Origin of the sequence: Salegentibacter sp. BDJ18, assembly GCF_017579965.1 — a bacterium.
Lineage (GTDB): Bacteria > Bacteroidota > Bacteroidia > Flavobacteriales > Flavobacteriaceae > Salegentibacter.
Map to the genome: position 1 here is coordinate 1 of NZ_JAFLQX010000015.1, position 48,910 is coordinate 48,910.

Annotated in this window: 47 protein-coding genes; 13 read left to right on the forward strand and 34 right to left on the reverse strand. The window is 36.7% G+C overall.

What is annotated here, in order from left to right; genetic code table 11:
• Positions 1–506: 506 nt before the first annotated feature.
• Both J0871_RS09085 and J0871_RS09090 read left to right on the forward strand, forming a co-directional pair.
• On the forward strand, positions 507–3,959 hold the full coding sequence (locus J0871_RS09085; RefSeq protein ID WP_208224934.1) for a pyruvate carboxylase: 3,453 nt from the start codon (positions 507–509) through the stop codon (positions 3,957–3,959).
• A gap of 272 nt (positions 3,960–4,231) precedes the next feature.
• Positions 4,232–4,891 carry a uracil-DNA glycosylase family protein gene (locus J0871_RS09090; RefSeq protein WP_208224935.1) on the forward strand — a complete coding sequence of 220 codons (660 nt, stop codon included), beginning with the start codon at positions 4,232–4,234 and terminating at the stop codon, positions 4,889–4,891.
• 392 nt (positions 4,892–5,283) lie between these two features.
• On the opposite strand, the gene J0871_RS09095 is transcribed toward J0871_RS09090, so the two are convergent.
• From J0871_RS09095 to J0871_RS09155, 13 genes are all read right to left on the reverse strand, one after another.
• Positions 5,284–5,418: a 30S ribosomal protein THX gene (locus J0871_RS09095; protein WP_070054019.1), complete on the reverse strand. Its 135-nt coding sequence runs from the start codon at positions 5,416–5,418 to the stop codon at positions 5,284–5,286.
• Between the two features lie 3 nt (positions 5,419–5,421).
• Positions 5,422–5,565 (reverse strand): hypothetical protein, encoded by a 144-nt coding sequence (locus J0871_RS09100; RefSeq protein WP_177195633.1) that lies wholly within the window; start codon positions 5,563–5,565, stop codon positions 5,422–5,424.
• A 78-nt stretch (positions 5,566–5,643) separates the two neighbouring features.
• Positions 5,644–6,411, reverse strand: a complete 768-nt coding sequence (gene trpA / locus J0871_RS09105; RefSeq protein ID WP_208224936.1) for a tryptophan synthase subunit alpha — start codon at positions 6,409–6,411, stop codon at positions 5,644–5,646.
• A 173-nt stretch (positions 6,412–6,584) separates the two neighbouring features.
• A complete protein-coding gene (trpB, locus tag J0871_RS09110; protein ID WP_208224937.1) occupies positions 6,585–7,766 on the reverse strand; it encodes a tryptophan synthase subunit beta in 1,182 nt (393 codons plus the stop codon).
• A 242-nt stretch (positions 7,767–8,008) separates the two neighbouring features.
• Positions 8,009–8,656 (reverse strand): phosphoribosylanthranilate isomerase, encoded by a 648-nt coding sequence (locus J0871_RS09115; protein WP_243870444.1) that lies wholly within the window; start codon positions 8,654–8,656, stop codon positions 8,009–8,011.
• Positions 8,657–8,714: 58 nt separating this feature from the next.
• On the reverse strand, positions 8,715–9,503 hold the full coding sequence (gene trpC, locus J0871_RS09120) for an indole-3-glycerol phosphate synthase TrpC (protein ID WP_208224938.1): 789 nt from the start codon (positions 9,501–9,503) through the stop codon (positions 8,715–8,717).
• Between the two features lie 144 nt (positions 9,504–9,647).
• On the reverse strand, positions 9,648–10,640 hold the full coding sequence (gene trpD, locus J0871_RS09125) for an anthranilate phosphoribosyltransferase (RefSeq protein WP_208224939.1): 993 nt from the start codon (positions 10,638–10,640) through the stop codon (positions 9,648–9,650).
• A gap of 151 nt (positions 10,641–10,791) precedes the next feature.
• Positions 10,792–11,358 (reverse strand): aminodeoxychorismate/anthranilate synthase component II, encoded by a 567-nt coding sequence (locus tag J0871_RS09130; protein ID WP_208224940.1) that lies wholly within the window; start codon positions 11,356–11,358, stop codon positions 10,792–10,794.
• Between the two features lie 131 nt (positions 11,359–11,489).
• A complete protein-coding gene (locus J0871_RS09135) occupies positions 11,490–12,884 on the reverse strand; it encodes an anthranilate synthase component I family protein (RefSeq protein ID WP_208224941.1) in 1,395 nt (464 codons plus the stop codon).
• A gap of 315 nt (positions 12,885–13,199) precedes the next feature.
• The gene (locus J0871_RS09140; protein ID WP_093301993.1) at positions 13,200–13,700 is read right to left on the reverse strand and encodes a YceI family protein; all 501 of its coding nucleotides are present in this window, start codon (positions 13,698–13,700) and stop codon (positions 13,200–13,202) included.
• Between the two features lie 58 nt (positions 13,701–13,758).
• Positions 13,759–14,337 (reverse strand): YceI family protein, encoded by a 579-nt coding sequence (locus tag J0871_RS09145; RefSeq protein ID WP_208224942.1) that lies wholly within the window; start codon positions 14,335–14,337, stop codon positions 13,759–13,761.
• A gap of 34 nt (positions 14,338–14,371) precedes the next feature.
• Complete coding sequence (locus tag J0871_RS09150; protein WP_208224943.1) at positions 14,372–15,004, reverse strand: NAD(P)H-dependent oxidoreductase; 633 nt, start codon at positions 15,002–15,004, stop codon at positions 14,372–14,374.
• Positions 15,005–15,006: 2 nt separating this feature from the next.
• Positions 15,007–15,456, reverse strand: a complete 450-nt coding sequence (locus J0871_RS09155) for a MarR family transcriptional regulator (protein WP_075326250.1) — start codon at positions 15,454–15,456, stop codon at positions 15,007–15,009.
• A gap of 197 nt (positions 15,457–15,653) precedes the next feature.
• Between J0871_RS09155 and J0871_RS09160 the strand changes: the two genes are divergently transcribed.
• Positions 15,654–15,968 (forward strand): rhodanese-like domain-containing protein, encoded by a 315-nt coding sequence (locus J0871_RS09160; protein WP_208224944.1) that lies wholly within the window; start codon positions 15,654–15,656, stop codon positions 15,966–15,968.
• Between the two features lie 135 nt (positions 15,969–16,103).
• Here J0871_RS09160 and J0871_RS09165 read toward each other — a convergent pair whose 3' ends face one another.
• The 5 genes from J0871_RS09165 to J0871_RS09185 all read right to left on the reverse strand — a co-directional run bounded on the left by J0871_RS09165 (position 16,104) and on the right by J0871_RS09185 (position 24,024).
• Positions 16,104–17,318 (reverse strand): hypothetical protein, encoded by a 1,215-nt coding sequence (locus tag J0871_RS09165; protein ID WP_208224945.1) that lies wholly within the window; start codon positions 17,316–17,318, stop codon positions 16,104–16,106.
• A gap of 116 nt (positions 17,319–17,434) precedes the next feature.
• A complete protein-coding gene (gene uvrB / locus J0871_RS09170; RefSeq protein WP_208224946.1) occupies positions 17,435–19,444 on the reverse strand; it encodes an excinuclease ABC subunit UvrB in 2,010 nt (669 codons plus the stop codon).
• 68 nt (positions 19,445–19,512) lie between these two features.
• Positions 19,513–22,272, reverse strand: a complete 2,760-nt coding sequence (locus tag J0871_RS09175) for a T9SS type B sorting domain-containing protein (RefSeq protein WP_208224947.1) — start codon at positions 22,270–22,272, stop codon at positions 19,513–19,515.
• Between the two features lie 10 nt (positions 22,273–22,282).
• Entirely contained in the window at positions 22,283–23,119 is an 837-nt protein-coding gene (locus J0871_RS09180) for an ABC transporter permease (protein ID WP_208224948.1), read from the reverse strand.
• Positions 23,119–24,024: an ABC transporter ATP-binding protein gene (locus J0871_RS09185; RefSeq protein ID WP_208224949.1), complete on the reverse strand. Its 906-nt coding sequence runs from the start codon at positions 24,022–24,024 to the stop codon at positions 23,119–23,121. Before J0871_RS09185 ends, J0871_RS09180 begins: the two co-directional genes overlap by 1 nt.
• Positions 24,025–24,118: 94 nt before the next feature.
• Between J0871_RS09185 and J0871_RS09190 the strand changes: the two genes are divergently transcribed.
• Positions 24,119–25,189 (forward strand): hypothetical protein, encoded by a 1,071-nt coding sequence (locus J0871_RS09190; RefSeq protein WP_075326256.1) that lies wholly within the window; start codon positions 24,119–24,121, stop codon positions 25,187–25,189.
• A 108-nt stretch (positions 25,190–25,297) separates the two neighbouring features.
• Here J0871_RS09190 and J0871_RS09195 read toward each other — a convergent pair whose 3' ends face one another.
• The 7 genes from J0871_RS09195 to J0871_RS09225 form a co-directional block, all read right to left on the reverse strand.
• Entirely contained in the window at positions 25,298–26,356 is a 1,059-nt protein-coding gene (locus tag J0871_RS09195; RefSeq protein WP_208224950.1) for a nucleoid-associated protein, read from the reverse strand.
• A gap of 296 nt (positions 26,357–26,652) precedes the next feature.
• Positions 26,653–27,162 (reverse strand): hypothetical protein, encoded by a 510-nt coding sequence (locus J0871_RS09200; protein ID WP_075326258.1) that lies wholly within the window; start codon positions 27,160–27,162, stop codon positions 26,653–26,655.
• 24 nt (positions 27,163–27,186) lie between these two features.
• On the reverse strand, positions 27,187–28,212 hold the full coding sequence (locus J0871_RS09205) for a COX15/CtaA family protein (protein WP_208224951.1): 1,026 nt from the start codon (positions 28,210–28,212) through the stop codon (positions 27,187–27,189).
• A gap of 28 nt (positions 28,213–28,240) precedes the next feature.
• Entirely contained in the window at positions 28,241–29,674 is a 1,434-nt protein-coding gene (locus tag J0871_RS09210) for an HD domain-containing protein (RefSeq protein WP_346014340.1), read from the reverse strand.
• Positions 29,675–29,852: 178 nt separating this feature from the next.
• A complete protein-coding gene (locus J0871_RS09215) occupies positions 29,853–30,422 on the reverse strand; it encodes an L-threonylcarbamoyladenylate synthase (protein WP_075326261.1) in 570 nt (189 codons plus the stop codon).
• Positions 30,409–31,524 (reverse strand): glycosyltransferase family 4 protein, encoded by a 1,116-nt coding sequence (locus J0871_RS09220; protein WP_208224952.1) that lies wholly within the window; start codon positions 31,522–31,524, stop codon positions 30,409–30,411. The genes J0871_RS09215 and J0871_RS09220 overlap by 14 nt, the downstream gene beginning before the upstream one ends.
• A 99-nt stretch (positions 31,525–31,623) precedes the next feature.
• Positions 31,624–32,385: a DUF5672 family protein gene (locus J0871_RS09225; protein WP_208224953.1), complete on the reverse strand. Its 762-nt coding sequence runs from the start codon at positions 32,383–32,385 to the stop codon at positions 31,624–31,626.
• Between the two features lie 206 nt (positions 32,386–32,591).
• Here J0871_RS09225 and J0871_RS09230 point away from each other — a divergent pair, with 206 nt between their 5' ends.
• Positions 32,592–33,335: a lipopolysaccharide kinase InaA family protein gene (locus J0871_RS09230; protein WP_208224954.1), complete on the forward strand. Its 744-nt coding sequence runs from the start codon at positions 32,592–32,594 to the stop codon at positions 33,333–33,335.
• A gap of 23 nt (positions 33,336–33,358) precedes the next feature.
• Positions 33,359–34,207 (forward strand): glycosyltransferase, encoded by an 849-nt coding sequence (locus J0871_RS09235; protein WP_208224955.1) that lies wholly within the window; start codon positions 33,359–33,361, stop codon positions 34,205–34,207.
• Between the two features lie 98 nt (positions 34,208–34,305).
• Here J0871_RS09235 and J0871_RS09240 read toward each other — a convergent pair whose 3' ends face one another.
• The 3 genes from J0871_RS09240 to J0871_RS09250 are packed head-to-tail and all read right to left on the reverse strand — an operon-like array spanning position 34,306 to position 37,279.
• Complete coding sequence (locus tag J0871_RS09240; RefSeq protein ID WP_208224956.1) at positions 34,306–35,367, reverse strand: CDP-glycerol glycerophosphotransferase family protein; 1,062 nt, start codon at positions 35,365–35,367, stop codon at positions 34,306–34,308.
• Positions 35,367–36,428, reverse strand: a complete 1,062-nt coding sequence (locus J0871_RS09245; RefSeq protein WP_208224957.1) for a glycosyltransferase family 9 protein — start codon at positions 36,426–36,428, stop codon at positions 35,367–35,369. Before J0871_RS09245 ends, J0871_RS09240 begins: the two co-directional genes overlap by 1 nt.
• A 35-nt stretch (positions 36,429–36,463) precedes the next feature.
• Positions 36,464–37,279 (reverse strand): 2,3,4,5-tetrahydropyridine-2,6-dicarboxylate N-succinyltransferase, encoded by an 816-nt coding sequence (locus tag J0871_RS09250; protein ID WP_208224958.1) that lies wholly within the window; start codon positions 37,277–37,279, stop codon positions 36,464–36,466.
• 88 nt (positions 37,280–37,367) lie between these two features.
• Here J0871_RS09250 and ruvX point away from each other — a divergent pair, with 88 nt between their 5' ends.
• Genes ruvX through J0871_RS09270 form a run of 4 tightly spaced genes read left to right on the forward strand, consistent with a single transcriptional unit; the run spans position 37,368 to position 39,322 of the window.
• Positions 37,368–37,775: a Holliday junction resolvase RuvX gene (gene ruvX / locus J0871_RS09255; RefSeq protein WP_208224959.1), complete on the forward strand. Its 408-nt coding sequence runs from the start codon at positions 37,368–37,370 to the stop codon at positions 37,773–37,775.
• A 54-nt stretch (positions 37,776–37,829) separates the two neighbouring features.
• A complete protein-coding gene (locus tag J0871_RS09260) occupies positions 37,830–38,192 on the forward strand; it encodes a four helix bundle protein (RefSeq protein ID WP_208224960.1) in 363 nt (120 codons plus the stop codon).
• 41 nt (positions 38,193–38,233) lie between these two features.
• Positions 38,234–38,824 (forward strand): peptide deformylase, encoded by a 591-nt coding sequence (def, locus tag J0871_RS09265; protein ID WP_075326270.1) that lies wholly within the window; start codon positions 38,234–38,236, stop codon positions 38,822–38,824.
• Positions 38,825–38,884: 60 nt separating this feature from the next.
• Complete coding sequence (locus J0871_RS09270) at positions 38,885–39,322, forward strand: DUF5606 domain-containing protein (RefSeq protein ID WP_208224961.1); 438 nt, start codon at positions 38,885–38,887, stop codon at positions 39,320–39,322.
• A 245-nt stretch (positions 39,323–39,567) separates the two neighbouring features.
• On the opposite strand, the gene J0871_RS09275 is transcribed toward J0871_RS09270, so the two are convergent.
• From J0871_RS09275 to J0871_RS09290, 4 genes are all read right to left on the reverse strand, one after another.
• On the reverse strand, positions 39,568–42,057 hold the full coding sequence (locus J0871_RS09275) for a DUF5686 and carboxypeptidase regulatory-like domain-containing protein (protein WP_208224962.1): 2,490 nt from the start codon (positions 42,055–42,057) through the stop codon (positions 39,568–39,570).
• 73 nt (positions 42,058–42,130) lie between these two features.
• A complete protein-coding gene (locus tag J0871_RS09280) occupies positions 42,131–43,306 on the reverse strand; it encodes an MFS transporter (protein WP_208224963.1) in 1,176 nt (391 codons plus the stop codon).
• A gap of 7 nt (positions 43,307–43,313) precedes the next feature.
• A complete protein-coding gene (gene smpB, locus J0871_RS09285) occupies positions 43,314–43,778 on the reverse strand; it encodes an SsrA-binding protein SmpB (RefSeq protein WP_208224964.1) in 465 nt (154 codons plus the stop codon).
• Positions 43,779–43,867: 89 nt separating this feature from the next.
• The gene (locus J0871_RS09290; protein WP_075326276.1) at positions 43,868–44,302 is read right to left on the reverse strand and encodes a lipocalin family protein; all 435 of its coding nucleotides are present in this window, start codon (positions 44,300–44,302) and stop codon (positions 43,868–43,870) included.
• Positions 44,303–44,463: 161 nt separating this feature from the next.
• Between J0871_RS09290 and J0871_RS09295 the strand changes: the two genes are divergently transcribed.
• Positions 44,464–45,207, forward strand: a complete 744-nt coding sequence (locus tag J0871_RS09295) for a DUF6503 family protein (RefSeq protein ID WP_208224965.1) — start codon at positions 44,464–44,466, stop codon at positions 45,205–45,207.
• A 130-nt stretch (positions 45,208–45,337) separates the two neighbouring features.
• Positions 45,338–46,723: an NAD-dependent succinate-semialdehyde dehydrogenase gene (locus J0871_RS09300; protein WP_075326278.1), complete on the forward strand. Its 1,386-nt coding sequence runs from the start codon at positions 45,338–45,340 to the stop codon at positions 46,721–46,723.
• Positions 46,724–46,784: 61 nt separating this feature from the next.
• Here the strand turns inward: J0871_RS09300 and J0871_RS09305 are convergent, their stop codons facing one another.
• Entirely contained in the window at positions 46,785–47,327 is a 543-nt protein-coding gene (locus J0871_RS09305; protein WP_208224966.1) for a phosphoglycerate mutase family protein, read from the reverse strand.
• Positions 47,328–47,329: 2 nt separating this feature from the next.
• On the reverse strand, positions 47,330–48,424 hold the full coding sequence (locus J0871_RS09310) for an esterase-like activity of phytase family protein (RefSeq protein ID WP_208224967.1): 1,095 nt from the start codon (positions 48,422–48,424) through the stop codon (positions 47,330–47,332).
• Between the two features lie 119 nt (positions 48,425–48,543).
• Between J0871_RS09310 and J0871_RS09315 the strand changes: the two genes are divergently transcribed.
• Positions 48,544–48,729 carry a CsbD family protein gene (locus J0871_RS09315; protein WP_075326281.1) on the forward strand — a complete coding sequence of 62 codons (186 nt, stop codon included), beginning with the start codon at positions 48,544–48,546 and terminating at the stop codon, positions 48,727–48,729.
• The last annotated feature ends 181 nt before the right edge of the window (positions 48,730–48,910 follow it).

Genomic DNA, 48,910 nt, shown 5'->3' on the forward strand with positions numbered 1-48,910 from the left:
TGGTTTTAAGTGGCATCATCATGTTTTTTTTAACCTATACAAAACATTAATTATTTGTTTTTCAGTGTTTTAATTTTTTTATAGGCAAATAAAATAAGAGAAAACTTGGATTACAACATAGAAGTTAAAAGTGAAAAGGTAAGAGAGAAAAGTTAAGAGTAAAGGATAAGAGAAAAAAGCTAGAAAAAAGAGAGTAGGGGTTAAATTCTGAAATCAACATTACCAACTACTAATTCAAGACACAGAATAGATTGCCACTTCCCGCTACTGCATTCTCGCAATGATGCGCAACCCAAAATAATAAACCCTCAACAACAAACATACAAGAACCAAGAACTCACAACCGATAACCGAAAACTCAAAACTCACAACTGCCAACCGGGAACCCACAACCGAAAACCGAAAAAACTTTTATATAAAATTTAGCATAAAAATATCCCATACTTCTGAATGTTTTAATAGTTTACGGCAATAACTAACTATTGCTAATTAACTCAGCCAAAAACATGATGATTCAAAAAGTATTAGTAGCCAATCGTGGGGAAATCGCGATTCGAATTTTTAGAGCCTGCACTGAAATAGGAATAAGAACGGTAGGTATCTTTACCTTTGAAGATCGCTACTCTCTGCACCGCTATAAGGCCGATGAATCTTACCAAATAGGCCCCGATAAAGAGCCCTTAAAACCTTACCTGGATATAGATGCGATAATCAATACCGCCAAAGAGGTGGGGGCTGATGCTATTCATCCCGGTTACGGATTTCTCTCAGAAAACGCCGATTTTGCTCAAGCCTGTAAAGACAACAATATTATTTTTATTGGGCCAGAGGTTTCGGTATTAAAAAGCCTGGGCGATAAAGTCACCGCCAAAACAGTAGCGGTAAAAAACAATGTGCCGGTGATTCAGAGCAACGAAAAAGATCTGGAAAGTCTGGATATTGCTATTGAAGAAGCCAACCGTATCGGCTATCCCATTATGCTGAAAGCCGCCAGCGGTGGTGGAGGCCGCGGAATGCGAGTGCTTAGGGAAGAAGCTGAATTGAGAAAAGCTTTTTCAGAATCTAAACGCGAGGCACTGAATGCCTTTGGAGATGATACTGTTTTTATTGAAAAATTTATTGAAAATCCGAAGCATATTGAGATCCAGATCGTGGGAGACAACCACGGGAATATGGTGCACCTTTTTGAGCGTGATTGCTCTGTGCAACGCCGTTACCAAAAGGTGATTGAATTCGCACCTTCCTATAACCTTGACCAAACTACCAAGGAGAAACTTTATGAGTATGCCGTGAATATTTGTAAAGCGGTGAATTATAATAATATTGGTACAGTAGAATTCCTGGTCGATCACGATGGCAGTATTTACTTTATCGAGGTGAATCCACGAATTCAGGTAGAACATACCGTTACCGAAGTCGTTACCGGTATAGACCTGGTTAAAGCGCAGTTGTTTATTGCCGGTGGATATAAACTAAGTGACGAGCAGATAAAAATTAAAGATCAGGAATCCCTTAGCACAAACGGATTTGCTCTGCAATGTAGAATTACCACCGAAGATCCCGCCAACGATTTTCAACCTGATTATGGTACCATAACCACGTACAGAAGTGCTTCCGGATTTGGGATTAGGCTGGATGCCGGGAGTTTATATCAGGGCGTCACCATTTCGCCATTTTTTGATTCTATGCTTGTAAAAATTTCTGCTAGTGGTAGAACTTTAGACGGTGCCTGCCGTAAAATGCGTCGGGCTTTAGCTGAATTCAGGATTCGAGGGGTGAAAACCAATATTCCGTTTTTAGATAATATTCTTCAGCATGAGAAATTCAGGGATGGCAGCGTGACGGTGAATTTTATCGCTAATAATCCGGAACTTTTTAAACTGAAAGAAACCCGTAACCGCGCTACCAGAATGGTAGAATTTCTAGGAGATGTAGTGGTGAACGGAAATCCCGATGTAAAGGAAATAATAGAAAAACCAAAACTTATAAAAGCCGATGTTCCTGCTTTTGATCACCCTGCGGCATACCCAAAAGGAACCAAAGATCTGCTTACCGAACTGGGCCCCGAAAAGTTTGCCGAATGGTTAAAGAATGAAAAGAAGATTCATTTTACCGATACTACTTTTAGAGATGCACACCAAAGTTTGCTCGCCACCAGGATGCGAAGTACAGATATGCTGAAAGTAGCTGAAGGTTTTGCTAAAAATCATCCCGAAACATTCAGTATGGAAGTATGGGGAGGCGCCACGTTTGACGTTTGTTTAAGGTTTTTAAGAGAAAATCCGTGGGAACGCTTGCAATTACTTCGGAAAGCAATGCCAAATATCTTGCTACAAATGCTAATGAGAGGTTCTAACGGGGTTGGGTATACCGCTTATCCCGATAATTTGATCGAAAAATTTGTAGCTGAAGCCTGGGAAAACGGGGTGGATATTTTTAGAATTTTCGATTCTCTGAACTGGATGAAATCTATCGCGCCCTGTATAGAATATGTACGGAAAAACACTTCAGGTCTTGCTGAAGCTTCAATTTGTTACACCGGCGATATACTTGACACAAAGGGTAAATATAATTTGGAATATTACCTTCAGCTAGCGAAAGATATTGAAAATGCGGGGGCTCATATTTTGGCGATAAAAGATATGGCCGGGCTGCTAAAACCATACGCTGCCGGCGAACTGGTTTCCGCATTAAAATCTGAGATCAATATTCCGGTACACTTGCATACTCACGATACTTCGTCTATACAGGCGGCTACTTACTTAAAAGCCATAGAGGCCGGGGTAGATGTGGTAGATGTGGCGCTGGGTGGACTTTCCGGACTTACCTCGCAGCCTAATTTTAATTCCCTGGTGGAAATGACGAAATCTGGCGAGCGTAAAGCCGATTTCAATATGGAAAAGCTCAATGAGTATTCGCATTATTGGGAGGCGGTAAGAAAGTATTATTTCCCATTTGAAAGCGGACTTAAAGCTGGTACTGCCGATGTTTACAAACACGAAATTCCTGGCGGGCAATATTCTAATCTTAAACCTCAAGCCGAATCTTTAGGCCTGGCTTCCAGGTTTCACGAGATTACCGCGATGTATTCTAAAGTAAATAAGCTCTTTGGCGATATTATTAAAGTTACTCCGAGTAGTAAGGTAGTGGGCGATATGGCGCAGTACCTGGTGAGCAATAATTTGAGTATTGAAGATGTGATGGAAAAAGGCGAAAACCTTTCTTTCCCGCAGTCGGTGGTAAATTTCTTTAAAGGTGATTTAGGTCAACCTCACGGCGGTTTTCCTGCTGAGTTGCAAAAGATTATTTTGAAAGATCAAAAACCTTATACCGATAGGCCTAATGCCCATTTAGAACCTATAGATTTTGAAAAAGAATTCAAGGAATTCTGCGATATTTTTAAAGAAGGAATGGGCCGGAAACTGGAAATGACCGATTTCCTTTCTTATAAATTATATCCAAAAGTATTTACCGAATATTTTAATCATTATCGGAAATTTGGAGAGGTAATGAATATTCCGACTCCTAATTTTTTCTACGGAATGCAACCCGGAGAAGAGATTACCGTAGAAATGGATAAGGGGAAAACTCTACTTATCGAATTCTTATCGGTTGGAACTGCAGATGAAGATGGACTGGTAGATGCGTTTTTTAAAGTAAACGGACAAACCAGAACGGTGAAAATTCAGGATAAGTCGGTTAAGGTTGAAAAAGTGGTTCACCAAAAGATCGATAAGTCTAATGATAAAGAAGTAGGTGCACCAATTCAGGGTTCTATTTCTTCAATTTTAGTCGAAAAAGGTCAAAAAGTAAAAAAGAACGAACCATTATTTGTAATTGAAGCCATGAAAATGGAAACCACCATCACGGCTAATAATGAAGGCGAAATAGATGAAATAATTCATAAAGAAGGCACCATGGTTTTTGCAGATGATTTGGTTATTAAGCTGAAAGAATAGGTTGAATTAATATTCAATTAAAATTCTTTTTCGCAGAATAGGTAGTCAAAACCTCGAGATTCAGAAAGTCCGATTTTTTATCGGATTTTCGTGAGGTTTTGGCTACGGTTTTTTGGCATTTTTGCCAAAAAATTCCTTGAAAAAGGCGTCTTTTTCTTTGCTTCGTTTATTTTGGACGAGCAAAAGAAATGAAGGGCAGATAGAACCAAACACAGCTTTTATCTGGGAAGATTAAAAAATAATCCTAAACCAACGTAAAACCGCGAAGCGCAATGTTTCACCACACACATCCTTATAAACCTTTTATTCCGAAAAATGCTACAAAACTAATTGTAGGCACACTACCGCCTCCAAGATTTACGAAAGGGGAATTTAAGAAAGGAGACGTAAACTTTTGCTATGGTAGCCGTGACGGACTTTTATGGATCGTTTTAGATAATATTTTTGATCTCGATCTAAAATTTGAAACTACGGAAGCAGCTATTGAGCAACGTAAAGATTTCCTTGAAAAAAGAGGAATTGGTATCTGTGATATGGTAGAAAGCAGTAGGAGGGAAAAGGTAGATGCTTCCGATCTTGGGATGCAAAATGTAGAACTTAGGAATATGGTGGGGATTTTAGAAAAACATCCAAAAATAGAAACCCTGCTTTTTACCGGTGGAAATTCTAAAAATGGCCCTGAGTATTTTTTTAGACGACATCTAAAAGAAGTTGAAAGTGATATGAGGTTAAAAGTGATTTCTAACGAGGTACCCAGGATTCACCAGTTTGTGCTAAACGGCCGACTTATAAAAACGGTTTCTTTAACCGCTCCATCGGGTTCGGCCAATCGAGCTATTGGTAGTATGGAACTTTATAAACAGTTAAAGCGCAAGGATAAGAATTTTAACACCATAGATTTTAGAGTGATGCAGTACAGAGAGTGGTTTTAAAGTATTTAATATTCGTCATGGCGAGCGAAGGTACGTAGGGCGGTGATCTTTTATTAATCAGGAAGTGCTAAATTCAACTAATTAAGAACAGATTGCTACGTCGACTGCGTCTCCTCGCAATGACAATTCAAATTATTCGTGTATTCGTGGCGGCAGTCTCTTTACCATCATTCCGAGCGAGCCACCCGTAAGGCTGTCCCGAAGCTTCGGGATCGTTTCAGCATCTAACCTGAACTTAGACCCCGATGAAAAATCGGGGCTGGCTCTGAAATGAATTCAGGGTAACGAACTTAGATATTTGGTATATACAATAAGTTTAGAAAAAACAAAAACCCTAAATCTAAAAGTATAAACTTTCAAATTCAGGGTTTTCAGACGTAGTCAACTTACAACTACTGTAATTCTTTCTTTTCCTGTTCGGCCATGGTGGTTGGTTTTACCTTAAACTTTTTACGTTTAGGTCTTAATTTTCCATGAGTACCGATCGCAATTTTTCCGCGTTTCGTTTTTTTATCTCCACGTCCCATAAATTACTTTTTATTCTGTTGGTCTTTTATGGTTTTTTCATCAATATCAACCTTATTGGTCTGTTTATCAGTTTTCCCCGTTGGGTTGGTTGGATTTTCCTGACCTTTCTCTCTTTTTCTTTTATTATCTTCAATTGGACCGCCCATAATTGTTGTTTTTTTGATTCACTTACTAAGATAATAATTCAGAATCTTAAAACCTGCCAAGACCATGTTAGAATTTGGTTAAACCGGTCTGATGTTTTTCACAAAATCGCCTATATTATTTTTCCCATTAGCGTTGAGGTGTTTAATAAACGCCGAACCAATAATGGCGCCTTTTGCATATTCAGTAGCCTGGTTAAAAGTTTCTTCGTCGCTAATTCCAAAACCTACAATTTGTGGATTCTGAAGTTTCATTTTTGAAATTCTTTTAAAATAATCCCGGGTTTCCTCACTAAATCCGGAAGTAGAACCGGTAACACTCGCGGTACTTACCATATAGATGAATCCGTTAGAAACTGAATCGATAAAGCGAATACGCTCTTCAGAAGTTTGCGGCGTGATCAGGAAAATATTCTGAAGCCCGTTTTCCTCGAAAATCGATTTGTATTCTTCATTATAAACATCAACGGGAAGATCTGGAATTATAAGTCCGTCAATTCCGGTTTCAGCACATTTTTTACAGAATTTTTCTACACCATACTGAAGAATTGGATTAAAATATCCCATAATAACCAGTGGAATTTCCACAGAATCTCTAATTCCTTTAAGCTGTTCAAAGAGTCTATTGGTGGTTATCCCACTTTTTAGCGCCTTGGTAGAACTCTCCTGGATAGTTGGACCATCAGCGAGGGGATCGCTAAAAGGCAAACCGATTTCAATAAAATCAACGCCGTTTTTTTCTAAATCCTGAATAATGGAAACTGTATCTTCAGGTTCAGGATAACCGGCGGTAAAATAGATAGAAAGCATCTTTTGCTCTTCCTTAAGTTTTTTATTTATTCTATTCATTTTCAAAAATCTTATAAATCGTCATTCTGAATTCATTTCAGAATCTAGGTTGTTTTATTTTCTTGCCACGAACACTAATATGTTCTTCGTCATTGCGAGGGCGTTGCCCGCGGCAATTTTTTTATTAGTTTAGTAGTTACCTTACAGGTTTTCAAAACCTGTGAGGTCTTATGCTAAAGATCGAAATAATCAATATATGTGCTCAAATCTTTATCGCCACGCCCCGAAAGATTAATCACAACTACATCATCTTTTTTAAACTTTCGATCTTCAAAAATCGCCAGGGCGTGAGAAGTTTCAATTGCCGGAATAATTCCTTCCAATTTTGCAAGTTCCTGGCCAGCATCCATCGCGGCCTTATCGGTTATGGAAATAAACTCTCCACGGCCACTTCTAAATAAATTGGCGTGCATTGGGCCCACACCAGGATAGTCCAGTCCGGCGGAAATTGAATAAGGTTCGGTAATTTGTCCGTCATCGGTTTGCATCAGCAGCGTTTTACTGCCGTGAATAATACCTTCTTTTCCCAAAGCAGAGGTCGCGGCACTTTCACCGCTTTGTATGCCTTTTCCAGCTGCTTCCACCGCGATAATCCCAACTTCCGGATTGTCTAAATAATGATAATAAATTCCGGCTGCATTACTTCCACCACCTACACAGGCAACCACATAATCAGGGTTTTCCCGATTTTCTTTTTCTTTCAGCTGAACTTTAATTTCCTCAGAAATCACCGCCTGAAATCTCGCTACCATATCGGGGTAGGGATGCGGCCCAACCACGGAACCAATAATATAATGGGTATCCAGCGGATTGTTAATCCAATCCCGAATCGCCTCGTTCGTGGCATCTTTTAAGGTTCGGCTTCCCGATTTTGCCGGAACCACTTTGGCTCCAAGCATCTTCATTCTGGCAACATTTGGCGCTTGTCGTTCAATATCAATTTCGCCCATATAGACAATACATTCAATGCCCATAAGCGCACAAACGGTGGCCGTAGCTACACCATGCTGGCCAGCACCGGTTTCAGCGATTATGCGGTCTTTTCCAAGGCGTTTTGCCATTAAAATTTGACCTACGGTGTTATTAACCTTGTGAGCACCGGTATGGCAAAGATCTTCCCGTTTTAGGTAAATCTTTGTTCCGTATTTCTTACTGAAACGCTCTGCATAATATAGCGGAGTTGGGCGACCTACATAATCACGCAACAAATCTTTAAACTCTTTCTGAAAAGATTCCTCTTTCATAATATCCAGGTATTGCGAACGCAACTCCTCTACATTGGGATAGAGCATTTCGGGAATAAAAGCTCCGCCAAAATCGCCGTAATATCCTTTTTCGTTAGCCTGATAGCTCATTTTTATTTGTTTTATTTGAGTGCTTCGAATGCACTAATTTTTTATTAAATAGTCTTCCGCCCAAATGTTTTTTAACATACCTACAAGGTTTTGGAAACCTTGCAGGACTTGGGTATAGTAGTTTTCGCCACGAATTCACTAATTTCTATCTCGTCATTGTGAGGGCATCGCCCGTGGCAATATTTATAATTTTAAACAAAAGATTGCTTCTCCCTATCGGGATCGCAATGACGTAGTTATTATTAAAACCGCTTTTTAAACTCTTTTAATTTTTCAAGATTCTTAAAACCAGCTTTCTCTTCAAACTTACTATTTACATCTATGGCATAAAGCAAATTTTCTTTACCATTTTCTTCAAAATAGGCTTCGAGTTCTTGAATAGCTTCAACTGCTTCCGGTCCAATTCCTCCACTTAGGAAAAAAGGTTTTTTTGAAGGATAATCTTTTAAAACTTCCCAATTAAAAGTAATTCCGTTACCGCCTTTATTTTTCCCTTTAGTATCAAAAAGGAAAAAATCCACAACAGTTTCATATTCCTTTAAACGCTTAAAATCGAAATCGTCTTTAATAGAAAACACCTTTATGATTTCTACCTCGGTTTCAATCAATAGGGTTTTTAATTCAGCGCAAAAAGCCGCACTTTCTGCTCCGTGTAACTGAATTGCATTTAGATCGTGCTCTTTAATTCTCTCAAGAATAATATCGATCTCTTCATCAACAAAAACGCCGGTTTTTTTAATTGCTGAAGAAATTTCTGGCAGCTTAGCCTCGAAATACCTGGGAGTTTTTTCGTAAAAAATAAACCCCATATAATCAGGCTGAAGTTTCGCAACTTCGTTGATGTTTTCGGGATGCTTCATCCCACAGATTTTGAGTTTTATGTTTTTCATTTTTCCAACAAAAGATTGCTTCTTCTGATTTCATCAGAATCGCAATGACGTTTTTTATTTATAATTTATTCAATGTTTTTACAAATTCCTCTGCAGCTTTCCCCGGGTTATTAGTTTTCATAAAATTCTCACCAATTAAAAAGCCTTTGTAGCCAAATTGCTGCAAATCTTTAATAGCTTCAACCGAGCTAATTCCGCTTTCAGAAACTTTTACAAAATCCTCGGGGATCTTTTCTGAAAGCTTTTTGCTAATGTCGGTGGATACTTCAAAAGTCTTTAAATTCCGGTTATTTACGCCCAGCATATCTAAACTCGGCACAATAGACTTTTGCAATTCTTCTTCGTTATGCACTTCCAGTAATACTTCAAGGCCTATACTTTTTGCAAATTCTGAAAGTCTTTTAATTTCTTCCCGCTCCAGTACCGCAGCGATAAGTAAAATCACATCAGCCCCGTGAGCCCTTGCTTCCAAAAGTTGATATTCATCAATAATAAATTCCTTTCGCAGTAATGGCATTTTAACCGCCGCACGAGCATAAAGTAAGTCGTCTAAAGATCCGCCAAAATACTTCCCATCGGTTAGTACAGACATTCCTGAAATTCCAGCATCTTCATAACCTTTGGCTACATCTTCAAGATTTAGATCCTGGTTAATAACTGATTTTGAAGGGGAACGTCTTTTATGTTCAGCAATAATCCCGGTTTTACTGGTTCTTAATTTTTCTGCCAGAGAAACTGTTTCGCGCTCAAAAAGCGCCGATTGTTCCAATTGGGAAACAGGAACTATCAGTTTTTTTAAGACCAGTTCTTTATGTTTATCGGCTATTATTTTATCTAAAATGTTCATTTTTTGTTGTCTGTTCTCGGTTACGATTTCGGTTTTTAATTCTCGTCATTGCGAAGGCGAAGCCTGTGGCAATCTGTTTTTATATTAGCAATTCTATTCAAAAGATTGCTTCAATCGTTCCTCTTTCGTAATGACGAAGATTTCTTATCTACTCAATTCCTGTAACTTCTCCAATGCCTTTAAAGCTTTCCCAGAATTTATAGATTCCCGAGCAGTTTCAAAACCTTCTTTGACACTAATTTGTTTTGCCGTGGCGATCGCCATTCCGGCGTTGGCGCAAACCACGTTATTTTGGGCCTGGGTACCTTTTCCTTTTAATATATTCACAAAGATTTCTGCAGAACTTTCTATAGAACCGCCACCGGCAATTTCTTTCTGATTTAAAGTTTCTACTCCAAAATCTTCGGGGCTCAGCATTCCTTCGGTATTATTGGAAATGGTTTTGGTATTTCCGGTAAGGGAAATTTCATCGTAACCATCTAAAGCATGCAAAATAGTAAAATTCTTATCGGTGTTTTGATATAGGTAACCATACATTCTGGCTAGTTCCAGGTTAAAAACTCCTACAAGCTGATTTTGCGGAAAAGCAGGATTTACCATTGGTCCCAGCATATTGAAAAAAGTCTTTACCGCAAGCGACTTTCGAATTGGCGCGACGTTTTTCATGGCCGGGTGGAATAGGGGAGCGTGCAACACACATATCCCGGCTTCGGCGATACATTTTTCAAGGAAACCGGGATCATTACTAAATTTAATTCCCAGGCTTTCCATAACATTAGAACTACCACTTACCGAAGAAACTCCGTAGTTTCCGTGTTTTGCCACATTTACTCCCGCTCCTGCCGTTACAAAAGAGGAAGTGGTAGAAATATTAAATGTGTTTTTCCCATCACCACCGGTTCCGCAGAGATCTATCGGGTTATAATCACTCAAATCTATGGCTACACAAAGTTCTAAAAGCGCATCCCGAAATCCCTCTAGTTCTTCAATGGTGATGCTACGCATCATATAAACCGTGAGAAATGCGGCGATCTGGCTTTCGTTATATTCTCCATTGGAAATACTGAAAAGCGCCTGCTTCGCTTCATCTTTGGAGATGGTTTCGTGGTTAATAAGCCTGTTTAGTAGTTCTTTCATAATTTATTTTGTCATTCCCGTGAAGACGGGAATCTGTTTAATTGCACTTTGTCACTCCCACAAAGGTGGGAGTCTTTTGAAACATAAACTTCGCGTTGTTTAGAGATTTCCACCTTTACTGAATAAATTCAGCACAAGCTGGGGAAATGACCTAACTGTTCACCCAATTCTGAATCATTTTTTTTCCATCTGGAGTCAATACCGATTCTGGGTGAAACTGAACTCCACGCACATCAAACTCACGGTGGCGGAGCGACATAATTTGCCCTTTTTCATCGTAGGAAGTAGCTTCCAGAGAATCGGGGAGTTCTTTTAAAACTACCCAGGAATGATAACGACCTACCTTCATTGTTTTTGGGAGATCTTTAAAAAGGGGTTCGTCGTCTACACAAAGGTCCATCGTGGTGGCAATGCCGTGATAAACAGATTCCAGATTGCCCAACGTCCCGCCGAAAACTTCCCCTATCGCTTGTTGCCCAAGGCAAACTCCTAAAATGCTTTTTGAAGAAGCATATTTTTCTATGATAGGTTTTAATAAACCGGCTTCACTGGGAATTCCGGGACCGGGAGAAAGCAGAATCTTATCATATTCCTCTACATCTTCCAACTCTAACTGGTCGTTTCTTATTACCGTGACCTCACAATCCAATTCTTCTAAATAATGTACAAGGTTGTACACAAAAGAATCGTAATTATCTATAACTAATATTTTTTTCATTCTACCTGGTGTAAAATTCTATTTTTAAATACTCAAAGTTGCGTCAATCTGTCCCGAAGCTTCGGGATCGTTTCAGATTCTAATATGTTAGATCATGAAATAAATTCAGGATGACGTATTGTTTTTATTCCTTATATATCTTCAGCGATATCCAATGCCTTGGTTAATGCCCCGAGTTTATTGTAAACTTCCTGTAATTCGTTTTCTTCTACAGATTCTGAAACCACACCTGCGCCGGCTTGATAATGCAATTGATGATCTTTACTTACAAAAGATCTAATGATAATAGCGTGATTAAAATTTCCGTGGAAATCCATAAAACCGATCGCGCCGCCGTAGGCATCACGATTTACATTTTCGTATTTCTCTATCAGCTTCATCGCGCTGTGTTTTGGTGCACCGCTTAAAGTTCCTGCCGGAAAAGTATCAGCCACCACCTGCATTGTAGGTGTTTTTGGATCTTTGGTGCCAGTAACTTTACTTACTAAATGGATCACGTGGGAGAAAAACTGAATTTCTCTATATTTTTCAACCTTCACATTACTTCCATGTCGGCTTAAGTCGTTACGAGCCAGATCAACCAACATTACATGTTCGGCATTTTCTTTTTCATCGGCAGCTAGTTTTTTGGCTAGTTCAGCGTCTTCTTCATCATTTCCGGTACGTTTAAAAGTTCCGGCAATTGGATGGATTTCTGCCTGCCCGTCCTGAACTACTAATTGTGCTTCAGGCGAACTTCCAAATATTTTAAAGTTTCCATAATCAAAATAAAAAAGGTAGGGTGAAGGATTTACGCTACGCAATGCACGATAAACATTGAATTCATCTCCCTTAAATTTCTGAGAAAATCTGCGCGAAAGCACAATTTGAAAAACGTCACCACGATAGCAGTGCTTTTTTCCTAATCGTACATTTTCCCTGAATTCTTCGTCGGTAAGGTTAGAAATTGGTTCCTGCTGACGTTCAAAATTATAAGTTGCGAAATTTTTGACTTTTATTAGTTGCTCGATTTCAGCGATTTTTGAATCGGTATCGTAGCTGTGATCAAAAATGTAGGCTTCGTTATTAAAATGATTTATAGCGATGATATTTTGATAAACTGCGTAATAGATATCCGGAAGTTTAAGATCACCATTTCGCTTTTTAATCTCTAAATCTTCAAAATACCTAACTCCGTCATAAGCGATATAGCCAAAGAGTCCGTTATTGATGAATTTAAAATCAGAATCTTCAGTTTCGAATTGTTTGGAAAATTCCTGAATTTGCTGAGGTACGTTAACTTCAGGAGTGATCTCTGTTGTTTTTTTACTTCCGTCAGGAAAAACTTCGGTAATCACCTCGTTTTGAACTTTAATAGAAGCGATAGGATTGCAGCATATATAGGAGAAACTATTATCGTTGGCGTGATAGTCACTACTTTCCAGCAAGAGACTGTTAGGATATTTGTCCCGAACTTTTAAATAAACACTCACCGGTGTAATGGTATCGGCAAGGAGTTTTTTATAGGTGGTCTTTAGTTGATACATAAATTATTTATTTCTGTCACTCCCGCGAAGGCGGAGGTTAATTTTCAAATTTCTTATATAAAAAAAGGCTTGTCGTGAGACAAGCCTTTTGTATGAGATTATACTATAGCGATGTTACTTCACGACGTTTGACGTAAATTTTTCCACCACCAGGTATTTGTTGTAATTGTTTTCATAAAATATAATAAATGCCAATTATTGGCTTTCATTGCTTCAAAGATAGAAAGCTCTTTTAAATAAACAAGGAGATTTTATAAAAAGAAAAGCCGGAAAAGTAAATTTAACTTTTCCGGCTGGAATTGTGCAATCTAATTATTAGAATTTCAACTCAATATTTAAATCGAAATTATCGTAAATCGTTTGATCTCCAAGTCCGCTAAAAAAGCTACCCGAATTGTATTTCACATTGTATTTAGAACGGTCTATACTCAATTTAGTAGTGGCAGTATTTCCGTTTTTATCTAAATCGAAAGTTACCGGATGGGTGTTTTCTTTAATAGTAAGATCTCCAACCACACCATAAGTACCGTCGTCTTTTTTAGCTACGCTGGTAATTACCAGTTTTGATGTTGGGTGATTATCTACTCCAAAGAAATCATCTGAATTTAAGTGACCTTCCAAACCTGCCTTATCGTCGCCTTTAAGATCGGTTACGGTAATTGTGGTCATATCCATTACAAATTCACCTCCTGTAATTTCGTCATTTTCCAATGTTAATTTACCTTCTTTAAGATCTATAGTTCCTGAATGTGATCCTAAAACTTTTTTTCCTTTCCAGGCAATATTACTAGCCTGGGTATTGATTTGTTTTTCCATAATAATTATTAATTTTTCTTTTTCAATTTTCTTTATAGCAATTAATTTCCCTTTAGAATTAGAATTTTAATTCTACCTCAAGTTCAAAATTATCGTAGATGGTTTGGTCACCAAGGTTATCAAAGAAACTCCCTGAACCATAACGTACATCATATTTAGAACGGTCTATAGTTAGCTCTGTAGAAGCTGAATTAGCTTCCCAATCTAAATCGAAAGTCACGGGATTTGTTTTATCTTTTATAGTAAGATTGGCAACTACACCGTAAGTTCCATTGCTCTTTTTAGCAACACTTGTAATAACCAATTTTGAAGTTGGATGGTTTTTTACTCCAAAGAAGTCATCAGATTTTAAGTGACCTTCTAATTTTCCTTTATCTTCACCAGTAAGATCGGTAACGGTGATAGAGCTCATGTCTATTACGAATTCCCCTCCGGTAAGTTCACCGTTTTCCATACTAAAATGTCCGTTTTTAAGGTCTATGGTTCCATAGTGAGAGCCGGTTACTTTTTCACCTTCCCAGTTAATGTTGCTTTCTTTTACATCAATTTTTTTATCCTGAGCATTCACTGTTGTAAACGAGAAAAATGATACAAGAAATGCAGATGCAAATACAGTTTTTAAAAGATTCTTTTTCATAGCAATTTTTAATTTAAATTAATTTGATTTTGGTTTATATTAAATGGAATAATTCTTCTTCTTGTTTTCTAACTTTTTTTGCGTGTTGCAATTGGTCTTCTTCGCTTCGGTAGCCAGCTGTAGCTATCACTGCAGTAGTTAAATTTGTTCCTGAAATTCCCAGGATTTCATCAAACTTTTGCGCATCAAAACCTTCCATAGGGCAGGTGTCAATTTTTAAATTTGCTGCTGCAGAAAGTAAATTTCCAAGCGCGATATAAGCTTGTTTCTGAGCCCAAACAGATTGCTGTTCTTCGGTTTTACCTAAAATATTTGAGGTTAACATATCTTTTAGCCCGCTTAGATCCTGTACCTGAACTTCTCGAATTTTACTGATATTCTCCAGATAAGCATCTATATAAGCCTCATTCAATTTCTTAAGTCCTACAAAAACAAATACGTGTGAAGCATCAGTAAGTTGAGCCTGGTTCCAGGCCGCCGCTTTTAATTTCTCTTTGGTTTCCTTATCGGAAATCACAAATACCTCGTAAGGCTGAAGTCCGTATGAAGAAGCTGAAAGCTGAATGCTTTTTTGAAGTTTCTCTACGTCCTCCTGACTTAAAGATTTTTCTGCATCAAATTTCTTGGTGGCGTAACGCCAGTTGAGGTTTTCTATATAATTTTCCATAGTTATTTTCTTATTTTATTTAAACAATCAGTAACAATTTCAATTTCTTCTTCGCTAATATCCTGAATTAGCTCTTTTTCTACTGCATCAACTTTTGGGTCAATTTCTTTCAAAAGCTCCAAACCTTTTTCAGTAATACTTATTTCCACTTTTCTACGGTTAGCTTCGCAAATAACCCTTTCAGTAAGGCCTTTGGTGATAAGTTTGTCTACCAACCTGGTGGTATTACTCATCTTACTCACCATTCTTTCCTGTATAGTGCTAAGATTTGCCGGTTTTCCTTTTTGCCCTCTCAATATTCGAAGCACATTAAATTGCTGTATAGAAATATCAAAAGGCTTAAGGGCAGTAGCCACTTGCTCGTCTATAAGATTTGCAGTAACCAAAATGCTAAGACTTAGCTTCCTGGCCGGTGGCAAATTATTCGTTTTTAATTGATCTTCTATCTTCATTTGTCTAAACAACATTTGTATGTACAAATATAAGTCAGTTTTGTAATTTTGTTCTAAAAGAAATGTTAAATTTTTTCAGTCGGAAACGATGGCAAATGGAGGCGCTGTTTTTTAAAACTTTCAATATCTTTACACTGAAAAATATATTAAGAATCACAAATCACCTTTGTTAAGGGGATTAATAAAAAATAAAATTTATGAAAGAACTTAGTCAGGATGAATGGCAATCACAGCTGAAAAAAGATGAAAACGCGGTGATTTTAGATGTAAGAACCGAAGAAGAAGTAGAGGAGGGGTATATCCCTAAAGCTAAAAACCTTGATATCTATAAAGGCCAGGAATTTGTAAATGAGGTTGAAAAACTTGATAAAGATAAGAATTACTATATCTATTGCCGTTCCGGAAAGCGCAGTGTACAGGCCTGCACAATTTTAGATCAGATGGGTTTTGCAAATACCTACAATCTTGAAGGCGGCTTTATGGAATGGGAAGGGGATAAGGCTGAAGATTAAATTATAAAAAGCAGTAAAATCAATTTTACTCGATAATCGAGATTTAAATGCTCCGAGACTTGCCTTGAAAATTAACAATAGTTTTTACTGAATGCCTCGTGAGCTTGCTCCGAGGTAGTTTTACTGCTTTTTTATTTAATTAGATCTATCTATTAACAACCAACGCGTTCCTATACTTATTATAGTAAGGATTTCGCCATTTGATATACTGGTTATACTATTATCCTGCATATCGTCCAGTTTATCTCCATTTACGAAATTAAGCGGCGTGGTACTACTTCCCTTACCTATTAATACCAGTTCCCGACCTTTATTAGACGAGGCATCAGGAAATGTAATTGCTGAAATATTCGGGTTAATCCTTAAGAAATAAACTTCTTCCCCAATGGTGTAAGTTCCAGTTTGACTTCCTGTACTTATAAAATTTCTGGTGTGGTTGTGTTTCCAATCGAGTTTACCTGAATTATCTGAAACTAAAATCTGATTCTCTGCTCCCCGGGAATCCGGAAAAATATATTCTTCAGCCTGAGTTCGACCTATTCCTAAACGACCAGCGAAATATCCGGCAAAAACTCTCGAGCTAGAATTGCCTTCGGCACGGGCGTAAATTCCGTAGATATTTCCTCTTCCGGTGGAAGTTCCAATTTCAGTTAAAATTCCGTAATTATTGCTGTTAGCACCTTCGGTTCTACCTACTTTATTGTAAATCCCAAAAATATTACTGCTGCCGGTTGTTTTATTGGTGTTTAGATGAAGACCATATCGCTCACCTTCCCCTTCTCCAGAAATATTTAACTTTATTCCATATTTGATCGCATTGGTTTTACTACGATTCCTTATTTCAATTCCATAAGTATTTCTGGTTTCAGCAGAATTATTATTATCTATTTCAAGGCCTTTTTTAATATCCTGGGAATCATCTGGATTTATGGCGATTTGAAGTTTGCTTTCAATCTCTTCAGTCCCGATACCAATATTTCCGTTCCTGAAGATATTGTCTTGAATATTACCGGGGCTTTCGGTAGAATTAGGTTTATAAAAATTTGCTGCTTTAGCATCAGCAACTATAGATTTCCATGTGTTTTCCTGATGATGCCAATAGTAAAATCCTGATGGTGAATTATTAAAATTCTCACTAAGAAAAACTAACATTCCGTGTTGGGCACTTCCGGGCTTTTGAGCGGGAAATTTCTTTAGACGGGGAATTAATATTCCGTCTATGTTGGACGGGCTGTCCTTATCTGAAGCAACTATATCTAATTGAGCTCCCGGTTCGGTAGTTCCAATTCCTACCTGGGAGAAAGCTGTGGTGGCTAAAATTAAAAAATAGAAAAGTATAATTTTTTTCATCCTACTAAAAATACCGGTTAAGACTAAGGTGTTTTTTAGTTAGGGGTGTTTTGGATTTTTAAATATACTTTCTGAAAAATATTTTTTACGGCTTCCACTAATAATAAGGGATTTCCCTAGCCCTGCGTTTCTTTAATTTTATTCTGAAGCATTTTTATTTCATCTCTGTGTTTTGCCGCCGCCATAAAGTCCAGATCTTTTGCTGCTTTTTCCATGGCCTTTCTTTTTTCCCGAATTCTTTTTTCCAAATCTGGTTTGCTCATATAGGCTACCTCGGCTTCGGCAGCTTTAGTAGTTAATGGTTTTTCAGCGTCATATACATCCAGTTTTTCTTTGATTAGCGTGCTATTCTCTAATCGTTTAACCAATGCCGTCGGACGTATGTTATTTTCTTTATTATAATTTATCTGCTTGTTTCTTCGATATTCGGTTTGATCTATGGTTTTTTGCATACTGTCGGTAATTTTGTCGGCATACAAAATCGCTTTTCCTTCTACGTGACGTGCGGCACGACCAATAGTTTGGGTAAGGGACCGGTTGCTTCTAAGAAATCCTTCCTTGTCAGCATCAATAACCGCTACCAGGGAAACTTCCGGAAGATCCAGACCTTCTCTTAGCAGGTTTACTCCAATAAGAACATCAAACAATCCCCGGCGTAAATCCTGCATAATTTCTACTCGTTCCAGAGTATCAACGTCTGAGTGAATGTAACGGCACCTAATATTAATACGGGTAAGATATTTGGTGAGTTCTTCTGCCATTCTTTTAGTAAGCGTAGTGACTAGCGTTCTTTGATCTTTTTCGTTCCTGGTGTGAATTTCTTCAATGAGATCGTCAATTTGATTTAAGCTGGGTCGTACTTCAATTATAGGGTCTAGAAGTCCGGTGGGTCTAATTACCTGTTCCACGTAAACACCTTCAGATTTCTGCAATTCATAATCAGCGGGAGTGGCACTAACATAAATCACCTGATTTTGCAAAGCTTCGAATTCTTCAAATTTCAAGGGTCGGTTGTCCATTGCGGCCGGTAGCCTAAATCCATATTCAACTAAAGTCTCTTTCCTAGACCTATCACCACCATACATAGCGTGTACCTGCGGAATGGTTACGTGACTTTCGTCCACTACCATTAAAAAATCATCTGGGAAATAATCTAAAAGACAGAAAGGTCGTGTGCCGGGCTGCCTTCCATCCAGGTAACGAGAATAATTCTCAATCCCTGAACAATAACCAAGTTCGCGAATCATTTCCAGGTCGAAATTGGTTCTTTCATCCAGACGTTTTGCTTCCAGATGCTTCCCAATATCTCTAAAGTAATCTACTTGCTTCACAAGATCGTCCTGGATGTGATGAATGGCATTTTGCATCACATCGGGCGAGGTCACGAACATATTGGCAGGATAAATATTCAGCCTTTCATATTTCTCAATAATATCATTTGTACCCGGATCAAATGCTTCAATTTCTTCAATTTCATCTCCAAAAAAGTGAATTCTGAAAGCATTATCGGCATAACTTGGGAAAACATCTACGGTATCTCCTTTAATCCTGAAATTACCGTGTGAGAATTCAGCTTCGGTTCGGGAATACAAACTTTGAACTAACTGATGCAGAAATTTTGTCCGGGAAATTTGCATATCCCGTTCAATAGAAACTACGTTTTTACGAAATTCCACCGGATTACCTATACCATACAAACAAGAAACCGAAGCCACAACAATCACATCCCTTCTTCCGCTTAACAGCGAAGAAGTAGTACTGAGTCGTAATTTTTCAATTTCTTCGTTAATCGAAAGATCCTTTTCAATATAAGTTCCTGATGTAGGAATAAAAGCTTCGGGCTGATAATAATCGTAATAACTTACAAAATATTCCACCGCATTATTGGGAAAGAATTGTTTGAATTCTGAATAAAGCTGGGCAGCAAGTGTTTTGTTATGTGCCAAAACCAGGGTAGGTTTTTGGACTTCCTGGATAACATTGGCTACAGAGAATGTTTTACCAGAACCCGTCACCCCAAGCAGGGTTTGGTATTGGTCATTATTATTTATTCCGGTTACCAGTTGTTCTATCGCTTTTGGCTGGTCGCCGGTGGGTTTGTAATCTGATTCGATCTTAAACTTCATTCGTGTTCCTCGCTTATTCTCACGAAACTAATCAATAATCCTGCCTATTCAAACTGATAAACTTTTCCTTAACGTTTTAGGGTAAAATGACCGCTAAATTCCTGACCATTTGCCAGTTTACCTTTAAACCAATAGTCACTGGGCGGCATAACTCTTCCATTATAAGTGCCATCCCAACCTGGGGAATTGGCAGGTAATTCTTTTAAAAGTTTTCCATATCGATCAAAAATATGAATGTATTCTACCTGAAATTCTGTGGTGTTGGTTTCATAAGGAAGCCAATGGTCATTATAGCCATCAGCATTTGGCGTAAAGAAGGCTGGAAAACCAAAAATGATCTCTTCAAATTGAGCAACTGTACAGGAGTTATCAGTTCTTGCATAAAAAGTATGGGTGCCGCCGGGCACATTTCTAAAAGTAGGACTACTTTGGTAAGGGCCGTCAGGATTATCCATAGCAAAGCTTAATCCGGAAAGGTCGTTGGTGAGCACCGTTACCTGATTGGTTTCTCCCTGGTTTTCAATTTCCAGATCTAAAATTTCAGGATTTTGGAACTCTTCTACTATAAAATTTATAGACTGGCCACAGCTTAGATTAGGATCGGTTATAGTAAGGCTATAGGAGCCGGCTGTATTTACCAAAATAGTTTGAGAATTTTCACCTGTACTCCAGGAAAAATCATAATTTTCGGCGTTTGGGATGTTTAGGTCATTACCAAGGCTTATTGGAAAATCTGAAACGCAGGCTTGCAGTTCCATTATATTATTCAATCTTGGAAAAGCAGCTATTTGCAAATCTATAGAGCCAAAACCGTAACAGGAATTATCGGCTTCGGCCCGAATATAAATTGTCTTAGAAGAAGAAAGATAGATTTCAGGTAAATAATTTTCGCCCAGTATGGCATCATTTTCAGTTTGGTGAAAACTTAATGTTATATTTTGGTTTAAACCTAACTCCTGAATTATATTTTGTTCAATATCAGTAAGATTAAATTCACCTTCACCATCGGTAAGCTCGCAACCTTTAACCGGTGCCGGGTTGAGCTGCACACCCCCGGTAGCTTCTAACCTAATTTTATCTAATTTACTACATTCTCCATTGAAATCTACCATCTTAACAGTTAACTCCTGGTTGGAAATGTTATTTCTATAGGTGCTGCTTAAAGCCTGAGTGTTTTCTACATCATCCATTGCGTTTTGGTCATTCTCATAAAAATAGAGCTGAACAGATGAATTTTCGGATGACAGTAATTCATTCCTGGCTAATTGTAGGTTAAAGGTGGTGATTCCATCTCCAGGATCGTTATCTGTAATATCACACTGCTGAAGTGTATAATCCTGTGCTATTTCCGGTAACTTTAAAATAGTTATTTCCTTACAAACGGGATCCTGGGGAATACCGTTACTGGTTTTTATTAATGCTACGGTATAGATGCCAGGTTCAGAATAGGCGTGTGATGGATTTGGTGTGTTAGAAGTTTCTCCATCACCAAATTCCCACAGAACAGAATCAAAATCTGGTTCTCCAGAGATTGTAAACTTTGTATTCATTCCAAAGCATAAATTCTCAACTTCAAATGAGCTCTTAAATAAAGATTGAACGAATGGAGGAAGACCTAATTTTGAATGGTTCGGAGAAATGTCAACAGAATTATGACGGTAATCCACATTTTGGGCTTCTTCATCGGGTTCATTTATAACTGAAAGTCTGGTATGATTTAGATAACCACCATCATCTGTGGGGTAACCTGCTCTATAAACTTTTCCATTTATGGCAAGTTGAAGAGCTCCGGCTACATTTCGAGAAGAATGAATCAATTCTCTGGAATCCATAACATTATTGCTTGCTAAATCAAACTGATAAAGTTCACTATTTTCCAAAAAATCATTGGAATTAAAGATATTCGCTGTAATATAAAGCTTAGATGAGGTAGGGGAGAAACCAACTCCGTATGGATAACTATTTTCCAGGAGTAATTCTTCATTAGTAACTCTTCCTGTAAGGTCGTTGAAGTTATAAAGAAAAACCTTTCCTGTATTTTTTGTACCAGAATTTGAATTTCCCAGTGAGGTACCTGTGTATGCCGCCACCATTTTTTTGCCGTCAGGTGATATTTTTAAGTAGCCACCTGCAGTTACATTAATGTCATTATCATCTAAAATTGGAGGAAAATTATTCGAAAGTGTGGAGATTACAGGGGTGGTTTCTACGCCACTTTCACTAACCCTAAAAGAATAAAATTTATCGGTAAATTGGGTGACTACCCAATAAGAAACACAGTCTCCGGAAATTACTGCCGAAATTTTTTCTGAACTTTTAAATTCATTTTCTACCGAATTTGAAGGGTTATATGTTATTAGGTGAATATTCTTTCTTCCTTCAATTATACCACCATTACCATTATTGAGACTCATATCTACTTCAGAAAAATGAACGCCTTCAATTTCATCGTTCGGCGTAAGGTAATAGTCCGGCTTGTCTACGGTGAATATAAAGTATCTGCCGGGATGTGCAGGTCGTGGGACAATAATGGCCGATTGGGTGGTGGAAACATTTCCTTTTAAATCGGTCCCATTTTGCATCAAATCGTGGTTGCGATCAAACACAATAGTTCCGTCTGTATAAAAGAGTAGATTTCCATTTTGGTCAGAAATGCTGGTAGAACCTTCTACCGTTCGTAATCTCCCATTATCTAAGTTTTGAGGATCACCTTCAGAGAAGGACAATCCTGCGCCATCACCAAAATACCAATGGGCAGCTTCTTGCTGTGCGTTAAGTTGTAAGCTTAAAGACAGAAAACTTATAAAAAAAATAAAAAGAAATTTCATTTAGTGTTATCTACAAATCTCTCTTTTTTAAGAGCTTATAAGATAAAAATACAAAAATAGCAGTCCAAAATATCACAATTAATAACTGGTCCCAATGAATGCCATAATCTTTATCAAATTCAGATCCTAATTGCGTGGCTGCGGTTTGCACTGCAGAGAGACGTGAGAAGGGTTCTTTAATAAGGTTGCTCATAGATTCCAGCGGGAAAAATCTTGCAATATTATCAGCAATTTGACTATCCCTAAAAATCTGCCACTTTAAAACTCCATAAACAATACTTTCCAGAATCCACCAGATAAAAAGAAAACCAAGTGCGAAAGCCGAACGTTTTATAAGAATTCCTAGAAACATACAGAAGGCGAAAAAGCCCGTCAGTTTAACGAAGTAGGCAATCATATATTCCATATCTGAAAAAATGATAGAAACTTCAGTAAAATCAGAAAAAGAAAGTCCTAAAATCAGGGAAACTATAAATAAAAATAATGTGGAAATTAAAGAAAACACCGTTACGGTTAAGAATTTTGAAGCTATAAATTCCTTTTTGCTCAAACCGTCAATCAGGTTTTGTTTTAAAGTCCGGTTGCTGTATTCATTAGACATCATCGAGACAATTACAATGGCCAGGAAGAGTTTTAGCAAAGCCGCGATATAGGAATTAAAATGCCAGATGTAAGGAAAATTAAAAATTCCCTGATCTGCTACGCGGAAATTAATCGCTCCTAAATTGAATTCAATAGAAGCAATTAAAGCGATAAAAGTTATTAAAATAAAATAGGTGAAAACCAGTATTTTTGCCGAGCGGCTATAGCGTAATTTATGATATTCTATCTCTAAAAGTCGTAGCATTATGCAGATGGAGTTTGATTGGTTAATGTAAGGAATTGTTCTTCCAGGCTTTCTTTACGTTTTACCAGGTAAGAAAGTGAAAGTCCTTTTTCAAACAAATATTCGTTAATAGTTTCAGCATCCATAGGTTCCTTCAGAATAGCCGTAACAATATTTTCTTTTTCTGAAACATTTTCTATTCCCGGATGCGCAATTAGTAATTCCTGAAGTAGCTGCATGTTTTTTGCCTGCAATTCAAAGAAACCGTGGCTGGCATTTATAGCATCTACCGGGCCGCTATAAAGTTTCTTGCCGTTTCTTATAATCACCACGTGAGAACAAACTTTCTCAACTTCATCCAGTAAATGTGAAGCAAGTAAAATGGTAGTTCCGCCGGCAGCGATCTTTCTAATTATTTCCCGAATTTGATGAATTCCCTGCGGATCCAGTCCGTTGGTAGGCTCGTCTAAAATTAAAATTTTAGGGTCGTTAAGAAGGGCAGAGGCAATTGCCAGGCGTTGCTTCATCCCCAAAGAAAATGTTCTAAATTTACTGTCTTTTCTATCCAGCAATCCAACAATTTCCAGTTTTTCATCAATTTTATCTTTTGGAACATCTTTAATCTTACACACCAAAGCCAGGTTTTGCGCCGCTGTCATATAAGGGTAAAAATTGGGATGTTCTATAATGGCGCCCACTTTCTTTAAAGCTTCGTGCGTATCTGTGTTTCCGTTAAACCATGCAAATTCGCCAGAAGTTTTATTGACTACGTTAAGTACCATCCCGAGCGTAGTAGATTTTCCACTTCCGTTAGGCCCTAAAATACCGTAAACATTGCCTTTTTCTATGGTAAAAGACAGTTTGTCTACCGCGGTAAGTGCGCCATATTTTTTAGTAAGGTCTTTGAGACTTAGAATTGTTTCCAAAATTGAAGAAAAGTTTAAAGTATGACGACGAAGTTATGGAATTGTTACAGATTTCGCTTGAGAAAGCTTATTTTTGATAAAAAGCACACATAATATGGAAGAAAAGCTGATGTCTAAAAAGAAACCTTCATTTGCCGTAAATGAAAGGTTGAATCGATATCTGGCCAAACATAACCGAAACACTAAAATTCCGGTTTTCTATGATGATTTATTGCGCTTTTCCGGATCGGTGGTGGTGTACGATCAGCACGAAGAAGATACGTTTTGGGTGCGTTGCTATTATCCAGATTTTGAACGGGAAGAAATAGATAACAGCCTGAAACAGGTATATACCATAATGCATTCTGACGGAAGTGACGATTCCCTGGAATTTTTAAATGTAGATGCTATAGATTACTGTACTTTTGGAAATTCGAAACCTTTCCGCATAAAAGTTCGAAATATCCTTAACGATAGTTTTACCTATTTCTATGTGAAAAAAGCTGATGCTTCCCGAATCTACGGACTCGAATTTGAGCATTTACTTTCTCCTCACCGAATTAATTTCCTGGTTTATAAAGACACTTTAATTGAAGAACATATTGCCGGAATTCCGGGTGATGTATTTATTGAAGATCATTTACCGAGTTGTGATAATAGGGCACAGACGCAAATTGCCAAACAATTTGTAAAGTTTAATGAACGTTGCACCGTAAGGCTTTTGGGAGATATGCGTTCTTATAATTACGTGGTGATTCCCACGCACGATTTTGACCATGTGGAATATCAAATTAGGGCAATAGACTTTGATCAGCAATGTTTTGAAGGGAATTTGAAAGTTTACCGTCCGCAGTTTTTTAAAGAGAATTTAAAAATGGTGGAGTTGGTGCAGGACAAACTCCAGGAATCTTCAATAGAACAGTATAGAAAAGAAGAGCGTTCCCTGCTGGCAAAAAGGATTATTAATACCCGCCCGCGATACAAAGAATTGCTGCGTTGTATGATTAACGATCACGTTTCTACCCAGGCAAATGTAAAAACCTTAAGAAGCGATCTTTATAAATATACCAAGGATATAAAGTTTAAAAGAGCCAGTACTATGGGCCAGATTCTTAGAACGGCGCTAGATTTTGTACGCCGCAATTATGAAGATGTAAATATGAAACGTTTGCTGGAAAGTTCGTAGGAATAAAAAAGCCCTCACAGATTTCAAAAATCTGTGAGGGCTGGTTATCTCTCTGAATCCACAAATATTATTGGTGTATTCGTGGCTATTCTTTTTTAGAAAATTCTCTTAACTTTTCTCTTCCTTATTAAAATAAACAAGGTAGTAATACATTTGCTTTTCTTCGTCCCAACCTTTTTCCACAAACTTATCGGCAGACTCTGCGTTTACAAAGTCCATTTTAATCTGAATATGCGTATCAAGATTAATTACGCTTTTAATTTTCTTTCGCGCATCGGTTACCGCTTTGTTGGCGATAGGGAAATTGGTAAGATCTTCAATTTTGTATTTAGGTGCTTTTTCGGTTTTATAATGCTGAAATTCAGGTAATAATTCTGGATTATCAATTACCGAATTCAGGAAATTACTTTCTTCAAAATCGTCATTTTTCGCGAAGTAATCCATACTTCGGTTCATAAACATTACTTCTTCCTTTTTATCTTCCGCAGGTAAAACCACGTCTTTAGCGAAGTTCTTGCAGAAATTCAGGTAACTTTTGGTATTGTAATTCTCATCGCGCATTACATCTACACCTAAAAAGTTTTCCAGCCAGTATTTGGTATCGTATTTATTAGAATCTACCGAAAGGATTTTGTAGCCTTCTTCGCGATTTTTATTGAAAATTAGTGCGCCTTTATCGAGTTTGTTGAGGTTTATTCCCTGCTGAACAATCATCTCCAAAATGCTGCCATTTTCTTCAAACTGAAGAAAATCGTGTTTTAATTCAGATTTAAAAATCCCGATTCCTGAAACTTTTTCATTATCAATCTGTAGGTTTTCAAAATAAACTACATAAACTTCCCCGCTTTTTATGTGCGGATGGGAAGATTGCTCAAACAATAAAGTGGTGATCTTTTTTGAAGCTTCGTGAATATTTCCCGGATCGTCAAAAACTCCATTCGCCAGGTTATATAATTCATTGAATTCAAGATCGGTTTCGTGAGAAAAATTGAAGTAATTTTCCTCTTTTTCTCTAAAAGGTTTTAGAAAATATTCCTTTATCAAAGGAGTTATTTCATCGTTTAATTGATAAGGAGCCGCAGAGAGAAAAATATTCTCGTTTCGGCTTTTGTTCCCAACCCTGTGAATAGAAAGGGATTCAATTTGCGCATTAAAAAGGTTGATCATTCAGTATATGGTTTTGTCATTTCCGCGAAGGCGGAAATCTTAGTATTGTTATTTTCCGTCCCGAATATAAGGGATAAACTGTAGCTAAAATTTTATTATTTAAGTTATCGTCATTGCGAGGTACGAAGCAATCTGTCAGATTTTGGTAATTTAAGTTGAAGATTACTTCACTCCGTTCGTAATGACGATTCTTAATGAAATAGGAACGACTTAGATCCTGAATTAATCCCGACGCCTCGGGACAGGATGACGGAAAACCAGGTTCCCGAAACAAGTTCGGGATCATTGCTTCGCAATTAATTCCAATTTTCATCAAAAGAAAGATCGTCGTAATCGTTGGTGTTAAATCCCTGGTCAAACATATCGCCCCCACCGGCGTCTTCATCGTCTTCGCCTACAAAATCTTTATCTGGTGCACTATCAGGCAGTTGGCCGTGAACAAACATAAGGTTTGGATAATCTCTACCAGCTTCAATTTCACCAATCTGGGCAAGTTCAATTAAGAAAGTCCACATCTTTAGAAAATCGTAAATATAGATTATATTTCTATTGTCTTCATCTAAAATAGACTCAAGGCTGGTTTCGTTCATTAACCGTACTTCACCACCCATATCAAACTGAGAGAATTCTTCTCCCTGTTCCCATTTTTCATCGCTTAAATAGAAGGAAGCCATTTCTGTGCCGTCAAAGCCAAACGATTGCAAAATGGTGTTATGAAGGTCTTCCAGGCTACTTTCCTGTAGTATTTCTATATCTCTAAATACATCTTCTTCAGCATCAAGAATTACTCTAAATCGGTAAACCATAATATCAAATTTTAAGGGGCAAAGTTACAAAGTTTTCAACTTTCTGCCCGCCGCAAAGCTTTCCAATAATAAATAAAACTGAAATCCGAACAATACCGAGGCAATTACCAAATGAAGCGGTTGGGAAAGGACTGGAAAATCAAAATTATACATCGCAATTCCGGTAGCGATTTCTAATAAAAGTAATATTAAGACCCAGTTTATCTTTCCAAATTGAAGCTGAAGTTTTCGGTTTTTCCACCAGAGTACAAGGTTTACAAAAAGAACAAGAATTGAAAAACTGCGGTGTACATAAAAGTTAAGGTCGGGATTAGCCAACCATAATTCTTTTGCATCGTATCCAAGTATTTTAACCTGCTCATCAACCAGCTGTCTTACCTGGGTTCCTAAAACCACCTGGATTAATGTTAATCCCACGGCGAGAATCATTAAGTTTCTGAAAGTTCTATTCGGAACTTTGTTTTTAACTTTTTCTTCGGCAATAAATAATAAATAGAGCAAGAGCGCTACTATTACCAGCGCCATCACCATATGGATGGTGATTCTAACCGGCGATAAAACTGAATACACTACGGTGGCGCCAAGCCAGGCCTGGAATCCCATAAGAAAAACGCTAAACCAGGAGAGGAGAGTAATTCTTTTTCTTTTCTTCCATTTTTTGAAGGAAAGTACTGCCATAATTAGCACGGCAAAACCGGCCAAAGCACCCGCGAGCCTATTGATATATTCCACCCAGGTATGCGCAGGATTAAAAATAGCGTAATCGTGTTTGGTGTAAGTTTCCCAGTTTTCTTCGGAATAATTTTCTTCGGAAGTAAAATCGGTTGCTGCTACTTTCAAAGTCTCATCAACAATTATCACCTGTCCTTTTTCATATTCTCGATTGGCCTGAAATTCCAATTCTGAAACTTCTGTAGGTGGAATATAATAACCGAAACATTTAGGCCAGTCTGGACAACCCATCCCGGAGCCCGTCATTCTTACCACTGCACCGGCAATAATTACCAGGTAAACCAGGATAAGGGAAATTTTAACCGATTTTCTATACATTTTATTTAATCTTTATTTCTACTGCAAACTACTGAGACTGCCCACTGTTTACTGATAAACCCAGTTCCTTTCCCTTTTTTAGCATCAATTCCCTGGCCGCTTCGTGCTCGTTGGGAATTTCTCCTTCCAGAATTGCTTCTTTAATGGTTTCTTTTATTATACCTATTTCCCGGGAAGGTTTAATATTAAAAGTTTTCATAATTTCTTCACCACTTACCGGAGGTTGGAATTGACGAACGTGATCGCGTTCTTCTACCTCTTTCATCTTAGTGCGAACCACCTTAAAATTATTGTGGTACTGTTTATAGCGTTTCGGATTTTTAGTAGTTATATCGGCCTCACAAAGTGTCATTAAATCTTCAATATCTTCACCCGCGTCAAAAATAAGTCGGCGTACGGCAGAATCGGTTACGTCGTTATCTACAATCGCAATAGGCCGCGAACTCATTAAAACCAATTTTTGCACATATTTCATCTTTTCATTCAAAGGCAGTCGAAGTCGTTTAAATAGTTTAAAAACCATTTTCGCTCCTACAAATTCGTGCCCGTGAAAAGTCCACCCAATTTTTTTATGAAATTTTTTTGTCGGGGCCTTTCCAATATCGTGTAATAATGCGGCCCAACGAAGCCAAAGATTATCGGTATTTTCTGAGATATTATCTACCACTTCCAGGGTATGCCAAAAATTATCTTTGTGTTTTTGGCCTTCAATTTCGTCTATACCTTCCAGAGCGGTTAATTCTGGCATTATAATATGAAGTAATCCTGTTTTATGTAATAGCGAAAAGCCTTTTGAAGGTTTTTCGGCCAGCATGATTTTATGCAACTCGTCGGTAATTCTTTCTTTTGAAATAATTTTGATGCGTTTCTTATTTCTGGTAATCGCATCTAAAGATTCCTCTTCAATCTTAAAATTAAGTTGCGTGGCAAAACGAATAGCACGAAGCATTCGAAGTGGATCATCAGAGTACGTGATATCGGGATCTAACGGAGTTTTAATGATTTTAGACTTCAAATCTTCAAACCCATTAAAAGGATCTAAAAGATTTCCGAAGTTATTTTCATTCAAACCAAGCGCCAGCGCATTTATAGTGAAATCTCTACGATTTTGGTCATCTTCTAAAGTACCGTCTTCCACGATGGGTTTGCGACTATCTTTTTGATAGCTTTCTTTGCGAGCGCCTACAAATTCAATTTCCATATCATATGCGCGGAGCATCGCCGTACCATAGTTTTTAAAAACCTGGACTTTTGGTTTATGCGGAAGGATTTTAGCTACTTTTCTTGCTAATTCTATCCCACTGCCCACCGTAACTATGTCAATATCTTTAGGCTCCCCACGTTGCAAAATATGATCCCGAACAAAGCCTCCAATAACATAACTTTCCAGATTGAGTTCTTCTGAGGCCTGGGTAATGACTCTAAAAATATTGTGGGTTAAGGCTCCTTTATAATTCTTCACTATTGTAATTTCTTTGTAAACTTTTAAATCGTTAAAGCCCTTTCATTTTGAACTCTTTTGCGGGGATTCTTAGGAAACGTCATCCTGAATTTATTTCAGGATCTAAGTTGTTAATAGTTAAAAGATCTTAGAAGCTGAAACAAGTTCAGCTTGACGGAAAAAAGTTATTTAATTGCACTTATTTCCTAATCACTTTTACCTTCCCATCATTGCTTAATTTAATGATGGCCGAGGGTTTAGCCGATTTTTTATTTTTCTGCAAATTTACTATATAGTCCACACCTTCTAAAATTTCGGGGCTTATTTCAGCGAAAGATCCGGGTGTTTTTTCACCACTTATGTTGGCCGATGTAGAAACAATTGGTTTTCTAAATCTTTTTGCCAAATCGTTACTGAATTTATCTTTTGAAACCCTAATTGCCAAAGAATTATCATCGGCAATTAAATTTTCGGCTACGCGAATTGGATCGTCATAAATAATGGTTGTGGGTTTTCTGGCAAATTTTAAGATATCGTAAGCTACTTCCGGCACATCTTCTACAAATTGATTGAGCATTTTATAATCTGAAACCAGGCAAATAAGCGCCTGACTTTCATGTCGATTTTTAAGTTTATAAACTTTTTCTACCGCTTCAGCATTGGTGGCATCGCAACCAATTCCCCAAACCGTATCGGTAGGGTAGAGTATAAGTCCGCCGCGTTTTAAAGTGGCTAAGGCGTTTTGTATTTCGGTTTTAAGATCTTCCATAAAGGACGTTTTTGTATTCTTGTAGTGTTTGTTTTGCCATTTGTTTAGTAGTAAAATTTTCTACCAATTTTCTATGGGCATTTTCAGTAAAACGCGGAATTAACTCCCGGTTTTTTTCTAAAAACAGGATATGTTCAGCCAGTTTTTCAGCATCAAAAGCATCGGCTAAAAGTCCGTTTTCTAAATGGGCCACAATTTCGGGAATTCCACCCACATTTGTAGCAATTACAGGAACTTTGTGGTAAAAAGCTTCGTAGATTACATTGGGGAGACCTTCTACCTGGGAGGTTAAAAGGAAATAATCAAAAATTTTAAAGAATCTTGATGCATTATTTTTAAATCCGTAGCATTTAACGTGGTCTTCCAGTCTCAGTTCTTTCAGTCGTTTCAACAAATGCGGGGTTTCCCTAAAATAAAATCCAATTTGTACAAAGTAAAGATCTGTGCGGTTTTGGGTATAAATTAAATGGTGCGCGACTTTTAGAAAAGTTTCCAGATCTTTTGGCCAAATATGGTTAGCGATGTTTCCTATAATGGTTTTCTCTTTCGGAATATTCAATTCGGCTAAGAGGTCTTCCCTCTTGCTCTTAAATTGCTCTCTTTCCAGTCTAAAGCCGTGATAGATTTTCACAAGTTTTGAAGAATCATTAATATTTTCTCCAATTATGTTTTTACTCTTTTCTGAAACACAAAGAATCTTTTTAATTTTTGGATAATTGTATTTATAAAGGGTACGTTTTCTACCTCTAATAGGAAAAGAGGTTTTTTTGCTGAAGATAAAAGGTGGTAGCGATGTAAACTTATCTGCGAACACAGCAAAAGCCAGTGCTGTAGGATCGTGAATATGAATAAGGTTAATTTGTTTTGTTTTAACCAGGCTAATTAATTTAATAATATACCGAAAATCAAAATTGGTTATAATAGGTGCAGCGGCATACGGCAGGTTATTCTTTTGAAGGCTTTTTTCAAATAAATCACCTCTTTTACATAGAACCAAATTGCTTACTTCGGGGTTTAATTCAGCCAGTTCTAAACATAAATTTTCAATATGCTTTTCCCCACCGCCCCAGTTTCTAACAGCCGAAAGATGGAGAATATTCATATTTTATAGTTGATTATTTGGACTGAAATTAAGTACAAAACTACGGTAAAATTACAAATATTTTAATGCCATAGGCCGGGTTAGAGTAATTGTTATCGCTTATTTCTTTCGAAATTGCGCTCTAATTATTGGCATCCAGAAATCAACAACTTTTGGTTTATTAAATCCGTGGCAACCAAATGGTAATTGGCCTGCATTTATTTTTAAACCAATTTTAGGTTTTCTATCCAGAGCAAATGCAGCAGCAGTTTTATAATCGGGAATGTTGAAATTTGGGAAATATTCAGGTACTTTTAAAGACCAAAATACATCTTCAATTGCATAAATTTCATCTTTTTTCTCAAGCTGTTCTTTAATTAAAGGCGCAAGTTCTTTGGAAATTTGATAAAAATTCTGTGTTTTACGCAGGGAAAGCCCTCCATTTCCTACTTTATAAAAAATAGGAGCCCTTTTTTTCTTCTTTTTAGATTGAAAAGGTTTCAAGATTTTGGAAGTAAGGTTATTGGTAGCCAACCAGGGTGCTCCAATATAATCGTAAGATTTACTACACCAATTTTCTAATTCATTTTTAAAGATAAAAGCATCTAATTGATGAATTAAAATATAGTCATAATTTAGAAAGCGTTCGTAAAAGGGAGAGGCTAACATTAAGCTACTATAACCCGAAATATCTTTAAAATAATGAGCTTCAAATTCTTCAAAAGTTAGATTAAATTTTTCGTAAGATTGTTTATTAAAGTTTTCTGGACAAATAATAAATACTGGAAAATCGCCTAGAATTTTTAAGCATTGCATCAATGAAATTTCTTCCATTTTAGACATTTCTTGCTTGTAAACAGGAATCACAACTGCGGCGCTCATTTCGTCATATTAACTTTAGGGGCGAATATAATATTAAATTTGTAGTTTAATTATTCCAAACCATATCTCCCTTAATCTAATTCGTTATTTCAATTCAAATTCAACAAAAACGCGGCTGTATTCATAATATTTGGTCGCTATTTATACTTTTGGATATATTATATCCTAAATTTGCCGCTATAGCGATTATAGCTTAATTAGTTTCTATGAAAATTATAACTTCAGAAAATCACCGGAATCTCCAGGCTGAAATTGAAAATTTAATTCATAATTTTAATGAAACCGGTGACATGCTGGTAGACGGGAAGCGTAATAAACTGAAATTATTTGAATTGAATGGAATTAAGATTAACGTGAAATCTTTTAAAATTCCCAATGCCGTAAATAAAATAGCTTATCGCTTTGTTAGAAAATCTAAAGCCGAACGTTCTTTTAAATATGCTGAATATTTATTGAGTAAAAATGTAGGTACTCCTCAGCCTATTGCCTATGTAGAAGAAACCACTGCTTTTTCTTTTTTACGAAGTTTTTATTTAAGTGAGCAGCTTAGTTATGATTTGACATACAGAGAGATTGATTTAAATAAAGCCGGTCACGAAGCCATTTTAAGAGCATTTACCCGGTTTATTTTTGAACTTCATGAGAAAGAAATTGAGTTTCTGGATAATTCACCCGGCAATACACTCATCAGATTAAATGAGGGAAATCCTAAATTTTTTCTGGTAGATTTAAATAGAATGAATTTTAAAGCTCTTAATTTTTCAGAACGAATGAAAAATTTCTCGAGGCTAACGCAAGAAAAGGAGGTGGTGAGAATTATGGCCAATGAATATGCGAAGCAAATCGATAAAAATGAAGAAGAGGTTTTTGAGGCAATGTGGTTTTATATTAGAAAATTCCAGGAAAGTTTTGTTCGCAAAAAAGCATTTAAGAAAAAATTTAAACTTTAGAGAGTCAATTATAATTTACAATTATGTTTCAACACTATATTCTTACACGCTTTAATTTAAGAGCTGAAGACTGGACTACCACAAAAAATAACGAAAAAGTACTCACCGAAGAATGGTTAGAAGAGCGCTTTGATTTATTTGAAAATTTTTGCTTTACATCAGTTAAAAATCAAACTAATCAAAATTTTAAATGGTTAGTTTTCTTTGATATTAATACTCCTGAAGTTTATAAAGAAAAAGTAGAGAATTATAGAAAATCTTACGATAATTTTCTTCCATTTTTTATTGACGGAATGAATAATTTTTTACCGGAAATTGTAAATAATATTAATAAGCTCGATTCTCGGGAATATATAATTACCTCCCGGCTAGATAACGATGATTGTATTCATGAGAATTATACCAATGTAGTGCAAAGCTATTTTAAAAAACAAGATCACCAGGCGCTTGATATCATTGATGGCTATACCCTGGAAACAGGAAAAAACACACGTTTAGGGGCTTTAACAAAATTGAATAACCCTTTTATTAGCCTCATAGAAAAAAAGGAAGATTTTAAAACGGTTTGGTTTAGAAATCGTCATGGTTCCTGGAAATATGAAAAAAATATGACCAGAATTAAAAACCAAAGACTCTGGTTGAGTATTATTCACTCAAAAAATAAAGTAAATAGATTTTCTGGCTACGGAAATGTAGACCCTAAAAAACTTTATGAATTCCATATTTCAAAAGAACGAACTGCAGAAATTATGGAGAACTTGGTCAGCTTTAATTCCTGGAGATTTTTGAGCTTTAAAAACAGGCTAAGCTTAACAAGTAAAAGATATTACAAAGATTTTAAAGCTTTTATTGGCGTTTATAAAAATAAGTAATCGGGGTTTAAATATTTCCAGAATAAAGTTATTTCCTGTTTAAATGACTTCCGAAATTACAGCTACGGAATTTTAATCATTGAAAAATATCTCCTTAATTAATAGGTAGGAGGTTTACGATAAGTTTTTAAGGGGTAGAAGCCCAGGTTTTTACGCACTTTCATTTTTCGAATAATATTTAATGGTTTTGGTTTTAAATAGCTTTTATCGGCGTGTAAGAAATCTATAGCAGCTTCAATAAGTCGTTCGCTGGATTTGCCATCTTTATAAGGATGCATGTTTGCATTGAATTCTCGAATTTCTTCCAATAAACTCACATCAGGATCAAGTGCATTTTGTAAAGCATTTTCAATTTTATCAACTTCAGTTATATTAATTAAATGCGGGCCGGGCTGGCTGTTTCTAAAAGTTACTACCGGTTTTTCCTGAAGCAGAAATTCAGTAACCACCGAGGTTGAATCTGCTAAAAGCACATCGCTTTCCTGGAACAACGGAATTAGATCTGTGGTGTCATAATACTTAAGGTTCTCGTTTTCAATTTCCCTAAATTTATCAAGCCTTTCCTGGGGTAATTTAGGATGAAGCACAACCTTAAATTGCCATTCTCCATTTTTAGAAATACGTTCTATTTCCTTAATCACTTCGTCGTTATAAGCCAGGCTAAGCTTTTTACTAAAAGTGGAGGATACTAAAATTGTTGGTTTCTCGTGAGGCACTTCTACCAGTGGAAATAAGGGGTCAAGTTTGGGCCAACCTGTTTCAACTACTTCAAAATGCTGATGTTTTTTTTGTAGATCTTTAAAGGGTTTAGTAGTAAATGGTCCTTGCGTGGTATAAAGATCAAAAAAACCACGAATTCTAAAATGTCCTTTAGTAAAATTTCGTTTACTCGGAGCTATACCATGAAAAACCTGCACTTTTAAACCCGGCAGGAAATCGGCAATATTATTGGTAATACTTAAAATAATATGCGGTTGGTAATCTATAACCGACTGGATATTTTGTAAAACCGCTTTGTCTTCACTAAACTTTGCTTTGGTTTCTTCTACATCGGCAAACCATTTTATCTCATACCCCCGCTTTTGGATTTCCTTTTCTAAAGGCTCTCCAATGGGAAATGCATAGCTATAACTTATATATATTAAGAATTTATAATTCATTATTTAAGTCTTTTCAGAAATTTTATTAAATAAGGCTTAATAAAATGCGGTTTAAATTTTTTGTAAAGTGCCGGAGTTTTTTTGCGTATCTGTTGTTTAGATTTGTTTTTAAATTCTTCGGGAAAATAGTCTTCAAGATGAGTAGACACCTGTTTTAGTCCATCTTCATAAATATTCCAGTTTATTCTTTTAATTGAAGGCGAAAAAATTGCGAAAGTGGGAATATTAAGTGCTTTTGCCATATTTATGGCACCTCCCTCATTGCCTATCATAGCATCGCAATAGCTTGTTAAAGCCATAAATTCACGCAAACTTTTTCCGAAAATCTTTAGATGAATATGTTGTTGCGTTACAGGCAGGCAATGATTATAAACTTCTAAAGCTTTTTCTGTTTGAGAAGGAATATAATTAAATAAAAGATTTCCAGAGGTTTCCTGTACAATTACATCTAATAATTGAGCCAAATACTCTGCCGGATAGGTCTTTTCTGGAGAACTTCCCAGTACTGAAATCATAAAAAGTGATGTTTCACCTAAAAGCCCTTTATCATCTAATATATTTTTCGCTTGTAGTGATTCTTCTTCAGTTAAATATATTTTAGGTTTTATAGCTAAAGTTGGGTCTAAATTTAAAGGCTTTAAAAACTGAAGGCGTTTTTCTATAGCTACCCCAGCTTCAATTTCTGGCTTTATATTTCTATTAAATACCCTATTATATAAAAATGAAGTATACCATTTTTTATAGGAAATCCTCATTTCAGCATTAGTAAACGCAGTAATGATAGCTGAGTTTGCTTTAGAGTAAACATCTATAACCACCTGGTACTTTTCTTTTCTAATCTTAAAAAGAAATTTGAGAAAATTAAACGGATTTTTATATTTCTGTGGATGAAACGAAATAACCTTGTCTATAAAAGGGTTATTTTCTATTACGGGTTTAGTATGCGGGTAAATTAGATAATGTAATTCAGCTTCCGGATACTTCTTCCGAATGGCTTCAAATAAGATTGAGGATGTAAGAACATCCCCAATCATTTTTTGCTGAATTATAAGTATTTTCATTGGCAATTCTACTGCTAGCTTTCCTATAGCTAAAATTACACCGCGACATTATATTCGCGTAAAGCATCATTTAGCGAAGTTTTTTTATTGGTAGATTCTTTTCGTTTTCCAATAATAAGTGCACAGGGTACATTATATTCTCCTGCAGGGAATTTCTTGGTATAACTACCCGGAATAACTACCGATCTTGCCGGTACAATTCCCTTCATTTCTTTAGGTTCATCGCCGGTAACATCAATAATTTTAGTTGAAGCAGTTAACACTACATTCGCGCCTAAAACGGCTTCTTTTTCAACTTTAACGCCTTCAACCACAATACTTCTTGACCCTAAAAATGCATTATCTTCAATAATTACCGGTGCAGCTTGTAAGGGCTCTAAAACACCACCAATTCCAACGCCACCACTAAGGTGAACGTTTTTACCAATTTGAGCGCAACTACCAACGGTAGCCCAGGTATCTACCATGGTGCCTTCGTCTACATAAGCGCCAATATTCACATAACTCGGCATCATGATTACTCCGCTGGAAATATAGGCTCCGTGTCTTGCCACAGCATTAGGAACTACTCGAATTCCTTTTTCCTTATAACCTCTCTTTAATGGAATTTTATCATGGTATTCAAAAATCCCGGCCTCTAAAGTTTCCATTTTTTGGATAGGGAAATAAAGTACCACACCCTTTTTAACCCATTCGTTTACCTGCCAACCGTTTTCGGTAGGTTCGGCGGTTCTTAATTTACCTGCATCTAATAAAGATACAACTTCGCGAATGGCCTTTATGGTTTCTGTTTCTTTTAGTAAATCCCGGTTTTCCCAGGCTTCATTGATCTTAGCTTCTAAATGATCCATTTTTCTTGATTTTTAGCAAATATAAGAGCTTAAGGCTAAATTTTGGTGGTAAAGCAATATAAACATTACCTTTGCGCAAATTTTGCAGATGGCACGAATTATGGCACTTGATTTTGGGACAAAACGCACCGGTATTGCCGTAAGTGATGAACTGAAAATGATTGCTTCGGGACTTACTACAGTAAAGACTCCAGAATTACTTGAATTTCTTGAGAAATATTTTACTGCAGAAAATGTTGAATTGGTGTTGGTGGGAGAACCCAAACAAAAAGATGATTCAGCTTCTGAAAGTGAGGTGTATATCCAGGAATTTTTAAAAGTGTTCACTAAAAAATTTCCGGAAATGCCGGTAAAAAGAATAGATGAAAGGTTCACCTCAAAAATGGCATTTCAGTCTATGATAGACAGCGGACTCAAAAAGAAAAAGCGTAGAGATAAGGCACTTATAGATGAAATAAGCGCGACGATTATTCTGCAAACTTATTTATACGAGTAGGCTTAAAATGTATAATGCCTATTGAATAATTTATAATTTAAGTTGTTTAATTTAATGAAAACTGACTTAATTAATCGTTCCAACGTGTTTGCGCATAAATGTGTAAAACTAGCGATAAATCTTCCAAAAAATAAATTAGGAAGCCATATTGAGGGTCAGTTAATTAGATGTAGTACTTCGGTTGCAGCGAATTACAGGGCCGCATGTTTGGGGCAATCAAAAAAAGCTTTTATTTCAAAATTAGGAATAGTAATTGAAGAAGCTGATGAATGTATTTTCTGGATAGAATTCGCGAAGGATGAATATCTGCTAAATGAGAAAGATTCAAAAGAATTGATAATTGAAGCCAAAGAGTTGACATCGATCTTTATCGCGTCTAGAATCACCGCGGTAAGAAACCAAAATTCCGGAAAATAATATTATAAATTATTCATTATAAAATATAAATTCTAAGAAGAATGATTTTACCAATTGTAGCTTACGGAGATCCGGTTTTACGAAAAAAATGTAAAGAAATTCCGGAAGATTATCCAAAACTGGATGAGTTAATAGATAATATGTGGGAAACCATGTATAATGCTTTTGGAGTAGGTTTGGCAGCGCCACAAATTGGTCGTCCTATACGTTTATTCCTTGTAGATTCAAGTCCGTTTGCAGAAGATGAAGAACTGGAACTGCAGGAACGGGAAGAACTCAAAAAACTTAAAAAGGTTTTTATTAATCCTAAGATCGTGGAAGAAGAAGGGGAAGAATGGGCTTTTAACGAAGGTTGTTTAAGTATTCCTGAAATTAGAGAAGACGTATTTAGAAAGCCAAAGATTACTATAGAGTACCAGGATGAGAATTTTAATTCACATCGAGATACTTTTACCGGTTTGGCAGCGCGGGTAATTCAGCACGAATACGACCATATTGAAGGAATTTTATTTACCGATAAACTTTCCAGCTTAAAAAAGCGTTTGCTAAAAGGAAAACTCGCCGGCATTTCAAAAGGGAAAATAAAAATAGAGTATAAAATGCGTTTTCCGGAAATGAAAAAAGGCCGGTAATCACTTTGATAATTAGTTCTGGCAGCTGATATTTGCCAGCCAAAATTTAACACACACTTTATGGGATTAGATAAAATATTAGCGATTTCGGGAAAACCCGGTTTATATGAATTAACCGCTCAAAGTCGTGGCGGATTTATTGTAAAATCAATTCCTGACGGAAAAAAAATGGCCGTGAACATTCGCCATAACGTAAGTTTATTGAGCGAAATTGCTATTTATACGTACACGGAAGAAGTTCCGCTTGCAGAAATCTTTGAAAAGATCAAAGAAAAGGAAGATGGAGGAGAAGCAATTAGCCATAAATCTAATAAAACTGAATTGGAGAATTATTTCGCTGAAATTCTTCCGGATTATGATGTAGACCGGGTTTATGCCAGTGATATAAAAAAGATCTTTCAATGGTATAACCTTCTAATTAAAAACGGCATTACCGATTTTGCTACCACTGAAGAAGAAAATTCAGCCGATAAAGATAATTCCGGGGAAGAAGAATAGGCGACCTATGTTCCACTCGTCATTGCGAGGAACGAAGCAACCTTCTTAAAGATTTTTCATTTCTATGACATTCAAAAAAACCTCACAGATTTTGAACCTGTGAGGTTTTTTAATACCTACCTTCAAAAGTTCCGTTATCCCGGATTAACTTCTAAATCACACTAAGTTTGCTTTATAATTTATAATAGATTTCAAGTATTCCTGGCATAAAAACTTTGAGTTCCCCTTCGGGGGTTAGGGTGCTTTTAATCCAATACCCCTAAAAACTTCAGGCCAAAAATAAAAGCACCTTCTCGTTGGCCATCCATATTGGAAACTACGTAATCTAATCTTAGCAGTCTGTATTTTCCAAAACCGAGATTATCTATACCTACAGAATATTCAGAATAAGGTTTTTGGTCTTCCGTATAAAGTGCGTGCGCGCCTACAACTAAATTATAATTCAACTGATTTATAAAGGGAATTTTCCCTAAAATCCAGCCTTTAAAATCGTGTTCAGCGTGAGCTTCAGCATAGGTATTATTAGTACTCATTGTATAATAGGGTAAAAGATTAAACCTTGATAAATTGGTAAATCCATTGTTTACCCGGGTTTGATTGCCAATAAAATGGCGGTAATCTACAAACGCCATATCTTCAGCATTTAAAAATGTTCCTCCGTTTAAGTTATAACCAAATTCACCTTTATTGCCCAGTTTAAATGTTTGTGTAACCGAAGCTTTAAATTGATCGTAATTATATTCTTCTAAACTGGCACCAAAACCTTTTTCATAGCCAAAATACAGTGTAGGATATTTCTCGTTGTTAATATTAAATTTTCCGCTGGGATAACTCATATATTTCTGTCCAAACCTAATTCGGGTATTAAGGTTTAGTTTAAAAATGTCGTGTTCTCTGAATAAAATGGTACCAAAATGTTGAGGATCTATTGGATTGTTGGAAGTGTATTGAACATCATCATTATCAATAATTACCTGGCCTGTATTGTTAAATAGCGGATTTCTGTTTTCATAACTTAAATCGCCAAAAAAGTATAAGCCATTAAAAACTTCTTGCTGATAAGAAATTTCAGCAAAAGAACGTTCATAAAGTTTGAGGTAATTACGTTCAAAAAAGATGGTAGTAATATCGTTTAATCGCTCAGAGATTGGAGTTCTATTATTAATTTGCGCAGTTTCTATTCCGCCAGAAATCCTCAATACCGGTCTGCTGGAATTATTAAATTGCTTCTGAAAACCTCCTTTTATCCTAAAACGATCGTCGCTAAAACCATAATTAAGTGTGGAATACAAACGCCAGAATTTCCCGGAGTTCTCATCTTCATTATCATTTTGGCGGTAAGAAATTGTGGTAGAAGTATTCCAGCCCTGCACGGTATTAAAATGCGTACCCATAAGCGGGGAACTTATATTAAAATACCTGTCTTTGAAAGAATCCTGCCAGGAATAACCAAAAACTGGAGCGGTTAGGTTGAATTTATTTCGCACGTTATCTATAGAATCTAAATAAGGCTTAGAATTTCTAAGAGTTTGAATGCTGTCTTTCTTTACATAATCGTTAATTTCTTCATCTGTTAAAGGCACCGGTCGCAATTTTTCCCAGTAAGCCGAATCTTTTTTATTGGCAGCTTCGGCAAAAGACATTATCTCGCTGCCAAAATCATTTTTATTGAATTCTGGGTCAAAATTATAATCGCTGTAAACCGCTGTAAATCTTCCATCTCCTGAAATTCCAAACATGGCAAATTCAAAATCTACCGTTTGTGAAATTTGAACATAAAACCCGTTTTCTTTAGAAAAGCGGTAGTTCTGTTTAAAATCTAAAGTCTCAATGGGAGGCACCTGTATGGCCTGACCGGTGGTTTGCAATTCTACACCAAAAATTTGCCAAAGCTCTTCAACAATATAAATATGGCCTGAAAAAACACGGTCTTTTTCACGCTTCGGACTTACTTTTATCTTGTTGATGAGGTTCCCATTTTCATCATAAAAAATTCCATCTAACTTATAATCGTAGTAGTTAAAAGCATATTCTGCGATTGGAGAAACCATTTCGCTATTAATCTCAATGGTATTTTCATAGAATGAAAAATAAGATTCCTGCGCCGAATTTAAACTGAAACCATTATCGTCGCCACTCACTTTTGAAGCAATGATCTTTTCCTTAAAATCATCGGGCCGTTTGTATGAAATTTCAGAAATTGTTTCACTTAAATACACGATACCGCTTCGGGTAGAGTCCAGCCCGCCACCAAGATCGCCAACTTCCTGTCCCAGTATTTTTTCCGGGGCATTTTTAATTCGCCATAATCCGCGGGAATAATAATCGGCAGTATAAGCTTCAAGCTTTTCGGCATTTCGTTTCCTAAAATCAATGGCTTTTCTAATTATCGAGTTTGCGGGATTTTCGCCTGATGAAATATTTACTTCATCTAAACTGGTAGTTTCCGTTTGCAGACTTATATCTAATTGATAAGGAAACTTTTCCGCCGAGATCGATCTTTTCTGTGTTTGATATCCTAAAAACTGAAAAACTAAATTGTAATCTCCCGGTTTAGTTATTTTCAATTCATAAATCCCGTTTTCGTTAGATGTGGCTCCATATTTCCCATCTTCAGTATAAATATTTACGTAGGGAAGCGTTTTATTTTCGGTGTCGGTAAGTTTTCCGGTTATTTGAGCAGATAAGTTAATTGAGGAAAGAAAGAGAAAAATGATGATGATTTTTTGATGCATGATGATGAATTTTTTGATGCAGCCAAATTAGACAAAATAATTATAGTTTATTGAAATTGCTAAAACCGGAAAATCAAACTTTTTTCTTCTGAAATAATCCCCGCAAGCCCAGGGCCGGCCCTACAGCAAGTAGGCTAAGACTATAAACCGGTTCTATTTGATTTAAATAAGTAATTAACTGAATACTTAAAATAGTAATAGCAAAACCTATAGAATTTACAATAGTGAGGGCTGTGCCTTTAATTTCGGGAGGGGCGTTGCGGGCTACCAGTGTTGAGAATAAGGGGGAATCTGCTACTACAAAAATTCCCCAAAAACATAAAAATACAATAAGGAGGGCTGCTGAAGGCTGAAGAAAAACGAACGGGAAAACCACACAGCATAATCCTGATAGCAGCAAAGCGCTAGCCGCAGTACGTTTAACCCCCATAAATTCTGAAATATACCCACCTAAAATACAGGAAAGACTACCAATTCCAATAGTAATAAAAGACCAGAATGGAATATCAAAATTGCTATCTGAAAATGAGATTTTATAACTCGTTAAAATAATGGGTACAAAGGCCCAAAAAGTATAGAGTTCCCACATATGCCCAAAGTAGCCGAAAGCGGCGCTGCGAAGATCTTTATTTTTAAAAACGCTAAAAATAGCATCGGTTTTAAACTTTCCCTTTGCTTCTCTAAAAGGACCATTTGGCACAAAGAGAAAAATTAATAGTCCGCCCAAAAATGCGAAAATAGAAGTTGCTATAATTACCCGGCGCCAGGGAAGTTCTGCAGTGCCGGTAAAAGTCTTTAAAAAATGAGGAAAAGCAGTTCCTAAAACCAAGGCGCCAACCAGGTAGCCAAGGGATTTCCCGAGACCTTTATCGTAATAATCTGCAGCGATTTTCATTCCTACAGGGTAAATTCCGGCCAGGGAAAATCCTGTTAGAAAGCGCAATAATAGTAATGTACTTAAATTGTTATTTTCGAGAACGATTCCCAGGTTAAAAATTGCTCCAAAAACCGCAGAGATAAAGAAGAGTTTTGAAGGTGGAAACCGGTCGGCAAGGCTTAGAAAAGCAAATATAAGCGTGCCTAAAATAAACCCGAATTGTACTGCAGAGGTTAAATGCCCCAGCGCTTCGTTGTTTAAATTAAAGTTTAGGTAAAGCTCTGGCATCACGGCATTGCCGGCAAACCAAAGCGAGGTGCAGCAAAACTGTGAAAAAACAATTAAGGGGAGAATCTGTTTTGCCGGCTGCATCCAGGATTTATTTGTATTCTTTCTTAATCCTGTCTAATTTTCGTTTGCTTTCGCGGTCTTTAATAGTCTCTCTTTTATCGTAGAGTTTTTTACCTTTTGCAAGCGCTATTTGCATTTTCGCGAGTCCGCGGTCGTTAATAAAAACTCGCAGCGGAATAATGGTAAGTCCGGAATTATTTACTTCTTTTTCTAGTTTTCGTAATTCGCGGCGCTGCAAAAGGAGTTTCCGCTCACTTTTTGGATTATGGTTAAAATGAGTGGCGTGAGAATATTCTTCAACGTGCATATTAATCACGAATAATTCGTGATTCTGAAATTCACAAAAACTTTCGGCTATAGAAGCTTTTCCCTGCCTAATGGCTTTTATCTCGGTACCGGCCAGTTTTATCCCGGCCACGTATTTATCGAGGATTTCATATTCAAATCGGGCCTTTCTATTTTTTATATTTATGGTATTGCTGGTCTTCTTCATAAGAAACAAAAATAGGAAGCTTTACAGAAACATTACCTGTATTTACAGAATTCGTAACACTTTATATCGAATTTCCGTTGGATTAGCCGTTATTCCCTTGTAAACCTCTGTTGTACCACTTCTTCTTCCCCGTCATCATCAACATCATCCATTCCTTCTACGAGGAGCGTTTCAGAATTTAGGGTAACAATATCCATAACAACCACATCATTTCCAGAAACGGTAAGACTAATGGTGTTACCAGTCGCGGTGTATGTTCCTTCCTCATCAACGTCTTCTTCACAACCCCATATATCAATCTGTCTGTAAGTTCCGTCTTCGTTGAATTCAACATAATCCTTACCGCAATCTTCGTGGTCGTTATAAGGTGTTTCTTCACCTTCAACAATTAGAGCGTCTATATACCAGATGCCCAGTAATTCTTCATTAATTTGCGGTGTTTCATTTGGTGAATCATCATCTGTGTCACAGGCTGTGAATAATCCAAAGCTTAAAAATGCTAAAAGTAAAATTTGTTTTTTCATAGGTGTATTTAGTTTGAAGCCGCAAAATAGTAAAATGAAAATGAAATAAGGAAAATCACAACTGCTATGTGTGACTAATGTTACCCGTCAATTCATCATTTTATTTACCTTTGCAAACCATTTTGTTATCTCAACAGCCTGTAATCTTTATAATTTTTAAGATGAAAAAATACTTTTTAGGAGCACTTATTATAGCACTCACTTTTGCATGTAATTCTAATGAAGAAACTGCGCAGCAAATTATAGATAAAGCCATTGAAAATGCAGGCGGAGAAAATTATAAAAAGGCCGAAATAAGTTTCGATTTTAGAAAAGGTTCCTATAGCAGTAGTAGAAAAGGTGGGAAATTTGAATTAGAGCGCATCCTGGCCGATTCTACCGGTACCCAATACCGGGACGTAGTAAAGAATGAAGGTTTTACCCGTTATTACAAAGATACCGCAGTACAACTTTCAGATTCTATGAAAAACGTTTATGCAAATTCAGTGAATTCGGTTCATTATTTTGTGCAGCTGCCTTTTGGTTTAAATGATGCCGCAGTAAATAAAGAATTAATAGGAAAAGACACCATTAACGATAAAGAATATTATGAAATAAAGGTTACTTTTAATGCAGAAGGTGGTGGTACAGATCACGAAGATGTTTATATGTATTGGATTAATACCCAAAATTACCACGTAGATTATCTTGCATATAGTTTTGAAGTTAATGAGGGCGGGTTGCGATTTAGAAAGGCTTACAACCCCAGAACTATAGAGGGCATTCGGTTTGTAGATTATGAGAATTACAAAACCGATGATTTGGATACTCCTCTAAATGAACTAGATGATCTTTACGAAGCCCGGCAACTGGAATTACTCTCCAAAATTGAAAACAGAAATATAGAAGTCAATCTTTTGAATTAAATTCTGAAGAATATTCTTACGCACACCTGTTAATTCTTCCTAATTAACGTGTTGTTTTAAAAGCTTTAACAACGCCTTAGTTCACATTCTTTGCCTCAGTTCATAACTTTAAATTTCCAAAAAAATAGTTATGAAAGAGAAAACATTGAAAACCATTAACCCGGCCACGGGTAAAGAATTAGACACTTACGAATATTTTACAGACCAGGAAGCAAAAGATGCCGTGGAAGAATGTCACCAGGCATTTTTAAAATGGCGTGAAAAATCTCCAAAACAAAGAGCTGAGGTAATTAAAGCAATAGGGGAGAAGCTAACCGAATACAAAGCCGAATTGGTAAAATTAATGACTGCCGAAATGGGTAAATTACTCAAGCAAGGAGAACAGGAAATTGATCTTTGTGCAGGAATTTGTGAATGGACAGCAGCCAATGGTCCCGAAAATTTAAAAGATGAAGAACGTGAGTTGCCAGATGGCGGTCGCGGAATAATCACTTACTCACCTATTGGAGTAATCTACGGAATCCAACCCTGGAATTTCCCCGCTTACCAGGTAATTAGATATACAATTGCCAACCTTATGGCTGGAAATGGAGTTTTACTGAAACACGCTGAAAGTGTGACCGGTTCAGGATTACTTCTCGAAAAAATATTTAAAGAAGCCGGTTTGCCCAAAGACCTTTTTAAAGTGCTTTTAATAGACCACGACCAGTCAGATTCTATAATTGAACACGATCTTGTGAGGGGTGTAACCTTAACCGGAAGCCCGGGAGCCGGGAAAATAATTGGTGAAAAAGCAGGCGCTAACCTTAAGAAAACTGTTTTGGAACTCGGTTCTAATGATGCTTATTTAGTACTTGAAGATGCCGATATTAAGAAAGCTGTGGAATGGTGCGTAAAAGGTAGAGTTTATAATAATGGCGAAACCTGTGTGGCTGCCAAAAGATTTGTGGTTACCGAGAAAGTCTACGATGAATTTAAAGAAGCTTTTGTAGAAAAGATGAAGAATTTAAAAGCTGGAGATCCAACCAGTGATGAGAGCGACCTTGGGCCAATGGCACGAGAAGATCTTCGCGAAGAATTGCACGAACAGGTTGAAGACAGTGTGAAGAAAGGAGCGGCAGTACTGTGCGGCGGTAAAATTCCCGACGGTGATGGCTTTTATTATCCTGCTACCGTTTTGGCAAACGTAAAGCCGGGCCAACCTGCTTACGACGATGAACTTTTTGGACCCGTGGCTTCGTTGATAAAAGCTAAAGATGATGAAGATGCAATGCGAATTGCTAATGATAGCCGTTTTGGACTTGGAGGGGGAATTTTCTCTGAAGATGTAGATAAGGCCGTAGAATTGGCCAGTAAGCACTTTGATACCGGGATGGTATTTATTAATTCATTCGGGCTTGCACAACCAAATATGCCTTTTGGCGGAGTAAAAAATTCAGGTTACGGCCGTGAACACGGTGGCTTCGGACTTAAAGAATTTGTAAACGCCAAAGCGATTAATATTCTAAACGGATAATTTTTCGTAATAATTATAGAAAAATGTAGTTTGAAAGCTTTTAGTTTTTAAACTACATTTTTTAATTCACGTATAAAACTTGTGAAGTTCTAGAATCGTCTGGGTGTACGGTTACTATAAATAAACTACCGTAAACTTTTTCATCAATATCCTGGTATTTTTTTCTTCCTAAGATGTAATTTACCCATTCGGGGTTTAGGTTGCTATGCCCAACTACCAAAACTGTTTTATTTTGTGTGTTTTTCTGAAAATCTTTATCGTTTAATTTTTCTGTATTGTAGAACTTAACCTCTTTGTTTTTAGCTTCAGCTATAGGCCGGGCGGTATTTAAGGTTCTTTTGTATTCTGAACTATATATAAGATCAAAATCTATATCCTTGAAGGTTTTTATCCAATCCTGGGTTCTTTTTTCACCTGTTTCGGTTAATTCGGGATCTACGTTTTGAGCATCTGTGGTATCCTTTTCAGCATGACGAATAAAATAATAAGTGGTAATTGCTTCTGAAGGATCTTTGGCAGCTTCCATAATTTCCTCTGGTTCTTTATCTCCAAAATTGCAGGAGGTTAAAAAAATAAGACTCAAAACTAAAAGATATCGTTTCATATTTATTTTATTTCCAGTTCTAAAAGAATAAACTGCGTAATTTGATCACTAAAGCTACTAAAATTATCGTCTGAAACCAGCAACAAAGATTTTTTTCCGTTTGGTAAATCGGGGCCAAAGGTCATTCCTTCAATATTATCTATAGTTTCTTTGGTGAGAAAATTTTTAACCGATTTAAAATCGAAAATCAGTCTTTTTTCAGCATACTGGTAATCAGATTTACGAAGGTTTTCCAGGGCTAAAGTATTGGTAGCTTCTGAAGCATCTACATCAAAGATCTTTACCGTATTCCCGTTAGAGCCATATCCGGCAGAATAAGCGCGTTCCAGAACCAGGAATTTATCTTCAGCATATTCCAAAATTTCGGTAACCCCATTTACAGCAAACCAGTTAATTGGAAACTTTGAAATCCCGTCTAATTTATATGCGAATTGTTGTTTTGGCTTTTGCGTATTTTTATTGTATTTGGTAATTCTTACCGGCGAGTTTGTAGCATAGATTTTAGGTTTAGGACCATCTTTTTCCAGTGGAAGTTCCATTGCTACCCAATAAGCTTTTTTGTCAAAACTTTGGGTTAAACCTTCAAAAACCCCATTATTTCTGGGTTTTTGTTCTCCCGAAGCTTTAAAATATTCCGGAATTTCGTAAGCTGATAAAAATTCTCCTTTGGTAGAAATATGAAAAACGGAGGGATCTTTCCCATTTTGAATAGAACCTTCGGCCGATAATACTAATTCATTTTTTTCAACATCAAATCTAATTCCTTCTAGATCGGGTGTGTGTTTTTTGTAAAAGTCCTCCTCTTTATTCAGTTTAATAACTTCAGTAATTAAAACTGTGTCTATAGACCGGTTCAGCAAGGGAATTTTAGCTTTATAAACTCGCGGATTGGAGGCCTGGTCGCAAACCAGGTAATAATTGCCATTGTAAAAATCTATACCTGAAAGTCCGCCCACTTTGGTTCCTTCAACTTCAAGATTTTGCGGGAGTACCACATCGTCTAAATAGCGCAATTTAATGTTTGAATTGTCAATATTTTTTGTTGTAGCGCAGCCAAAAAAGCTTACAGCCACCAGGAGTAAAAGGAGTTTTTTCATTAAGGGATTTTAGCTTCAAAAATAACAAATCCTTAAGAGAAATATGGGAGTTTATTGAGAGTTTAAGCTGGCTTCATATTGTAAATTGAATTTATTATTAACACCTAAAACCATATATTATGAATAATGATCAGTTAGAAGGAAAGTGGAAACAAGTTAGAGGTCAGTTTAAGCAAAAGTATGGTGATGTGACCGATGATGACACCACTTATTCTGAAGGAAAATTTGATGAAATGCTTGGTCGTTTACAGGAAAAAACCGGTAAGACTAAGGAAGAATTAAAAAGAGAAATTGATAGTATGTAATTTGCAACTATGAAAAAGAGAAAAGGCTGGATAAATTTTATCCAGCCTTTTTTTTGACACTATCCCGCAAAGTGTGTAAAGTTAAAATAACAGGGGTTGGACTTTTTAAAGTCTGACCCTTTTTTCATAGATCGTAAGGAACTGATTTAAAATAATGCCCCAGTTCCTAATTGGCATTGAC

Bases quoted from the DNA above. Each gene is read 5' to 3' on its own strand.
- uvrB (WP_208224946.1), bottom strand. From the start codon at position 19,444: ATGAAGTTTAAGATCGAATCAGATTACAAACCCACCGGCGACCAGCCA.
- J0871_RS09155 (WP_075326250.1), bottom strand. From the start codon at position 15,456: ATGAAGATAGAAGATCAATTAAAAACGAATAATTTGCCACCGGCCAGG.
- J0871_RS09145 (WP_208224942.1), bottom strand. From the start codon at position 14,337: ATGAAAAAGAATCTTTTAAAAACTGTATTTGCATCTGCATTTCTTGTA.
- J0871_RS09310 (WP_208224967.1), bottom strand. From the start codon at position 48,424: ATGAAAAAACTCCTTTTACTCCTGGTGGCTGTAAGCTTTTTTGGCTGC.
- J0871_RS09205 (WP_208224951.1), bottom strand. From the start codon at position 28,212: ATGTATAGAAAATCGGTTAAAATTTCCCTTATCCTGGTTTACCTGGTA.
- ruvX (WP_208224959.1), top strand. From the start codon at position 37,368: ATGGCACGAATTATGGCACTTGATTTTGGGACAAAACGCACCGGTATT.
- J0871_RS09090 (WP_208224935.1), top strand. From the start codon at position 4,232: ATGTTTCACCACACACATCCTTATAAACCTTTTATTCCGAAAAATGCT.
- J0871_RS09165 (WP_208224945.1), bottom strand. From the start codon at position 17,318: ATGAAAAAAATTATACTTTTCTATTTTTTAATTTTAGCCACCACAGCT.
- J0871_RS09140 (WP_093301993.1), bottom strand. From the start codon at position 13,700: ATGGAAAAACAAATCAATACCCAGGCTAGTAATATTGCCTGGAAAGGA.
- J0871_RS09135 (WP_208224941.1), bottom strand. From the start codon at position 12,884: ATGTATCAACTAAAGACCACCTATAAAAAACTCCTTGCCGATACCATT.
- trpA (WP_208224936.1), bottom strand. From the start codon at position 6,411: ATGAATAGAATAAATAAAAAACTTAAGGAAGAGCAAAAGATGCTTTCT.
- J0871_RS09095 (WP_070054019.1), bottom strand. From the start codon at position 5,418: ATGGGACGTGGAGATAAAAAAACGAAACGCGGAAAAATTGCGATCGGT.
- J0871_RS09175 (WP_208224947.1), bottom strand. From the start codon at position 22,272: ATGAAATTTCTTTTTATTTTTTTTATAAGTTTTCTGTCTTTAAGCTTA.
- trpC (WP_208224938.1), bottom strand. From the start codon at position 9,503: ATGAACATTTTAGATAAAATAATAGCCGATAAACATAAAGAACTGGTC.
- J0871_RS09100 (WP_177195633.1), bottom strand. From the start codon at position 5,565: ATGGGCGGTCCAATTGAAGATAATAAAAGAAAAAGAGAGAAAGGTCAG.
- J0871_RS09220 (WP_208224952.1), bottom strand. From the start codon at position 31,524: ATGAATATTCTCCATCTTTCGGCTGTTAGAAACTGGGGCGGTGGGGAA.
- J0871_RS09195 (WP_208224950.1), bottom strand. From the start codon at position 26,356: ATGATCAACCTTTTTAATGCGCAAATTGAATCCCTTTCTATTCACAGG.
- J0871_RS09190 (WP_075326256.1), top strand. From the start codon at position 24,119: ATGGAAGAAAAGCTGATGTCTAAAAAGAAACCTTCATTTGCCGTAAAT.
- J0871_RS09240 (WP_208224956.1), bottom strand. From the start codon at position 35,367: ATGAATTATAAATTCTTAATATATATAAGTTATAGCTATGCATTTCCC.
- J0871_RS09150 (WP_208224943.1), bottom strand. From the start codon at position 15,004: ATGGAAAATTATATAGAAAACCTCAACTGGCGTTACGCCACCAAGAAA.
- J0871_RS09295 (WP_208224965.1), top strand. From the start codon at position 44,464: ATGAAAAAATACTTTTTAGGAGCACTTATTATAGCACTCACTTTTGCA.
- J0871_RS09085 (WP_208224934.1), top strand. From the start codon at position 507: ATGATGATTCAAAAAGTATTAGTAGCCAATCGTGGGGAAATCGCGATT.
- J0871_RS09115 (WP_243870444.1), bottom strand. From the start codon at position 8,656: ATGAAAAACATAAAACTCAAAATCTGTGGGATGAAGCATCCCGAAAAC.
- J0871_RS09315 (WP_075326281.1), top strand. From the start codon at position 48,544: ATGAATAATGATCAGTTAGAAGGAAAGTGGAAACAAGTTAGAGGTCAG.
- J0871_RS09305 (WP_208224966.1), bottom strand. From the start codon at position 47,327: ATGAAACGATATCTTTTAGTTTTGAGTCTTATTTTTTTAACCTCCTGC.
- J0871_RS09270 (WP_208224961.1), top strand. From the start codon at position 38,885: ATGGGATTAGATAAAATATTAGCGATTTCGGGAAAACCCGGTTTATAT.
- J0871_RS09245 (WP_208224957.1), bottom strand. From the start codon at position 36,428: ATGAAAATACTTATAATTCAGCAAAAAATGATTGGGGATGTTCTTACA.
- trpD (WP_208224939.1), bottom strand. From the start codon at position 10,640: ATGAAAGAACTACTAAACAGGCTTATTAACCACGAAACCATCTCCAAA.
- J0871_RS09130 (WP_208224940.1), bottom strand. From the start codon at position 11,358: ATGAAAAAAATATTAGTTATAGATAATTACGATTCTTTTGTGTACAAC.
- J0871_RS09160 (WP_208224944.1), top strand. From the start codon at position 15,654: ATGAAAGAACTTAGTCAGGATGAATGGCAATCACAGCTGAAAAAAGAT.
- def (WP_075326270.1), top strand. From the start codon at position 38,234: ATGATTTTACCAATTGTAGCTTACGGAGATCCGGTTTTACGAAAAAAA.
- J0871_RS09275 (WP_208224962.1), bottom strand. From the start codon at position 42,057: ATGCATCAAAAAATCATCATCATTTTTCTCTTTCTTTCCTCAATTAAC.
- J0871_RS09215 (WP_075326261.1), bottom strand. From the start codon at position 30,422: ATGGAAGATCTTAAAACCGAAATACAAAACGCCTTAGCCACTTTAAAA.
- J0871_RS09230 (WP_208224954.1), top strand. From the start codon at position 32,592: ATGAAAATTATAACTTCAGAAAATCACCGGAATCTCCAGGCTGAAATT.
- J0871_RS09260 (WP_208224960.1), top strand. From the start codon at position 37,830: ATGAAAACTGACTTAATTAATCGTTCCAACGTGTTTGCGCATAAATGT.
- J0871_RS09235 (WP_208224955.1), top strand. From the start codon at position 33,359: ATGTTTCAACACTATATTCTTACACGCTTTAATTTAAGAGCTGAAGAC.
- trpB (WP_208224937.1), bottom strand. From the start codon at position 7,766: ATGAGCTATCAGGCTAACGAAAAAGGATATTACGGCGATTTTGGCGGA.
- smpB (WP_208224964.1), bottom strand. From the start codon at position 43,778: ATGAAGAAGACCAGCAATACCATAAATATAAAAAATAGAAAGGCCCGA.
- J0871_RS09180 (WP_208224948.1), bottom strand. From the start codon at position 23,119: ATGCTACGACTTTTAGAGATAGAATATCATAAATTACGCTATAGCCGC.
- J0871_RS09250 (WP_208224958.1), bottom strand. From the start codon at position 37,279: ATGGATCATTTAGAAGCTAAGATCAATGAAGCCTGGGAAAACCGGGAT.
- J0871_RS09280 (WP_208224963.1), bottom strand. From the start codon at position 43,306: ATGCAGCCGGCAAAACAGATTCTCCCCTTAATTGTTTTTTCACAGTTT.
- J0871_RS09225 (WP_208224953.1), bottom strand. From the start codon at position 32,385: ATGAGCGCCGCAGTTGTGATTCCTGTTTACAAGCAAGAAATGTCTAAA.
- J0871_RS09200 (WP_075326258.1), bottom strand. From the start codon at position 27,162: ATGGTTTACCGATTTAGAGTAATTCTTGATGCTGAAGAAGATGTATTT.
- J0871_RS09290 (WP_075326276.1), bottom strand. From the start codon at position 44,302: ATGAAAAAACAAATTTTACTTTTAGCATTTTTAAGCTTTGGATTATTC.
- J0871_RS09300 (WP_075326278.1), top strand. From the start codon at position 45,338: ATGAAAGAGAAAACATTGAAAACCATTAACCCGGCCACGGGTAAAGAA.